48 protein-coding genes and 1 tRNA gene (1 of these 49 running past the window's edge) are annotated in these 57,671 nt (G+C 74.7%); 34 read left to right on the top strand and 15 right to left on the bottom strand.

Going from position 1 to position 57,671, the window contains the following annotated elements:
• The 3 genes from gltB to pyk all read left to right on the top strand — a co-directional run.
• Positions 1–2,388 carry the 3' portion of a glutamate synthase large subunit gene (gltB, locus tag ACYQBY_RS02160; protein WP_459642156.1) on the top strand. The gene continues 2,169 nt to the left of window position 1, outside the view, so only the last 2,388 of its 4,557 coding nucleotides appear in the window; its start codon lies beyond the left edge, outside the window; its stop codon occupies positions 2,386–2,388.
• Entirely contained in the window at positions 2,381–3,838 is a 1,458-nt protein-coding gene (locus ACYQBY_RS02155; RefSeq protein WP_459642155.1) for a glutamate synthase subunit beta, read from the top strand. The genes gltB and ACYQBY_RS02155 overlap by 8 nt, the downstream gene beginning before the upstream one ends.
• Before the next feature lie 147 nt (positions 3,839–3,985).
• Positions 3,986–5,428: a pyruvate kinase gene (gene pyk, locus ACYQBY_RS02150; protein WP_459642154.1), complete on the top strand. Its 1,443-nt coding sequence runs from the start codon at positions 3,986–3,988 to the stop codon at positions 5,426–5,428.
• Positions 5,429–5,511: 83 nt separating this feature from the next.
• On the opposite strand, the gene ACYQBY_RS02145 is transcribed toward pyk, so the two are convergent.
• Positions 5,512–5,585, bottom strand: a tRNA-Leu gene (locus ACYQBY_RS02145).
• 169 nt (positions 5,586–5,754) lie between these two features.
• Here ACYQBY_RS02145 and ACYQBY_RS02140 point away from each other — a divergent pair.
• From ACYQBY_RS02140 to polA, 8 genes are all read left to right on the top strand, one after another.
• A complete protein-coding gene (locus tag ACYQBY_RS02140; RefSeq protein WP_459642153.1) occupies positions 5,755–6,378 on the top strand; it encodes an ANTAR domain-containing response regulator in 624 nt (207 codons plus the stop codon).
• Positions 6,379–6,550: 172 nt separating this feature from the next.
• On the top strand, positions 6,551–7,714 hold the full coding sequence (locus ACYQBY_RS02135) for a branched-chain amino acid ABC transporter substrate-binding protein (RefSeq protein ID WP_459642152.1): 1,164 nt from the start codon (positions 6,551–6,553) through the stop codon (positions 7,712–7,714).
• Positions 7,715–7,797: 83 nt separating this feature from the next.
• A complete protein-coding gene (locus tag ACYQBY_RS02130) occupies positions 7,798–8,781 on the top strand; it encodes a branched-chain amino acid ABC transporter permease (RefSeq protein ID WP_459642151.1) in 984 nt (327 codons plus the stop codon).
• Positions 8,778–9,899: a branched-chain amino acid ABC transporter permease gene (locus ACYQBY_RS02125; protein ID WP_459642150.1), complete on the top strand. Its 1,122-nt coding sequence runs from the start codon at positions 8,778–8,780 to the stop codon at positions 9,897–9,899. Before ACYQBY_RS02130 ends, ACYQBY_RS02125 begins: the two co-directional genes overlap by 4 nt.
• Positions 9,892–10,713 (top strand): ABC transporter ATP-binding protein, encoded by an 822-nt coding sequence (locus ACYQBY_RS02120; protein WP_459642149.1) that lies wholly within the window; start codon positions 9,892–9,894, stop codon positions 10,711–10,713. The genes ACYQBY_RS02125 and ACYQBY_RS02120 overlap by 8 nt, the downstream gene beginning before the upstream one ends.
• Complete coding sequence (locus ACYQBY_RS02115; RefSeq protein ID WP_459642148.1) at positions 10,700–11,458, top strand: ABC transporter ATP-binding protein; 759 nt, start codon at positions 10,700–10,702, stop codon at positions 11,456–11,458. Before ACYQBY_RS02120 ends, ACYQBY_RS02115 begins: the two co-directional genes overlap by 14 nt.
• A 245-nt stretch (positions 11,459–11,703) precedes the next feature.
• Positions 11,704–12,366, top strand: coding sequence for an N-acetyltransferase family protein (locus tag ACYQBY_RS02110; protein ID WP_459642147.1), 663 nt, complete (start codon positions 11,704–11,706; stop codon positions 12,364–12,366).
• Between the two features lie 64 nt (positions 12,367–12,430).
• Positions 12,431–15,199: a DNA polymerase I gene (gene polA, locus ACYQBY_RS02105; RefSeq protein ID WP_459642146.1), complete on the top strand. Its 2,769-nt coding sequence runs from the start codon at positions 12,431–12,433 to the stop codon at positions 15,197–15,199.
• Between the two features lie 24 nt (positions 15,200–15,223).
• Here polA and ACYQBY_RS02100 read toward each other — a convergent pair whose 3' ends face one another.
• Positions 15,224–16,087 (bottom strand): GAF domain-containing protein, encoded by an 864-nt coding sequence (locus ACYQBY_RS02100; RefSeq protein WP_459642145.1) that lies wholly within the window; start codon positions 16,085–16,087, stop codon positions 15,224–15,226.
• 96 nt (positions 16,088–16,183) lie between these two features.
• Positions 16,184–17,044 (bottom strand): class I SAM-dependent methyltransferase, encoded by an 861-nt coding sequence (locus tag ACYQBY_RS02095; RefSeq protein WP_459642445.1) that lies wholly within the window; start codon positions 17,042–17,044, stop codon positions 16,184–16,186.
• 250 nt (positions 17,045–17,294) lie between these two features.
• Here ACYQBY_RS02095 and rpsA point away from each other — a divergent pair, with 250 nt between their 5' ends.
• The 7 genes from rpsA (at position 17,295) to uvrB (ending at position 27,193) form a co-directional block, all read left to right on the top strand.
• Positions 17,295–18,800 carry a 30S ribosomal protein S1 gene (gene rpsA, locus ACYQBY_RS02090; RefSeq protein WP_459642144.1) on the top strand — a complete coding sequence of 502 codons (1,506 nt, stop codon included), beginning with the start codon at positions 17,295–17,297 and terminating at the stop codon, positions 18,798–18,800.
• Between the two features lie 215 nt (positions 18,801–19,015).
• Positions 19,016–20,128, top strand: coding sequence for a sugar ABC transporter substrate-binding protein (locus ACYQBY_RS02085; RefSeq protein ID WP_459642143.1), 1,113 nt, complete (start codon positions 19,016–19,018; stop codon positions 20,126–20,128).
• 146 nt (positions 20,129–20,274) lie between these two features.
• A complete protein-coding gene (locus ACYQBY_RS02080) occupies positions 20,275–21,075 on the top strand; it encodes an ATP-binding cassette domain-containing protein (protein ID WP_459642142.1) in 801 nt (266 codons plus the stop codon).
• 159 nt (positions 21,076–21,234) lie between these two features.
• On the top strand, positions 21,235–22,461 hold the full coding sequence (locus ACYQBY_RS02075) for a sugar ABC transporter permease (RefSeq protein WP_459642444.1): 1,227 nt from the start codon (positions 21,235–21,237) through the stop codon (positions 22,459–22,461).
• A gap of 15 nt (positions 22,462–22,476) precedes the next feature.
• Entirely contained in the window at positions 22,477–23,757 is a 1,281-nt protein-coding gene (locus ACYQBY_RS02070; RefSeq protein WP_459642141.1) for an ROK family transcriptional regulator, read from the top strand.
• 77 nt (positions 23,758–23,834) lie between these two features.
• Positions 23,835–25,031: a dephospho-CoA kinase gene (gene coaE, locus ACYQBY_RS02065; protein WP_459642140.1), complete on the top strand. Its 1,197-nt coding sequence runs from the start codon at positions 23,835–23,837 to the stop codon at positions 25,029–25,031.
• Positions 25,032–25,087: 56 nt separating this feature from the next.
• A complete protein-coding gene (gene uvrB / locus ACYQBY_RS02060) occupies positions 25,088–27,193 on the top strand; it encodes an excinuclease ABC subunit UvrB (RefSeq protein ID WP_459642139.1) in 2,106 nt (701 codons plus the stop codon).
• Positions 27,194–27,209: 16 nt separating this feature from the next.
• Here the strand turns inward: uvrB and ACYQBY_RS02055 are convergent, their stop codons facing one another.
• The gene (locus ACYQBY_RS02055; protein WP_459642138.1) at positions 27,210–27,689 is read right to left on the bottom strand and encodes a MarR family winged helix-turn-helix transcriptional regulator; all 480 of its coding nucleotides are present in this window, start codon (positions 27,687–27,689) and stop codon (positions 27,210–27,212) included.
• A gap of 117 nt (positions 27,690–27,806) precedes the next feature.
• Between ACYQBY_RS02055 and ACYQBY_RS02050 the strand changes: the two genes are divergently transcribed.
• The gene (locus ACYQBY_RS02050; protein ID WP_459642137.1) at positions 27,807–28,454 is read left to right on the top strand and encodes a maleylpyruvate isomerase family mycothiol-dependent enzyme; all 648 of its coding nucleotides are present in this window, start codon (positions 27,807–27,809) and stop codon (positions 28,452–28,454) included.
• A 12-nt stretch (positions 28,455–28,466) separates the two neighbouring features.
• Here the strand turns inward: ACYQBY_RS02050 and ACYQBY_RS02045 are convergent, their stop codons facing one another.
• Together ACYQBY_RS02045 and ACYQBY_RS02040 are read right to left on the bottom strand one after the other, a co-directional pair.
• Positions 28,467–28,997: a MarR family winged helix-turn-helix transcriptional regulator gene (locus ACYQBY_RS02045; RefSeq protein ID WP_459642136.1), complete on the bottom strand. Its 531-nt coding sequence runs from the start codon at positions 28,995–28,997 to the stop codon at positions 28,467–28,469.
• Between the two features lie 61 nt (positions 28,998–29,058).
• Complete coding sequence (locus ACYQBY_RS02040; RefSeq protein ID WP_459642135.1) at positions 29,059–29,721, bottom strand: MBL fold metallo-hydrolase; 663 nt, start codon at positions 29,719–29,721, stop codon at positions 29,059–29,061.
• Between the two features lie 155 nt (positions 29,722–29,876).
• Here ACYQBY_RS02040 and uvrA point away from each other — a divergent pair, with 155 nt between their 5' ends.
• The 4 genes from uvrA to ACYQBY_RS02020 all read left to right on the top strand — a co-directional run bounded on the left by uvrA (position 29,877) and on the right by ACYQBY_RS02020 (position 36,036).
• Positions 29,877–32,801 (top strand): excinuclease ABC subunit UvrA, encoded by a 2,925-nt coding sequence (gene uvrA / locus ACYQBY_RS02035; protein WP_459642134.1) that lies wholly within the window; start codon positions 29,877–29,879, stop codon positions 32,799–32,801.
• A gap of 283 nt (positions 32,802–33,084) precedes the next feature.
• The gene (locus tag ACYQBY_RS02030) at positions 33,085–34,242 is read left to right on the top strand and encodes a S8 family peptidase (protein WP_459642133.1); all 1,158 of its coding nucleotides are present in this window, start codon (positions 33,085–33,087) and stop codon (positions 34,240–34,242) included.
• A gap of 241 nt (positions 34,243–34,483) precedes the next feature.
• Positions 34,484–35,641: a S8 family peptidase gene (locus ACYQBY_RS02025; protein ID WP_459642132.1), complete on the top strand. Its 1,158-nt coding sequence runs from the start codon at positions 34,484–34,486 to the stop codon at positions 35,639–35,641.
• A 149-nt stretch (positions 35,642–35,790) separates the two neighbouring features.
• On the top strand, positions 35,791–36,036 hold the full coding sequence (locus ACYQBY_RS02020; protein WP_459642131.1) for a hypothetical protein: 246 nt from the start codon (positions 35,791–35,793) through the stop codon (positions 36,034–36,036).
• Between the two features lie 76 nt (positions 36,037–36,112).
• On the opposite strand, the gene ACYQBY_RS02015 is transcribed toward ACYQBY_RS02020, so the two are convergent.
• Entirely contained in the window at positions 36,113–37,012 is a 900-nt protein-coding gene (locus ACYQBY_RS02015; RefSeq protein WP_459642130.1) for a hypothetical protein, read from the bottom strand.
• Positions 37,009–38,016, bottom strand: a complete 1,008-nt coding sequence (locus ACYQBY_RS02010; RefSeq protein WP_459642129.1) for an SPFH domain-containing protein — start codon at positions 38,014–38,016, stop codon at positions 37,009–37,011. Before ACYQBY_RS02010 ends, ACYQBY_RS02015 begins: the two co-directional genes overlap by 4 nt.
• Positions 38,017–38,097: 81 nt before the next feature.
• Here ACYQBY_RS02010 and ACYQBY_RS02005 point away from each other — a divergent pair, with 81 nt between their 5' ends.
• The gene (locus ACYQBY_RS02005; protein ID WP_459642128.1) at positions 38,098–38,805 is read left to right on the top strand and encodes an NUDIX hydrolase; all 708 of its coding nucleotides are present in this window, start codon (positions 38,098–38,100) and stop codon (positions 38,803–38,805) included.
• Positions 38,806–38,846: 41 nt separating this feature from the next.
• Here ACYQBY_RS02005 and ACYQBY_RS02000 read toward each other — a convergent pair whose 3' ends face one another.
• Both ACYQBY_RS02000 and ACYQBY_RS01995 read right to left on the bottom strand, forming a co-directional pair.
• Positions 38,847–39,770: an HpcH/HpaI aldolase/citrate lyase family protein gene (locus ACYQBY_RS02000; protein ID WP_459642127.1), complete on the bottom strand. Its 924-nt coding sequence runs from the start codon at positions 39,768–39,770 to the stop codon at positions 38,847–38,849.
• 135 nt (positions 39,771–39,905) lie between these two features.
• A complete protein-coding gene (locus ACYQBY_RS01995) occupies positions 39,906–40,250 on the bottom strand; it encodes a DUF1330 domain-containing protein (protein WP_459642126.1) in 345 nt (114 codons plus the stop codon).
• 386 nt (positions 40,251–40,636) lie between these two features.
• Here ACYQBY_RS01995 and ACYQBY_RS01990 point away from each other — a divergent pair, with 386 nt between their 5' ends.
• The 10 genes from ACYQBY_RS01990 (at position 40,637) to ACYQBY_RS01945 (ending at position 51,024) form a co-directional block, all read left to right on the top strand.
• Complete coding sequence (locus ACYQBY_RS01990; protein WP_459642125.1) at positions 40,637–41,209, top strand: superoxide dismutase; 573 nt, start codon at positions 40,637–40,639, stop codon at positions 41,207–41,209.
• A gap of 131 nt (positions 41,210–41,340) precedes the next feature.
• Positions 41,341–43,410 (top strand): excinuclease ABC subunit UvrC, encoded by a 2,070-nt coding sequence (gene uvrC, locus ACYQBY_RS01985; RefSeq protein WP_459642124.1) that lies wholly within the window; start codon positions 41,341–41,343, stop codon positions 43,408–43,410.
• A gap of 190 nt (positions 43,411–43,600) precedes the next feature.
• Positions 43,601–44,503 (top strand): RNase adapter RapZ, encoded by a 903-nt coding sequence (gene rapZ, locus ACYQBY_RS01980; protein WP_459642123.1) that lies wholly within the window; start codon positions 43,601–43,603, stop codon positions 44,501–44,503.
• Between the two features lie 137 nt (positions 44,504–44,640).
• Entirely contained in the window at positions 44,641–45,591 is a 951-nt protein-coding gene (locus ACYQBY_RS01975) for a gluconeogenesis factor YvcK family protein (protein ID WP_459642443.1), read from the top strand.
• 113 nt (positions 45,592–45,704) lie between these two features.
• Positions 45,705–46,685, top strand: coding sequence for a DNA-binding protein WhiA (gene whiA, locus ACYQBY_RS01970; protein WP_459642122.1), 981 nt, complete (start codon positions 45,705–45,707; stop codon positions 46,683–46,685).
• A gap of 189 nt (positions 46,686–46,874) precedes the next feature.
• The gene (gene gap / locus ACYQBY_RS01965) at positions 46,875–47,879 is read left to right on the top strand and encodes a type I glyceraldehyde-3-phosphate dehydrogenase (protein WP_459642121.1); all 1,005 of its coding nucleotides are present in this window, start codon (positions 46,875–46,877) and stop codon (positions 47,877–47,879) included.
• A gap of 171 nt (positions 47,880–48,050) precedes the next feature.
• Entirely contained in the window at positions 48,051–49,280 is a 1,230-nt protein-coding gene (locus ACYQBY_RS01960) for a phosphoglycerate kinase (RefSeq protein ID WP_459642120.1), read from the top strand.
• 4 nt (positions 49,281–49,284) lie between these two features.
• Positions 49,285–50,082 (top strand): triose-phosphate isomerase, encoded by a 798-nt coding sequence (tpiA, locus tag ACYQBY_RS01955; protein WP_459642119.1) that lies wholly within the window; start codon positions 49,285–49,287, stop codon positions 50,080–50,082.
• A 193-nt stretch (positions 50,083–50,275) separates the two neighbouring features.
• Positions 50,276–50,527 carry a preprotein translocase subunit SecG gene (secG, locus tag ACYQBY_RS01950; protein WP_459642118.1) on the top strand — a complete coding sequence of 84 codons (252 nt, stop codon included), beginning with the start codon at positions 50,276–50,278 and terminating at the stop codon, positions 50,525–50,527.
• Positions 50,528–50,673: 146 nt separating this feature from the next.
• Positions 50,674–51,024 (top strand): RNA polymerase-binding protein RbpA, encoded by a 351-nt coding sequence (locus tag ACYQBY_RS01945; protein ID WP_459642117.1) that lies wholly within the window; start codon positions 50,674–50,676, stop codon positions 51,022–51,024.
• A gap of 131 nt (positions 51,025–51,155) precedes the next feature.
• Here the strand turns inward: ACYQBY_RS01945 and pgl are convergent, their stop codons facing one another.
• The 5 genes from pgl to tal all read right to left on the bottom strand — a co-directional run bounded on the left by pgl (position 51,156) and on the right by tal (position 57,588).
• On the bottom strand, positions 51,156–51,932 hold the full coding sequence (pgl, locus tag ACYQBY_RS01940) for a 6-phosphogluconolactonase (protein ID WP_459642116.1): 777 nt from the start codon (positions 51,930–51,932) through the stop codon (positions 51,156–51,158).
• Positions 51,929–53,197: a glucose-6-phosphate dehydrogenase assembly protein OpcA gene (gene opcA, locus ACYQBY_RS01935; RefSeq protein ID WP_459642115.1), complete on the bottom strand. Its 1,269-nt coding sequence runs from the start codon at positions 53,195–53,197 to the stop codon at positions 51,929–51,931. The genes pgl and opcA overlap by 4 nt, the downstream gene beginning before the upstream one ends.
• A gap of 64 nt (positions 53,198–53,261) precedes the next feature.
• The gene (gene zwf, locus ACYQBY_RS01930; RefSeq protein WP_459642114.1) at positions 53,262–54,803 is read right to left on the bottom strand and encodes a glucose-6-phosphate dehydrogenase; all 1,542 of its coding nucleotides are present in this window, start codon (positions 54,801–54,803) and stop codon (positions 53,262–53,264) included.
• On the bottom strand, positions 54,800–56,467 hold the full coding sequence (locus ACYQBY_RS01925; RefSeq protein ID WP_459642113.1) for a glucose-6-phosphate isomerase: 1,668 nt from the start codon (positions 56,465–56,467) through the stop codon (positions 54,800–54,802). Before ACYQBY_RS01925 ends, zwf begins: the two co-directional genes overlap by 4 nt.
• Entirely contained in the window at positions 56,464–57,588 is a 1,125-nt protein-coding gene (tal, locus tag ACYQBY_RS01920; protein WP_459642112.1) for a transaldolase, read from the bottom strand. The genes ACYQBY_RS01925 and tal overlap by 4 nt, the downstream gene beginning before the upstream one ends.
• Positions 57,589–57,671: the final 83 nt, after the last annotated feature.

The raw sequence follows: 57,671 nt of genomic DNA, 5'->3' as shown, positions 1-57,671 counted from the left end.
GGCAAGGGCGTGCTGAAGGTCATGAGCAAGATGGGCATCTCGACCGTGGCGTCCTACCGCGGCGCGCAGGTGTTCGAGGCGCTCGGCCTCTCGCAGACCCTGGTGGACGAGTACTTCACCGCCACCACCACCCGCCTGGGCGGTGTGGGCCTCGACGTCCTCGCGGAGGAGGTCGCGCGCCGGCACCGGGTGGCGTACCCGGTGGAGGGGCAGCAGCAGGCCCACCGGCGCCTGGAGACGGGCGGGGAGTACCAGTGGCGCCGCGACGGCGAGCCGCACCTGTTCAGCCCGGAGGCCGTCTTCCGCCTGCAGCACTCCACCCGCACCCGCAGCTACGAGGTGTTCAAGCAGTACACCCGGGGCGTGGACGAGCAGTCCGAGCGGACGATGACCCTGCGCGGGCTGCTGCAGCTGCGCAAGGGCGTGCGCGAGCCCCTGCCGCTGGACGAGGTCGAGCCCGTCAGCGAGATCGTCAAGCGGTTCTCCACCGGCGCGATGAGCTACGGCTCCATCAGCGCGGAGTCGCACGAGGTCCTGGCGATCGCGATGAACCGCCTCGGCGGCAAGTCCAACACCGGCGAGGGCGGCGAGGACGTCGAGCGGCTGCTCGACCCGGCGCGCCGCAGCTCGATCAAGCAGATCGCCTCGGGCCGCTTCGGGGTGACGTCGATGTACCTGACGCACGCCACGGACCTGCAGATCAAGATGGCCCAGGGCGCCAAGCCCGGCGAGGGCGGGCAGCTGCCCGGCCACAAGGTCTACCCGAACATCGCCCGGACGCGGCACTCCACGCCCGGGGTGGGCCTGATCTCCCCGCCGCCGCACCACGACATCTACTCCATCGAGGACCTCGCACAGCTCATCCACGACCTCAAGAACGCCAACCGCGAGGCACGGGTGCACGTCAAGCTCGTCTCCGAGGTCGGCGTGGGCACGGTCGCGGCGGGCGTCAGCAAGGCCAAGGCGGACGTGGTCCTCGTCTCCGGCCACGACGGCGGCACCGGTGCGGCGCCGCTGACGAGCCTGAAGCACGCCGGCGGCCCCTGGGAGCTCGGGCTGGCCGAGACCCAGCAGACGCTCGTGCTCAACGGCCTGCGCGACCGGATCAACGTGCAGGTGGACGGCCAGCTCAAGACCGGCCGGGACGTCGTCATCGCGGCGCTCCTCGGTGCGGAGGAGTACGGCTTCGCCACCGCACCGCTGGTCGTCGAGGGCTGCATCATGATGCGCGTGTGCCACCTGGACACCTGTCCGGTGGGCATCGCCACGCAGAACCCCGAGCTGCGGGCCCGCTTCGCCGGCCAGGCCGACCACGTCGTGGCGTTCTTCGAGTTCCTCGCGCAGGAGGTGCGCGAGTACCTCGCGGCGCTGGGCTTCCGGACCCTGGAGGAGGCCATCGGCCGCGTCGAGGTCCTCGACGCCCGCCGCGCCGTGGAGCACTGGAAGGCCTCCGGGCTGGACCTGTCCCCGGTGCTGGCGCGCCCGGACGTGCCGGAGGGCACGCCGCTGCGCTGCACCACGCAGCAGGACCACGGCCTGGAGAAGGCGCTGGACCACGTCCTCATCGAGCGCAGCCACGACGCGCTCGAGCGGGGCGCGCCGGTCAGGATCGAGCTGCCGGTGCGCAACGTCAACCGCACGATCGGCGCGATGCTCGGCAACGAGGTCACCAAGCGGTACGGCGAGCAGGGCCTGCCGGACGGCACGATCGACATCACCCTGACCGGCTCGGGCGGGCAGTCCCTCGGCGCGTTCCTGCCCCCGGGGGTGACGATCCGCCTGTTCGGCGACACCAACGACTACGTCGGCAAGGGCCTGTCGGGCGGGCGCGTCATCGTGCGCCCGGACCGCTCCTCCGGCGCCCGCGAGCGCAACATCATCGCGGGCAACGTGATCGGGTACGGCGCCACGCGCGGGGAGCTGTTCCTGCGCGGGGAGGTGGGGGAGCGGTTCTGCGTCCGCAACTCCGGCGCCACCGCGGTCGTGGAGGGCGTGGGCGACCACGCGCTGGAGTACATGACCGGCGGTGAGGTCGTGATCCTGGGCCGCACCGGCCGGAACCTGGCGGCCGGCATGTCCGGGGGCCTGGCGCACGTGCTGGACCTGAAGGAGCACCGCGTCAACACGCAGATGGTGGAGCTGCAGCCGCTGGACGACGCCGCGGCCGCCCGCGTCCACGACCTGCTCGTCGCGCACCGCGAGCACACCGGCTCCGTCGTCGCGGGCAGGCTGCTCGCCGACTGGGGTGCCTCCCGCCAGCGCTTCACGACGGTGGTCCCGCGTGACTACCGGCGCGTGCTGGAGGTGCGCGCCGCCGCGGCCGCCGAGGGCCTCGCGCCCGACGACGAGGAGGTCCTGACCCGCATCATGGAGGCTTCGCATGGTTGACAACCGCGGATTCCTGAAGGTCCGCGAGCGGGAGACGCCGCCGCGGCGGCCGGTCCCCATCCGGCTGATGGACTGGCGCGAGGTCTACGAGCGGCAGGACTCGGCGACGCTGCGGCGGCAGGCCGGCCGCTGCATGGACTGCGGCATCCCCTTCTGCCACAACGCCTGCCCGCTGGGGAACCTCATCCCCGAGTGGAACGACCTGGTGCTGCGCGGTGACATGCACGAGGCCTCCGAGCGGCTGCACGCCACGAACAACTTCCCGGAGTTCACCGGCAAGCTGTGCCCGGCGCCCTGCGAGTCCGCGTGCGTGCTGGGGATCAACCAGCCCTCGGTGACCATCAAGCAGGTCGAGGAGGCCATCGCCGCCAGCGCCGTCGACCACGGCTGGCTGGAGCCGCGCCCGCCGGAGCGCCTCACCGGCCGCACGGTGGCGGTGGTCGGCTCGGGCCCGGCCGGCCTGGCCGCGGCCCAGCAGCTGACCCGGGCGGGGCACACCGTGGCGGTGTTCGAGCGCGCCGACCGGATCGGGGGGCTGATGCGGTACGGCATCCCCGAGTTCAAGATGGAGCGCTCGGTGCTGGACCGGCGCCTGGCCCAGATGGAGGCGGAGGGCACGCGCTTCCGCCCGGGCGTGGACGTCGGGGTGGACCTCACCGGGGAGGCGCTGCGGGAGCGCTACGACGCGGTCGTCGTCGCCGTCGGGGCGACGCGGGCGCGCGACGTGGACTACCCGGGCCGGGAGCTCGCGGGCATCCACCAGGCGATGGACTACCTGCCGCCCACCAACCGCGTCGCGGTGGGGGAGGTGGACCCGCCGGGGCTGATCGACGCCGCGGGCCTGGACGTCGTCATCATCGGCGGCGGCGACACCGGTTCGGACTGCTACGGCACGGCGCTGCGGCAGGGCGCGCGGTCGGTGACGCAGCTGGACATCTACCCGCGGGCGGCCGAGGAGCGCGCCGGGCACGAGCCGTGGCCGACGATGCCGAAGGTGTTCTCCGTCTCCTCCTCCCACGAGGAGGGCGGGGACCGGGTGTTCTCCGCGAGCACGACGGAGTTCGTCGGCGAGGACGGCCGGCTGAGCGGCGTGAAGATCGTCGAGGCCCGCAAGGTGGACGGGCGCTGGACGCCCTTGGAGGGCACCGAGCAGGTGCTGCCCGCGCAGCTGGTGCTGCTGGCCATCGGTTTCACCGGCCCGGAGCAGAGCCCGCTGCTGGAGCAGCTCGGGCTGGCGACGGACGAGCGCACCAACCTGGTGCGCAGCGGCGACTACGCCACCTCGGTCCCCGGGGTGTTCGTCGCCGGCGACGCCGGCCGCGGGCAGTCGCTGATCGTGTGGGCGATCGCCGAGGGCCGCGCGTGCGCCGCCTCGGTGGACGCGCACCTGATGGGTTCCACGATGCTGCCCTTCCCGGTCGAGGCGCACGCCAGGCCGCTGACCGCCTGAGTTCTCAGGACGCCCCGCCCCGGTGCTGCCGGGGCGGGGTTTCCGCCGTTCATCAGCAAGCGCTTACCCGTGGACGTCGCGTGTCGATGCCACGCCGCGGCATCCCCCCGGGTCTGCGCGGGGTGGCGACGCAATAGGCTCGCGTCCATGCGCAGAGCGAAGATCGTCTGCACGCTCGGGCCGGCGGTCGCCGGCGACGAGCGTCTCCAGGCGCTGGTCACCGCGGGGATGGACGTCGCGCGGATGAACCTCAGTCACGGCTCCCACGACGACCACCGGGCGAACTTCGCCGGGGTCCGCCGGGCGAGCGAGGCCACCGGCCGCAGCGTCGCCGTCCTCGCCGACCTCCAGGGCCCCAAGATCCGGCTCGGGAAGTTCACCGACGGCCCGCACCAGCTGGCGGTGGGCGACCGGATCACCATCACCACCGAGGACGTCCCCGGCACCCGGGAGCTCGTCTCCACCACCTACAAGGGCCTCACGGGCGACGTCTCCGCCGGCGACCGCATCCTCATCGACGACGGCCGCGTCGGCCTGCGGGTGCTCGAGGTGGACGGTCCCCGGGTCGTGTGCGAGTGCGAGGTCCCCGGCCCCGTCTCCAACAACAAGGGCATCAACCTGCCGGGCGTGGCGGTCAGCGTCCCCGCGCTGTCGGAGAAGGACAAGGACGACCTGCGCTTCGCCCTGCGCCTCGGCGTGGACCTCGTGGCGCTGTCCTTCGTGCGCAACGCGGCCGACGCCGAGGACGTCCGGAAGATCATGACGGAGGAGGGCATCACCGTCCCCGTCATCGCGAAGGTGGAGAAGCCGCAGGCGGTGGAGAACCTCCGCGAGGTCGTCGCCGCCTTCGACGGCATCATGGTGGCCCGCGGCGACCTCGGCGTGGAACTGCCGCTGGAGGAGGTCCCCCTCGTCCAGAAGCGCGCCGTCGAGCTGGCCCGCCGCCAGGCCAAGCCCGTCATCGTGGCCACCCAGATGCTCGAGTCGATGATCACCGCACCCCGCCCGACGCGGGCCGAGGCATCCGACTGCGCCAACGCCGTGCTCGACGGCGCGGACGCGCTCATGCTGTCCGGGGAGACGAGCGTCGGCTCCTTCGCCCTGGAGGCGGTGCGCACGATGTCGCGCATCATCGAGAACACCGAGGAGCACGGCGCCGACCGGATCGCGCCCCTGGGCACCACCCCGGCGACGAAGGGCGGCGCGGTCACGGCCGCGGCGCTCGCCATCGGCGACGCCCTGCACGCGAAGTTCCTCGTGACGTTCACGACGACGGGCGACTCGGCGCGCCGGATGTCGCGCCTGCGCCCGCGCGTCCCCCTGCTGGCCTTCACCCCGCACGAGTCGGTCCAGCGCCGCCTCTCCCTCAGCTGGGGCGTGGAGACCTTCCTCGGCCCGATGGTCAAGCACACCGACGACATGGTCCGCCAGGTGGAGACGCTGCTGCTGGAGCACGGCCGCTGCCAGGAGGGTGACCTCGTCGTCATCGTGGCCGGCTCCCCGCCCGGCATCGCCGGCTCGACCAACGCCGTGCGCGTGCACCGCATCGGGGACGCCGTGAACGTCGCGGCTCCCGGCTACGCCGTCTGAGACGCCTGCGCCGGCGGGTGCGCCGGCGCTGCGGGCACGGACGAGGGGGTGCCTCCCGGGAACGGGAGGCACCCCCTCGCGCGTGCCCCGGGTGGGATTCGAACCCACACTGGATCGAGTTTGAGTCGACTGCCTCTGCCGGTTGGGCTACCGGGGCGCGGGGAGCAACCCTAGCGAACGCCCTCCACGGGGCCGTGCCCGCGGCACCCCCGCGGGTCCCCGCGGGCCGCCCGCGAGGCGCGCCGCGGGCCGCCCGCGAGGCGCGCCGCGCCCGGAGGGCGGTGGACGGGCGTGAGAGCCGGGGGCGGCACCTCTAGGATGCCGACGTGACGAACGCACCTGACGGGCCTCCCGCTCCCGCCACCCCCGCCCGCCGCGTGGTCGTGGCCGAGGACGAGGCGATCATCCGTCTCGACGTGGTCGAGATGCTGACCGAGGCCGGCTTCGACGTGGTCGGGCAGGCCGGTGACGGCGAGACCGCCGTGCAGCTCGCCGAGGAGCACAAGCCCGACCTCGTCGTGATGGACATCAAGATGCCCGTCCTGGACGGGATCTCCGCGGCCGAGCGCATCATCAAGGCGCGCATCGCGCCGGTCGTGCTGCTCACCGCCTTCTCCCAGGCCGAGCTGGTCGAGCGCGCCCGGGACGCCGGGGCGATGGCCTACGTGGTCAAGCCCTTCACCGCGGCGGACCTGCTGCCCGCGGTGGAGATCGCGGTCAGCCGGCACCAGCAGATCGTGGCGCTGGAGGAGGAGGTCGCCGACCTCGCCGACCGCTTCGAGACGCGCAAGCTGGTGGACCGCGCCAAGTCCAAGCTGCAGACGCAGTTCGGGATGAGCGAGCCCGAGGCCTTCCGCTGGATCCAGAAGACGTCGATGGACAAGCGGCTGACGATGCGCGAGGTGGCGACCACGGTCATCAACGCCGGGGAGACCCGCGCCAAGCCGTGATCAACCCGGTACGCAGGGTCAATAGCACAACAGGTGTGTAACAGGCATGTCAAGCACGGCCTGTTGGGCCCTGCAAGCCGCGCACATTGACTAGGGTCACCGCGTCCCGGTAATCACCTCCGGGACGCGGGGCCTCCACGTGCCCCGCCCGCACCGCTGGAGGAGGACCCCCGTGCGTTCTAGCGTCAAGTTCGTCACCCCGGTGGCCGCGATCGCGCTGCTGCTCACCGCCTGCGGCGGCACCACCGGCGGCAGCACGGACCCGACCAGCAGCGCCAGCGGCGGCGGCGGGGGTGCGTGCGAGGGCCTCAAGATCGGCTTCTTCGGTGCGCTCACCGGTGACGCCGCCAACCTCGGCATCAACATCCGCAACGGCGTGAAGCTCGCCGTCGACGAGCACAACGCCGAGAACGCCGACTGCAAGGTCGAGCTGCGCGAGTTCGACTCGGCGGGTTCCCCGGACCAGGCGCCGGGCCTGGCGAACGAGGCCATCCAGGACGACAAGGTCCTCGGCATCGTCGGCCCCGCCTTCTCCGGTGAGTCCAAGGTCGCCGACCCGCTGTTCAACGAGGCGGGCCTCGTGCACATCACGCCCTCGGCGACCAACCCGACGCTGTCGGAGCAGAGCTGGAAGACGTTCTTCCGCGTCCTGGGCAACGACAACACCCAGGGCCCGGCGGCGGCCACGTACATCAAGGACGTCCTGAAGGCGCAGAAGCCCTTCGTCGTCGACGACGCCACCGAGTACGGCAAGGGCCTGGCGGACATCGTCCGCGAGGAGCTCGGCGCCTCGGTCGTCGGCAACGACACCATCCAGCAGAAGCAGACCGACTTCGCCGCCACCGTCACCAAGATCCGCGAGTCCGGTGCCGACGCGGTCTTCTTCGGCGGGTACTACGCCGAGGCCGGCCTGCTGGTGAAGCAGATGCGCGACGCCGGCCTGCAGATGACGTTCGTCACGGACGACGGCGCCAAGGACGACGGGCTCATCCAGTCCGCCGGCGCGGCCGCCGAGGGCACCATCATCACCTGCCCCTGCCTGCCGCCCGAGGAGGCCGAGGGCACCTTCGCCGCCGACTACGAGAAGGCCGTCGGCGCCGCGCCCGCGACGTACTCCGCGGAGGGCTACGACGCGGCGAACATCCTGCTCGCCGGGATCGCCGACGGGAAGACCGACCGCGCCGGGCTGCTCGACTTCGTCCGCGGCTACGACGACGCCGGCGTCACCAAGCAGCTGAAGTTCGACGAGAAGGGCGAGCCGAGCGAGATCTCGGTGTGGGCGTACAAGGTGCAGGGCGGCAAGATCGTGACCGACCAGGAGATCGAGGTCGGCTGACCCTCCCGCCACCACCACCCCTCGCGGCGGGGTGCCCGTAAGGTACGGGCACTCCGCCGCCCCCTGACCCCAGAGGACCGCCTGTGAGCCTGTCGACGTTCCTCGACCTGACCTTCACGGGTCTGGTCGTCGGCGCCATCTACGCCCTGTTCGCCCTGGGGTACACCCTCGTCTACGGCGTCCTGCGCCTCATCAACTTCGCGCACTCCGAGGTCTTCATGTGGGGGACCTTCGCCGCCGTGTGGGTCATGACGGCGCTGGGTGCCAGCGGGGGGATGTCCGTGCCGGTGGCGGTCGCCTTCCTGCTGCTCGCGCTGGTGGCCGCCATGGCCGTCAGCGGCGGCGTCGCGCTGCTCGTGGAGAAGGTCGCCTACTCCCGGCTGCGCAGGAAGAACGCGCCGCCCCTGGTCGCGCTCATCTCCGCCATCGGCGCCTCGTTCCTCCTGGCCGAGGCCATGGGCCTGCGCGACCGCATCGCCGGCGCCGTGGGCCTGGGCGACGTGCTGGCCCCCTACGTGACCCGAGCCCGCGACATCACCCCGTTCGTCAACCCGCTGCCCAACGTCGAGCTCGTCCAGGTCGCCGGCTTCGGCATCCGCAGCAACCAGGTCATCGTGCTGGTCGCTGCGGTCCTCATGATGGTCGCCCTCGACCAGTTCGTCCGCCGCTCCCGCCTGGGCCGCGGTGTGCGCGCCGTCTCCCAGGACCCGGAGGCCGCCGCCCTCATGGGCGTCAACCGCGACCGGGTCATCCAGCTGACGTTCCTGCTCGGCGGGCTCATGGCCGGCGCGGCGTCGCTGCTGTACCTGATGCACATCGGCGTCACCCGCTTCAACGTCGGGTTCGTCCTGGGCATCAAGGCGTTCACCGCCGCGGTCCTCGGCGGCATCGGCAACATCCGCGGTGCCCTGCTGGGCGGGCTGGTGCTGGGCCTGGCCGAGAACTACGGCTCCAACATCTTCGGCACCGAGTGGAAGGACGTGGTGGCCTTCGTGCTCCTCGTCGTGGTCCTGCTGTTCCGGCCCACGGGCCTGCTCGGCGAGTCCCTGGGGAAGGCCCGCGCATGAGCACCGCCGCCGCTCCCGCCCGCCCGAGGGCGCGCCTGTCCGCCTCGCGCCCGCTGCGGATCGCCGCGCTCGTGGCGCTGGCGCTGTTCCTCTACGCGCTGCCGCTGCTGAACCTGCCGATCCTCTCCACCCCGGACAGCGACTTCCGCTCCGTGCTGTTCACGGTCGCCTCCTACGCGATCGTCGCGCTCGGGCTGAACATCGTGCTCGGCTACGCCGGCCTGCTGGACCTGGGCTACGTCGGCTTCTACGCCGTGGGTGCCTACACGGTCGCGGTGCTCGGGTCCCTGCACGGCAAGCTGCCGTGGCTGGTCCTCATCGTGCTGGCGGTCACCATCTCCACGGCCTCCGGCCTGCTGCTGGGTGCCCCGACGCTGCGGGTGCGCGGTGACTACCTGGCGATCGTGACCCTCGGGTTCGGGGAGATCATCCGCCTGGTGGCGCTGAACTCCGAGTGGCTCAACGGCGCCCGCGGCATCCAGGGCGTGCCCCGCCCGCCGGACCTGCCGCTGGTGGAGCTGCCCTCCCTGACCTGGCAGGGCGCCACCGCCTTCGTCGACCTGGGCAACACGAGCATCTTCATGAAGTTCGGGCTGCTCGACGCCACGCCCTACTACTGGCTGGCCCTGACGATCGTGCTGCTCATCCTGTTCGGCGACACCCTGCTGCAGAACAGCCGCGTGGGGCGCGCCTGGGAGGCCACCCGCGAGGACGAGGAGGCCGCCGAGCTCAACGGGGTGCCGACGTTCCGCTTCAAGCTGCTGGCGTTCGCGATGGGCGCCTTCATCGGCGGGCTGTCGGGGGCGCTGTTCGCCTCGCGGCAGGGCTCGGTGAACCCCGAGTCGTTCATCATCAACCTGTCGATGCTCTTCCTCGCCGCGGTCGTCATCGGCGGGCAGGGCAACCGCTGGGGCGCCCTGGTGGGCGCCGTGGTCGTCGCCTACCTGCCGGAGCGCTTCCGCGAGGCGGCCGACTTCCGGGTGCTCATCTTCGGCGTCGCGCTGCTGGTGCTGGCGAACTACCGCCCGCAGGGCCTGCTGCCCCCGCGGCGCAGCCGCCGCGCCAAGGCCGCGTCGCAGCAGCTCTCCGCACTCGAGGAAGGAGCGGCCCGTGGCTGAGGCCGCCGTGTCCGCGTCCGCGGCGCCGTCCGGCGCCGGCGGGCCCCTGCTCCGCATGGAGAACGTCACGCTGCGCTTCGGCGGCGTCGTGGCCCTCAACGACGTCAGCTTCGAGATCCACCCGGGGGAGATCCTCGGCCTGATCGGCCCCAACGGCGCCGGCAAGACGACGTGCTTCAACGCCCTGACCGGCGTGTACCAGCCCACCTCCGGTCAGGTCGTCTTCGACGGCAGCCCGCTGGGCCGGCGCAAGCGGTACCAGATCAACCGCCTCGGCATCGCCCGCACGTTCCAGAACATCCGCCTGTTCCAGAACATGACGGCCCGGGAGAACGTCCTGGTGGGGGCCGACGCCCACCACCGCACCGGCGTGCTCTCCGCGCTGTTCCGCCTGCCGCGGCACCGGCGGGAGGAGGCCGAGGGCAACCGCCTGGCCGACGAGCTGCTCGCGCTGATGGACCTGTCGCACCGGGCCGACGACCTGGCGCGCAACCTCTCCTACGGCGAGCAGCGCCGCCTGGAGATCGCCCGGGCGCTGGCCACGAAGCCGAAGCTGCTGTGCCTGGACGAGCCCGCCGCGGGGTTCAACCCGGTGGAGAAGCAGCGGCTCATGGAGCTCATCCGCCGGGTGCGGGACATGGGCAACACCGTCCTGCTCATCGAGCACGACATGCGCCTGGTCATGGGCGTCACCGACCGGATCGTGGTGCTGGAGTTCGGCAAGAAGATCGCCGACGGGCTCCCGGAACAGATCCAGAACGATCCCGCGGTCATCGCGGCCTACCTGGGGGTCGAGGACGATGAGCAGTCCTGACGGCAAGCCCGCGCGCGGCGGGGAGGACCTCCTCGTCGTGGAGGACCTGTCGGTCAACTACGGGCGCATCGAGGCCATCCGGGACATCTCCTTCCGGGTGCCGCTCGGCACGATCGCCACCCTGATCGGGGCCAACGGGGCGGGCAAGACGACCACCCTGAAGACCGTCTCGGGCCTGCGCGCGGTGCGGCGCGGCCGGATCCTCTTCGAGGGCGAGGACATCACCAAGGTCCCCTCCCACAAGCTGGTGCAGCGCGGGATCTGCCAGGCACCGGAGGGGCGCGGCATCTTCCCCGGCATGACCGTCGAGGAGAACCTCGACATGGGCGCCTACACGCGCAGGGACCGCCGCTCGGCGGCGCTGAAGCAGGACCAGGAACGGGTCTTCACGCTGTTCCCGCGCCTGCTGGAGCGCCGTGCGCAGCCGGCGGGCACCATGTCCGGTGGTGAGCAGCAGATGCTCGCCATCGGCCGGGCGCTGATGTCGCGGCCCAAGCTGCTGCTGCTGGACGAGCCGTCGATGGGTCTGGCGCCCAAGCTCATCCAGCAGATCTTCTCGATCGTGCGGGAGATCAACTCCCAGGGCACGACGGTGCTGCTGGTGGAGCAGAACGCCATGCAGGCGCTGCGCACCGCGGACCTGGCCTACGTGCTGGAGACCGGCGAGGTGGTGCGCGAGGGCACCGGCGCGCAGCTCGCGGAGGACGACAGCATCCGCGCGGCCTACCTCGGCGGCGACGTCTGAGCAGCGCCCGCGCCCCGGCCCGCGGCCGGTACCCCGCAGCGGGTGCCAGCCGTCGGCGCGTCTCCGCCGGATCACCCCGCGTCATCTCCGTTCAGCTCTGCGCCACCGTTCCGGGGAGCGCTCTCACGGGACGGGCACCGCGGGTTCACGGCCCATTTACGTCCGGCCCGGCTGGCCCCTAGAGTTCGCCCGGGTCGCGTTCCGCGGCCGCCGGCACGGGGGCCTGGTCGTTCGAGGAGGACGCTGTGGCACGACCTCCAGTGGAGGTACGTCTGGCGACCACCGCCGACGTGGACGCGCTGATGGAGCTCTACGGGCAGGCCCGCTTCGACTCCACGCCGCTGCGCATCACCACCGTGCAGGTCCGCGCCCGGCTCGAGCGGGCCCTCGGCGACGGCTCGGTGCGGGTGCTGCTCGCCACGCTCGGGGCCCGGCCGGCGGGGTACGCGCTGCTCTCGCCGCAGACGCTGCTGCCGCTGACCACGAGCGCCGGCCCGTGCGTGGAGCACCTGCACGTCAGCCCCGACCTGCGCCGCCGCGGCGTGGGCCGCGCCCTGCTGCGGCGCGCTCTGGCGCTGGCCCAGGAGGAGGGCGCCGACGAGCTGACCTGCACCGTCCTGCCGGGCGACCGGGAGTACACCCGCTACATGGCCCGGCTGGGTTTCGCCCCCGTCGTCGTGCGCCGCGCCGTGCCGCTGGCGGTGCTGCGGCGCAGGCTGTGCCCGGACGACGTCTCGGCCAGCACCGAGGACCTCCTCGCCCGGCGCCGCTCCCTGCGCGGGCGCCTGGCGCGGGCGCACGCCGCCGTCTCCCGCGCCGCGGACCCCGACACGCTGCCCGGCCGCCGTGCCGCGCGCCGCGCCGGGCTCGGCGAGGGCGTCGTACCGGGCGCGGCGCCGGCCTCCTGAGCGGGCCGCGCGCCGCGGCGGGCGCCCGGCGCGGACGTCGGTGCCAGCACCTACGCTGAGCGCCGTGACCGCAGAAGCCGCCGCGCCGACGTCCGCGACCACCCCCGCGCGCCGCGCCGCGCCGGGAACCCGGCCGCGGCTGCTGCTCGTCGACGGGCACTCCCTGGCGTACCGGGCGTTCTACGCGCTGCCCGTGGAGAACTTCTCCACCAGCACCGGGCAGCACACCAACGCCGTGTACGGCTTCACCTCGATGCTCATCAACGTCCTGCGCGACGAGGAACCCACCCACCTCGCGGTGGCCTTCGACGTCTCGCGCCAGACGTTCCGCACCGAGGAGTACGCCGAGTACAAGGCCAACCGCGCCAAGAGCCCCTCGGAGTTCGCCGGTCAGGTCGAGCTCGTCAAGGAGGTCCTCGACGCGCTGAACGTGCCCGTGGTGGTGAAGGACGGCTACGAGGCCGACGACGTCCTCGCCACCCTCACCACCCGCGCCGTCGCCGCCGGCTACGACGTCCTCGTCTCCACCGGCGACCGCGACTCCCTGCAGCTCGTCGGCGAGCACGTCACGGTCCTGTACCCCCGCAAGGGCGTCTCGGACCTGGTCCGCATGACGCCGCAGGTGGTGGAGGAGCGGTACGGCGTCCCGCCGGAGCGCTACCCGGACCTCGCCGCGCTCGTCGGCGAGGACAGCGACAACCTGCCCGGCGTGCCCGGCGTGGGCCCCAAGACGGCCGCGAAGTGGATCACCACCTACGGCGGGCTCGACGGGGTGGTCGCCCACGTCGACCAGATCAGGGGCAAGGCGGGGGAGAGCCTGCGGGCCCACCTCGACGGGGTCCTGCGCAACCGCCGCCTCAACGCCCTGGTGCGCGACCTCGACCTACCCGTGGAGGTGGCGGACCTGCACCGGCGGGCGTGGGACCGCGAGCGGGTCCACACCGTCTTCGACGGCCTGGAGTTCCGCGTCCTGCGCGAGCGCCTCTTCGCGACGCTCACGGCCGCCGAGCCCGAGGCCGAGGAGGGTTTCGGCGTCGACGGGCGCGTCCTGGACCCCGCCGAGGTGCCCGGCTGGCTCGCCGAGCACGGCGGCGGCACCCTCGGGCTGCACGTGGCCGGCACCTGGGCGGGTGGGCGCGGCGACGCCGGCGGCCTGGCGCTGGCCACCGACGGCGGCACCGCCGCGTGGCTGGACCCCGCCACCCTCGACGAGGCCGCGGAGCGGGCCCTGGCGCAGTGGCTGGCCGACCCGGCGCGCGGCAAGGTCGCGCACGACGTGAAGGGCCCGGCGCACGCCCTGGCCGCCCGCGGCTGGACCCTGGCCGGGCTGCGGCAGGACACCGCCCTGGCGGCGTACCTGTGCTACCCCGACCAGCGCAGCTACGACCTGTCCGACCTCGCCGTGCGCCACCTCGGCCGCGAGCTGCGCGCCGAGACGAGCGCGGCGCCGGCCGGCGACCAGCTCCTGCTGGACGCGGGGGACGGCCCGCTGGGCGCGGACCGGCACGCCGCCGCCGAGGACGCGATGGTGCGCGCCCTGGCGGTGGCCGAGCTGGCCGGGGTCCTCGGCGCCGAGCTGGAGCGCCGCGGCGGCACCCGGCTGCTGCACGAGGTCGAGCTGCCGCTGGTGGACGTGCTGGGGGGGATGGAGCGCGCGGGCATCGCCGTGGACGCGGACCTCCTCGCCGAGCTGGAGCGGCGCTTCGCGGAGAAGGTGGAGCAGGCCCAGGCGCTGGCGTACGGGGTCATCGGCACCGAGATCAACCTCGGCTCGCCCAAGCAGCTGCAGACGGTGCTGTTCGAGCAGCTCCAGATGCCCAAGACCAAGCGCACCAAGACCGGGTACACCACCGACGCCGACGCCCTGGCGGCGCTCTACGTCAAGACCGAGCACCCCTTCCTGATGCACCTGCTCGCCCACCGCGACGCCAGCCGCCTCCGGCAGACGGTGGAGGGGCTGCGCAAGGCGGTCGCCGACGACGGCCGCATCCACACCACGTTCAACCAGATGATCGCCGCCACGGGCCGGCTCAGCTCCACCGACCCCAACCTGCAGAACATCCCCATCCGCACTGAGGAGGGCCGGCGCATCCGCGAGGCCTTCGTCGTGGGCGCACCGGCCGGCGGCGTGGAGTTCGAGAGCCTCATGACCGCCGACTACTCCCAGATCGAGATGCGGATCATGGCGCACCTGTCGGGTGACGAGGGCCTGATCGAGGCGTTCCGCTCGGGGGAGGACCTGCACCGCTTCGTCGGCTCGCGGGTCTTCGAGGTCGAGCCCGCCGAGGTCACCGGCGAGATGCGCGCCAAGATCAAGGCCATGTCGTACGGCCTGGCGTACGGGCTGTCCCCGTTCGGGCTCTCCAACCAGCTGAAGATCTCCGTGGAGGAGGCCAAGGCCCTCATGGAGGACTACTTCTCCCGCTTCGGCGGGGTGCGCGACTACCTGCACGGCATCGTCGGGCAGGCCCGGCACACCGGGTACACCGAGACGATCCTCGGCCGGCGCCGCTACCTGCCGGACCTGACCAGCGACAACCGCCAGCGCCGGGAGATGGCCGAGCGGATGGCCCTCAACGCTCCCATCCAGGGCTCGGCGGCCGACATCATCAAGGTCGCGATGCTCGGGGTGGACGCGGCGCTGCGCGCCTCCGGCTTGCGCTCGCGGGTGCTGCTGCAGGTCCACGACGAGCTGGTGCTCGAGGTCGCGGCGGGGGAGCGGGAGGCGCTGGAGGAGCTGGTGCGCCGGGAGATGGCCGGCGCGGCGGAGCTGTCGGTGCCGCTGGAGGTCTCGGTGGGCACCGGCCGCTCCTGGCACGAGGCGGCGCACTGACGCACCCCGCGGCAGCGGGTCGCGTCAGCGCAGCAGGCGGAAGTCCTCCAGGATCGCCACGGCCTCGGCGGCGTTGCGGCGCAGCACGCCCAGCTCCCGCTCGTCCAGCTCGTGCGGGCGCAGGTCCAGCACGCAGTGCGCGCCGATGACGTGCCCGTCGGCGGTGGCCAGGGGCGCCCCCGCGTAGCTGGCGAAACCGTCGACCGTGACCAGCGGGTTCTCCCGCTGCACGGGGTCGTGGCGGGCGTCGGGCACCACGTACGGCTCCCCGCTGGAGACCGCGTGGGCGCAGAAGGACCACTCCGCGGGCGTGCCGCCGGCCTCGGCGATCCAGCCGGTCACCCCGCAGCTGCCGGCCACGACCTGCGCACCGTCGAGCACGAGCGTGGTCAGCCCCACGGGCCGCTCCAGCGCCGCGGCGGTGCGCGCGGACAGCTCGTCGAGGCGCTGGCGCAGCACCGGGTTGTCGAGGTCGTACATCGCCTGCGTCGCCAGCCTCGCCGCGTCCGGCAGGGGCAGGCCCGCCACCGCGCGCGGGCCGGGCACCTCGCCGCGCGTCGCGCCGGCGGAGGGCGCGGAGGAGGGGCCCCCGGGGGAGGGCACCTGGCGGGAGAGCTGCTCCCAGGTCGTCAGGCGCACCCGCAGCGTGCGGGCGCACACGGCCACGGCCGGGCAGAGGGAGGCCTCCATCGCCGCGATGAGGACCTCGAGGTCCTCCCGGCCCCGCTCCGCACCGCTCAGCCCGGTCATGGCCAGCAGCAGGTCCCACTCCTCGCGCCACTGCGCACCGACGGCGCGGGCGACGGCGGAGCGGGCGTCGGCGAGGGTGGGCCTGCGCAGGTGGTACGCACCCGTGCCAGAGGACGCCGCCGGCTCGTCGGTGATCACAGGTGCCTTCCGCCTCGAGGTGCGGGCGCCGCAGGGTGCGGGCGGCCCGTGACGGCCGTATCGGCAGGCGCGGACCCGGGCTTGAGCGCGGGTCCCTCAGCGGGCCGAACGCGCCACGAACACCGCGGTGCCGGGCACCAGCTCCCCGCGCAGCCGGCTCCAGCCACCCCAGACGGCCTCGCCCGCCTGCCACTCCGGCTCCACCAGGTCCTCCAGCGAGAACCCCGCGGCCCGCAGCGCCCGCACCCAGTCCGAGAGGGTGCGGTGGTGCTCGACGTAGCGCACGACGCCGTCCTCGTCGGCCTCCACGTACGGGGTGCGGTCGAAGTAGGAGGAGCGCACCACCAGGCCCTCGGGGCCGGGCACGTCGGGCAGCGCCCAGCGCAGCGGGTGGGCCACGCTGAAGGCCAGCAGCCCGCCGGGCACCAGCACCCGCGCGACCTCGGCGAGCACCTCGCCCACGTCCGCCACGAAGGGCAGCGCCCCGTACGCCGAGCACGCCACGTCGACGCTGGCGTCGGCCAGGGGCAGGCGGCGCGCGTCGCACTGCACCAGCGGCGTGCGGACCCCGGCGGCGGCGTCCAGGGCGCGGGCCTCGCGCAGCATCCCGCCGGAGATGTCGGTGCCCACCACGAGCGCGCCCCGCGCGGCCAGCCAGCGGGAGCACTGCCCCCCGCCGCAGCCGATCTCCAACACCCGCAGGCCGCGCACGTCGCCGAGCAGCCGCGCCCCGGCCTCGCGCAGCCCCTCCGGTCCCCAGACGAAGTCGGAGGTGCCGAGGAAGGCGCCGTGCTCGGCGCGGTAGCCGGCCGCGTCGGCGTCCCACCAGCCGCGGTTGGCCCGGGCGGAGGTGTCCGCGTCGACGGCCCAGCGCCCGACGCGGGGCTGCGGCCCCAGCACGGCGTCAGCACCCTCCCAGGTGCCCTCCCCCGTGCCCTCCCCGGAGGAGCCGGGCATCCCGCCGGGCTCCTCGTCGTCGCTGCCGCGGTGCGCGTTCACCGGCCCATCCTGCCCGCCGCCGGGGGGCGGCGGGACCGCGCCCGTCCGTGCGGGGGTGCTTTGCCCCCCGCTGGGGCCGCGGGTAGGGTGAGGGTGCGAGCACCGCGCCCACGTCCTCCCCCGAGGGTTCGGCGGACCGGTCTCGCGGCCGTGCGGAACACCCCGCGCGACCCCCATCGACGACTGTCCACGACGGAGCCCCTCCTTCATGACCACCACCACGACCGCACCGGCGGGTACGACCCCTCAGATCGCGATCAACGACATCGGATCGGCTGAGGACTTCCTCGCCGCGGTCGACGCGACGATCAAGTACTTCAACGACGGCGACATCGTCTCCGGGACGATCGTCAAGGTCGACCGCGACGAGGTGCTGCTCGACATCGGGTACAAGACGGAGGGCGTCATCCCCTCCCGCGAGCTCTCGATCAAGCACGACGTCGACCCCAGCGAGGTCGTCGGCGTCGGTGACGAGGTCGAGGCCCTGGTCCTCCAGAAGGAGGACAAGGAGGGTCGGCTGATCCTGTCCAAGAAGCGCGCGCAGTACGAGCGCGCCTGGGGCACGATCGAGGCCAAGAAGGAGGCCGACGAGGTCGTCGAGGGCGTCGTCATCGAGGTCGTCAAGGGTGGTCTCATCCTGGACATCGGCCTGCGCGGCTTCCTCCCCGCCTCGCTGGTGGAGATGCGCCGCGTGCGCGACCTGCAGCCCTACGTCGGCAAGACGATCGAAGCCAAGATCATCGAGCTGGACAAGAACCGCAACAACGTGGTCCTGTCCCGCCGCGCCTGGCTGGAGCAGACCCAGTCCGAGGTCCGCCAGACCTTCCTGCAGACCCTGCAGAAGGGCCAGGTCCGCTCCGGCGTGGTCTCCTCCATCGTCAACTTCGGTGCGTTCGTGGACCTCGGCGGCGTCGACGGTCTCGTGCACGTCTCCGAGCTGTCCTGGAAGCACATCGACCACCCGAGCGAGGTCGTCGAGGTCGGCCAGGAGGTCACCGTCGAGGTGCTCGACGTCGACATGGACCGCGAGCGGGTCTCCCTGTCGCTGAAGGCGACGCAGGAGGACCCGTGGCAGCACTTCGCCCGGACCCACGCCATCGGTCAGGTCGTGCCCGGCAAGGTCACCAAGCTCGTCCCGTTCGGTGCGTTCGTCCGCGTCGACGACGGCATCGAGGGCCTGGTCCACATCTCCGAGCTGGCCGAGCGCCACGTCGAGGTGCCCGAGCAGGTCGTCCAGGTCAACTCCGACATCTTCGTCAAGGTCATCGACATCGACCTGGAGCGCCGCCGGATCTCGCTCTCGCTCAAGCAGGCGAACGAGTCCGTCGCCGCCGCCGGCGAGGAGTTCGACCCCTCGCTGTACGGCATGGCCGCCGACTACGACGAGCAGGGCAACTACAAGTACCCCGAGGGCTTCGACCCGGAGACCAACGAGTGGCTCGAGGGCTACGAGACCCAGCGCGAGGAGTGGGAGCGGCAGTACGCGCAGGCCCACGAGCGCTGGGAGGCGCACCGCCGCCAGGTCGCCGAGGCCGCCGAGGCCGAGGCCGCCCGCGAGGAGGCCGGCGAGAGCGAGCCCGCCGCGGCGTCGTCCTCGTCCTCCGCTCCCTCGAGCGCGTCGAGCTACACCTCCGAGGCGCCCGAGGCCCAGGGCACCCTGGCCTCCGACGAGGCGCTGGCCGCCCTGCGCGAGAAGCTCACCGGCGGCGCCTGAGCCGTCCGCGGCGGCGTGAGCCGCTGAACCACGAGAGCCCCGACCGGGTCCCGGTCGGGGCTCTCGTGCGTCGCGGACCGCCGCGTCACGGGCCGGGCGGGAAATCGATAACGGAATCGTCACGGCGGAGACTGCAAGCGGTTGCCACCCATATGTTGTCGCGCACAACATAACCTCGTGCGGCTCTCGCCGGGGTTCGATGCGAAGGAGCATCCATGCGCGTGCGCAGCACTGCCCTCCTCGCCGCGGCTGCGGCGGGCGTCCTCCTCACCACCGCCTGCGGCGGCGAGTCCGGGACCGCCGGCAACGCCGAGCCCTCGGCCTCCGGCTCCGCCTCCTCCGGCGCGGCCGGCGACGCCGGCAAGGTCGGCGTGATCCTGCCCGACACCGAGTCCTCCGTCCGCTGGGAGTCCTTCGACCGCCCCGCGCTGGAGAAGGCGTTCGAGGCGGCCGGTGTCGAGGCGGACATCCAGAACGCGCAGGGCGACACCCAGCGCATGCAGACCATCGCCGACCAGATGATCACAGAGGGCGTCACCGTCCTCGCGATCGCGAACCTGGACTCCGACTCCGGCGCGGCCATCCAGGCCAAGGCCAAGCAGAACGGCGTCCAGACGATCGACTACGACCGCCTCACCCTCGGCGGCTCCGCCGACTACTACATCTCCTTCGACAACGTCCGCGTCGGCGAGGAGCAGGGCAAGGGCCTGGCCAAGTGCCTCGGCGAGGGCCAGAAGAAGATCATGTACCTGAACGGCTCGCCCACGGACAACAACGCGACGCTGTTCTCCCAGGGCGCGCACAGCGTCCTGGACAAGATGACGAACTACGCCAAGGTCGCCGAGCAGGCCGTGCCCGAGTGGGACAACCAGCAGGCCGCGACCATCTTCGAGCAGATGCTCACCCAGGCCGGCGGGCAGGTCGACGGCGTCCTCGCCGCCAACGACGGCCTCGGCAACGCCGCCATCTCCATCCTCGCCAAGAACGGCCTGGCCGGGAAGGTGCCGGTCACCGGGCAGGACGCCAGCGAGCAGGGCCTGCAGAACATCCTCGCCGGCACCCAGTGCATGACGGTCTACAAGCCGGTCGGCGAGGAGGCCGACGCCCTCGCGAAGGTCGCCATCGCGCTGGTCAAGGGCGAGAAGCCCGAGACCACCGGCACGGTGGAGGACTCCGAGGGCAAGCGCCAGGTGGCCTCCATCCTCCTGGAGCCGCAGGCCATCTTCCGCGACAACGTCAAGAAGGTCGTCGACGACGGTTTCGTGGAGGCCTCGGCGGTCTGCACCGGCGACTTCGCCAAGCACTGCACCGAGCTCGGCATCTCCTGACGCCCCGCCGCACACGGCCGCGGCCCCTCCGGGTGGCCGCGGCCGTGTCCGGCGCGCCCCGCTCCGCACGACCCGCACCCGGGTCGCGCGACCGCGACCCCACCGCGCCCGCCGCTGACCGGGCACCCCGAGCCAGGAGAAACCCCATGACCCACGAAACCCCCGCCGGGACGGGCACACCGCTGCTGTCCCTGCGCGGGATCGACAAGCGCTTCGGGGCCGTGCAGGTCCTGCACGGCGTGGACCTCGACGTCAACGCCGGGGAGGTCACCGCCCTCGTCGGGGACAACGGCGCCGGCAAGTCCACCCTCGTCAAGTGCATCGCCGGCATCCACCCCATCGACGGCGGGGAGTACTTCTTCGAGGGCCGCCCGGTCTCGGTGCACGGACCCAAGGACGCCTCCACCCTGGGGATCGAGGTCGTCTACCAGGACCTCGCGCTGTGCGACAACCTCGACATCGTCCAGAACATGTTCCTCGGCCGCGAGGAGAAGCGGGCCGGCCTGCTCGACGAGCCGACCATGGAGGAGATGGCGCGCAAGACCCTCGCCAGCCTCTCGGTGCGCACCGTCCGCTCCGTGCGCCAGCTCGTCTCCAGCCTCTCCGGCGGGCAGCGCCAGACCGTGGCGATCGCCAAGGCGGTGCTGTGGAACTCCAAGGTCGTCCTCCTCGACGAGCCCACCGCCGCCCTCGGGGTCGCGCAGACCCGGCAGGTGCTGGACCTGGTGCGGCGCCTGGCGGACAACGGCCTCGGCGTGGTGCTGATCTCCCACAACCTCAACGACGTGTTCGAGGTCGCCGACAGCATCACCGCCCTCTACCTCGGCCGCTCCGCCGCCACGGTGCGGACCAAGGACGTCACCAGCAGCCAGGTGGTCGAGCTCATCACCGCCGGGCGCTCCGGCGACCTCGGCCTCGCCCCCGCCACCGCGTCCGCCCCCGTCTGAGGAGCGGACAGCATGTCCCCGTCTGAGGAGCAGACCATGAGCGCCACACCGGACAGCCCCACCCGCGACGGCGGGACCGGCCGGCCCGGGGCACCCGGCGCCACCGAGGCCCAGCGCATCGCCGAGCTGGCGCGCGCCACCGCCTCCGGCGGCAGCCCCATGGCCGAGCCCGCGCGCGAGCCCACGCTGGGCGAGGGGCTGCGCGCCTACCTGACGCGGCTGCGCGGCGGCGACATCGGCTCCCTGCCCGCGGTGCTGGGCCTGGTCGTGCTGTGCCTCCTGTTCTCCGCGCTGCGGCCGGAGACGTTCCCCACCGCGCTGAACATCGCGAACCTGCTCGTGCAGGCCTCCGCCATCATCGTCCTGGCGATGGGCCTGACGTTCGTGCTGCTGCTGGGTGACATCGACCTGTCCGCCGGGGTCGCCGGCGGCGCCTCGGCCGCCGTGATGGCGCTGGTGCTCAACGACGCCGGCCTGCCCTGGTACCTCGGCATCGCCGCCGCGCTGGTGACGGGTCTGCTCCTCGGTACGGTGATCGGCGTGCTGGTGGCCAGGGTCGGGATCCCGTCGTTCGTCGTGACCCTGGCGTTCTTCCTCGGCATCCAGGGCATCACCCTGCGGCTGATCGGCGAGGGCGGCACCATCGGCGTGCGCGACCCCGTCGTGGTGGCCGTCGCCAACGGCAACGTGCCCGTCGGGCTCGGCTGGGCGCTGGCCGTCGGCGCCTCGGCCGCCTACGCCCTGTTCACGCTGCGCCGCTGGGCGGGGCAGCGCCGGCGCGGGCTGACGCGCGACAACATCGTGCTGGTCGTGGCGCGCGCCGCGGGGGTGGCCGCCGTCCTGCTCGCGGTGACGGCGGTCCTGTCGCAGAACCGCGCGCGGGTGCAGACCATCGTCCTGGCCGGCATCCCGTGGTCGGTGCCGATCATCGCGGTGCTGCTGGTCGTGCTGACGCTGGTGCTGGGCCGCACCGCCTACGGCCGCCACGTCTACGCCGTCGGCGGCAACGCCGAGGCCGCGCGCCGCGCCGGCATCTCGGTGACCCGCATCCGCATCTCCGTCTTCATGATCGGTTCCACGCTCGCGGCGTTCTCCGGGGTCATCGACGCCTCGCGGCTGAACTCGGTGGCGCCCGGCTCCGGGGGCGGCAACACCCTGCTGCTCGGCGTGGGGGCGGCCGTCATCGGCGGCACGAGCCTCTTCGGCGGCAAGGGCAAGGTGAGCAACGCCGTCATCGGCGGCCTCGTCATCGCGGTCATCGCCAACGGCCTGGGTCTGCTGCAGCAGGCCGCGTACGTCAACTTCCTCGTCACCGGCGCGGTGCTGCTGCTGGCCGCCGCGGTCGACGCCGTCTCCCGCCGCCGTCGCGCGGCGGCGGCGGTCTGAGGGCCCGCGGGACCCGTGGCGCCCGCGGGTGTGCCGGCCGGGCGCGGCACGGCACTGGGACGAGGGCAGGAGGACCTGCGGCGGCACAACCTCGCCGCGGTCCTCGGCCTCGTCCACGAGGTGGGTGCCACCACGCGCGCGGAGCTGACCCGTGCCCTGGGCCTGAACCGCTCGACCGTCGGTGACCTGGTGGGCAGCCTCGCCGAGGCGGGGCTGCTCACCGAGGACCGGCCCACCGACACCGCCCCGGGGAAGGTGGGGCGCCCCTCGCTGGTGGTGCGCCCGCGGCCCGGCGGGGTCTGCGTCGTCGCCGCCTACGTGGACGTGCACGGGCTGGAGGTGCTGCGGGTGGGCCTGGGCGGGGAGGTGCTCGGGCGCCGGCGCGAGCCGCTGGCGGAGGACGTGCCCCCGCAGGTCGCCACCCGCAGGCTGACGGAGCTGGCGGCGGAGCTGCTCACCGGCTCCGGTGCCGGACCCGTCGGGGCGGCCGTGGCCGTGCCGGGCACCGTGCACGCGGGCACGGGCCTGGTGGCGGCGGCGCCCAACCTGGGCTGGCACGGGGTGCCGCTGCGGCAGATGGTGGCGGAGTCCCTGGCGGCGGTGTTCGGGCGACCGGTCGCCACCCACGTCGCCAACGACGCCGACCTCGGCCTGCTGGGGGAGCAGCGCCGCGGGGCCGCCGTGGGCTGCGGGGACGTGGTGTACCTCTGCGGCACCTACGGCCTGGGCGGGGGCGTCCTCTCCGGCGGTCACCCGGTGACGGGCAGCCGCGGCTACGCCGGGGAGGTGGGCCACCTCAGCGTGGACCCCGCCGGGCGGGCGTGCCGCTGCGGGAGCCGGGGGTGCTGGGAGAGCGAGGCGCTGGCGGCCGCCTGGGCGGACCCGCTGGAGCTGGACGCGCAGGCCCCCGACATCGCGGCGCAGATCCTGCACCGACTGGAGGTGGGGGGCGTGGCCGCCCGCCGCACCCGGGACAAGCTGTCGCGGGCCTTCGCCCGCGGGCTGGCGAACGTCTTCAACGTCTTCGACCCGCAGCTGATCCTCCTGGGCCGCGGCCTGTGGCGGGACCTGTGGGACGAGGTCGCCGGCGACGTCATGCCGTGGGTGGACCGCCTCGTCATGCCCGCCCTGCGGGAGGGGGTGCAGGTCCGCACCGCCGCCCTGGGAGGGGACTCCACCGTCCGCGGGGCGGCCGAGCTGGCGTTCACGGACCTGCTGGCCGACCCGCTCGGCGGCTCCGTCGGCCACCTGCCCGCCCGCCCCGCCGGCGACGCACCGGCCGCCGCCGGGGCCTGAGCGCGCCCGCGCCGCGGGCCGTGGCGTGCCGCTGCCGTGGCGTGCCGCTGCGGTGGCGTGCCCCTACGGTGGCGGGCGTGCTGCGGGTGGGGCTGACGGGCGGGATCGGCGCGGGCAAGTCGACGGCGTCGCGGCGGCTGCGGGAGCTGGGCGCGGTGCTGGTCGACGCCGACGTGCTGGCGCGCGAGGCCGTCGCGGCGGGCACGGCCGGCCTGGCCGCCGTCGTCGCCGAGTTCGGGGAGGGCGTGCTCACCGCGGCGGGGGAGCTGGACCGGCCCGCCCTGGGGCGGCTCGTCTTCGGCGACGAGGAGCGGCGCCTGCGGCTCAACGCGATCGTGCACCCGCTGGTGGCCGCGCGCCGCGCCGAGCTGGCCGCGGCCGCCGCCCCCGGGGCCGTCGTCGTGGAGGACGTGCCGCTGCTGGTGGAGAACGGGATGGGCGCGGAGTACCACCTCGTCGTCGTGGTCCACGCCGAGCGGGCCGAGCGGCTGCGCCGGCTCGTGGCCGACCGCGGCATGGACCCCGGGCAGGCCACCGCCCGGCTCGCCGCGCAGGCCGACGACGCCGCGCGCCTGGCCGCTGCGGACGCGGTGCTGGACAACACCGGCACCCCCGCGGACCTGCTGGAGCGGGTGGAGGAGCTCTGGCGGCGGCGCCTGCTGCCGTTCGAGGAGAACCTGCGCCTGCGCCGGCGCGTCCACGGCCCGCCCCTGGCGCTGGTGCCCTCCACGCCGCGCTGGGCCGCCGAGGCCGCCCGCGCGGGTGCGCGCGTGGCCCGGGCCGCGGGCGGTGCCTGCCGGGGCGTGGAGCACGTCGGCTCCACCGCCGTCGCCGGGCTGCCCGCCAAGGACGTCCTCGACCTGCAGCTGGCCGTGCCGTCCCTGGAGGCGGCGGACGCGGTGGCCGACGCCCTCGCCGCGGCCGGCTTCCCCCGCGCGCCGGGGGAGTGGTGGGACACCCCGAAGCCGCCGGAGACCGACCCGGCGCGGTGGCGCAAGCGCTACCACGGCGGCGCCGACCCGGCGCGACCCGTGCACCTGCACGTGCGGGTGCACGGCTCGCCCGGCTGGCGCTGGGCGCTGCTGTTCCGCGACTGGCTGCGCGCCGACGCCGCCGCCCGCGCCGGCTACGCCGCGCTGAAGGTGGAGCTGGCCGCGCGCAGCACGGACACCGGGGAGTACGCCGATGCGAAGGAGCCGTGGTTCACCGAGGTCGCACACCCGCTCGCGGAGGAGTGGGCGCGCCGGGAGGGCTGGCAGCCGCCGGGCGGCTGAGCCCGCGCTCCGGTCGTCGCGGGTGGGTGTCGCAGGCGGCGCCTACTGTGGTGCCCATGCGGCCCACGACCGACATCAAGCGCTCCCTCGCCCCGTTCCAGGTCGTCTCCGACTTCTCCCCCTCCGGGGACCAGCCCGCCGCGATCGCCGAGCTGGCCCGGCGGATCAACGCGGGGGAGCAGGACGTGGTGCTGCTCGGGGCGACGGGCACGGGCAAGTCGGCGACGACGGCGTGGCTCATCGAGCAGGTGCAGCGCCCCACCCTGGTCATGGCGCCGAACAAGACCCTCGCCGCCCAGCTGGCCAACGAGTTCCGCGAGCTGCTGCCGCACAACGCGGTGGAGTACTTCGTCTCCTACTACGACTACTACCAGCCCGAGGCGTACATCGCCCAGACGGACACGTACATCGAGAAGGACTCGGCGATCAACGAAGAGGTCGAGCGGCTGCGGCACTCGGCGACGAACTCCCTCCTCACCCGCCGCGACGTCGTCGTGGTCGCGTCGGTGTCCTGCATTTACGGCCTCGGCACCCCGCAGGAGTACGTGGACCGCATGGTGGCCCTGGAGGTGGGGCAGAGCATGGACCGCGACGAGCTGCTGCGCCGCTTCGTGGAGATGCAGTACACCCGCAACGACATCTCCTTCACCCGCGGCACGTTCCGGGTGCGGGGCGACACCGTCGAGATCATCCCGATGTACGAGGAGCACGCGATCCGCATCGAGTTCTTCGGTGACGAGATCGACCGCCTCTACACGCTGCAGCCCCTGACGGGGGAGATCCTGCGCGACGAGCAGCACGTCTACGTCTTCCCCGCCTCCCACTACGTCGCCGGCCCCGAGCGGCTGGAGCGCGCCATCGGCCTGATCGAGGAGGAGCTGGGGCAGCGGCTGCCCGAGCTGGAGCGGCAGGGCAAGCTGCTGGAGGCCCAGCGCCTGCGCATGCGCACCACCTACGACATCGAGATGCTCCGCCAGGTCGGGAGCTGCTCGGGCGTGGAGAACTACTCCCGCCACTTCGACGGGCGCGGGCCCGGCACCGCCGCCAACACCCTGCTGGACTACTTCCCCGAGGACTTCCTCCTCGTGATCGACGAGTCGCACGTCACCGTGCCGCAGATCGGCGCCATGTACGAGGGCGACATGTCCCGCAAGCGAACCCTGGTGGACCACGGCTTCCGGCTGCCCTCGGCGATGGACAACCGCCCGCTGCGCTGGGAGGAGTTCCTCGAGCGCGTCGGTCAGACCGTCTACCTCTCCGCCACCCCCGGCCCGTACGAGCTGTCCAAGGGCGACGGCGTGGTGGAGCAGATCATCCGGCCCACCGGCCTGATCGACCCCGAGGTCGTGGTCAAGCCCACCAAGGGGCAGATCGACGACCTGCTCCACGAGGTCCGCGAGCGCGCCGAGCGCGACGAGCGGGTCCTGGTGACGACGCTGACGAAGAAGATGGCCGAGGACCTCACCGACTACCTGCTGGAGCAGGGCGTGCGGGTGCGCTACCTGCACTCCGACATCGACACCCTGCGCCGGGTGGAGCTGCTGCGGGAGCTGCGCCAGGGGGAGTACGACGTCCTCGTGGGCATCAACCTGCTGCGCGAGGGCCTGGACCTGCCCGAGGTGTCGCTGGTGGCGATCCTCGACGCCGACAAGGAGGGTTTCCTGCGCTCGGGCACCTCCCTGATCCAGACGATCGGCCGCGCGGCGCGCAACGTGTCGGGCCAGGTGCACATGTACGCCGACCGCATCACCGCCTCGATGGCGCACGCCATCGAGGAGACGAACCGGCGGCGGGAGAAGCAGGTCGCCTACAACCGCGAGCGCGGGGTGGACCCGATGCCGCTGCGCAAGAAGATCGCCGACATCACCGACCTCATCGCGCGGGAGGACGCCGACACCGCGACCCTGCTCGGCGGCGCGGGGCGGCAGCAGTCGCGCGGCAAGGCCCCGGTGCCGGGCAAGGGCCGGGGCGGCGGGGACGACGGCCGCCGCGCGGCGCTGTCCCTGCCGCAGACGGAGCTGGCCGACCTGATCCAGCAGCTCAGCGAGCAGATGCACGCCGCGGCCGCGGAGCTGCAGTTCGAGCTGGCGGCGCGGCTGCGCGACGAGATCGGGGACCTGAAGAAGGAGCTGCGCGGGATGCAGGCGGCGCAGAAGGTCTGAGCGGCGCGCGCCGGCGTCAGGTCCCGGGGGCGCGCCCGGGCGCGGCGGGGTGCAGGTAGGGGTCGGTGATCTCTCGCAGGCGCGTGAGCCCACGGCGGAGCGCGGCGACGTCCTCCGCACCCAAGAACCGGGACCACTCCGCCTCCACCTGCGCCTCGGTGGCGCGCGCCACGTCCACCGCGGCCCGGCCCCGCTCGGCGATCCGCACCAGCCGTGCCCTGCGGTCGGCGGGGTCGGGCACGCGCTCGACGTAGCCGGCCCGCTCGAGCTGGTCCACGAGGAACCCCGCCGTCTGCTTCGTCACGAGGGCACGTTCGGCGAGGCCGGTCAGCCGGGTGCCCTCCGGGTCGATGCGCGCGAACACGCGGCCCTGCGCGGCGGTCAGGTCGTCGAACCCGGCGGCCGCGAGCGCGGCGAGGACCCTGGCCTCCATGGCGCGGGCAGGGAGGTGGCACAGCAGCCCCAGCGGAGCCTCGCGGCTCGGTCCTGTCGGCATGCGGCTCCTCGGTGGGGACGGGCCCGGTGGGGACGGACGGGCCCGGTGGGGGATGGGGAGCCGGCGCTCTTGACGGCGCGCGGTGCCCGGACGACGATAGTCAGAGAATCTTACGACATGCGAGCCGGGAGGTCCGCGATGGAGCGGGACGAGGTGTGGCGCCGGATCGACGCCGAGCGGGCGGCCCTGGCGGACCTGCTCGACGACCTGTCGGTGCGCGAGTGGCAGGCGCCCTCGCTCTGTGCGGACTGGACCGTGCGCGACGTCGCCGCGCACCTGACGCTCGCGCAGATGGGCCCGCTGCGGGCGGTCGGCGAGCTCGCGCGGGCGGGCGGGCGCATGAACCGGATGATCCGGGACACGGCGCGCCGGCAGGCCGCGCTCCCCGTGGACGAGTTCCCCCGACGGCTGCGGGCCATGGCCGGCTCGCGGCGCAGGGCCCCCGGCGTCGGTGACCTCGAGCCGCTCGTCGACGTGCTCGTCCACGGGCAGGACATCGCCGTCCCGCTGGGCCGGGCACACCCCGTCCCCACGCCCACCGCGCTCGCGGCGGCGGACAGGGTGTGGGCGATGGACTGGCCGTTCCGCGCGCGCCGCCGGCTGCGCGGCCTGCGCCTCGTGGCCACGGACGCCGACTGGGCGGCCGGGGAGGGCGCGGAGGTGCGCGGGCCGCTCCCGGCGCTGCTCCTGCTGCTCACCGGGCGGCCGGTGGCCTCCGGCGCCCTGAGCGGTGCCGGCGCCGGGCGGGTCGCCGCGGGCACCTGATCAGGCGCTGCCTCAGACCTCCTGCGGCGCGTCCACCATCGGCACGGGGGAGACCGCGCCGGTGGCGGTCAGGTGCTCCAGGAGCGACTCGCTGATCTCGCGCAGGTGCTTGACCTGCTCGGCGTCGAGCCGGTCGAAGAGGTTCTCGCGCACGCACTCCACGTGCCCGGGCGCGGCGGCGGCCAGGGCCGCGAAACCGGTGTCGGTGAGGACCGCCACGAGGCCCCGCCCGTCGGTGGGGCAGCTCTCGCGCCGCACCCAGCCACGTTCCTCCATGCGGGCCACGGCGTGGGAGACGCGGCTGCGGGAGGACAGCGAGTTCGCCGCCAGCTCGCTCATCCGCAGCGAGCGCTCCGGCGCCTCGGAGAGCCGCACCAGCATCTCGTAGTACGTGTGCACGATGCCCGCCTCGTGCTGGAGCTGGCGGTCGAGGCGGTCCATGAGCAGCTGCGTGGCGGACAGGAAGGCGCGCCAGGTGTGCTGCTCGTCCAGGTCGAGCCAGCGGGTGCTGCCTGCTGACGCGGTGCCCGTCTCATCGCTCATGGTGACCATGATACGACTCCCGTTCAACTACCCGGGCCGTTCCGCGGAAGCCGGGCGCGTCTCACCAGCCGCGGGCCCGCCACCGCGCCAGGTGGGGTCGCTCCGCGCCCAGGGTGGTGGGCAGGCCGTGGCCGGGGAGCACGACGGTGTCGTCGGGCAGCCGCGCGAAGACGCGCTCCTCCAGGTCGCCCACCAGGGAGGCGAAGGCCTCCGGCGAGCGGGTCCTGCCCGGCCCGCCGGGGAAGAGGCTGTCGCCGGTGAACAGCTGCGGCGCGTGCCCGGGCGGGGCCAGCAGCAGCGCCACCGATCCGGGGGTGTGCCCGCGCAGGGCGAGCACCTCCAGGCGCAGCTCGCCCACGGTGAGCTCCTCGCCGTGGGCGAGCAGCCGGCTGGGCGGGACGGGCAGGTCGCCGGCGTCGGCGGCGCCCGCGGCGCTGTCCGCACCCGTCGCGGCCAGCACCTGGGGCAGCGCCCGGTGGTGGTCCCAGTGCGCGTGCGTGGTGACCACCTGGGTCAGGCGCGTGCCGGGGGCCTGCGCGAGGGCGGCGAGCAGGGTGGGCGCCTCGTCCGCGGCGTCGACGAGCAGGGTCTCGCCGGTGCGGGTGCAGGTGAGCAGGTAGCAGACGTTGTCCATCGCCGAGACGTGCAGCGCGCGCAGCCGCGCGCCGGGCAGGTCGGGCGTCCCGCCGGGCGCGGGGCCGGGGGCGGGGGTGAGCGGGTCCACGCCCGCACGCTAGCCGCCGCCCCGTGCGGCCCCCGTCCCGGTGCGGCCCCCGTCCCGGTGCGGCCCCCGTCCCGGTGCGGCCCCCGTCCCCGTGCGGCCCCGTCCCCGTGCGGGCGTGGCACGGTGGTGTCGGAGGCGGCACCTAGCATGACGATGTGGCCCCTCGCAGCTCTGCGCCCAGTCCTGCCCGGATCCCCGCGGCGCACCCCGACGCCGACCGCCTCGTCGTGCGCGGCGCCCGGGAGCACAACCTCAAGGACGTCTCCGTCGAGCTGCCGCGCAACAGCCTCGTCGTCTTCACGGGCCTGTCCGGCTCCGGCAAGTCCTCCCTGGCCTTCGACACGATCTTCGCCGAGGGCCAGCGCCGGTACGTGGAGTCGCTCTCCGCCTACGCGCGGCAGTTCCTCGGGCAGATGGACAAGCCCGACGTGGACTTCATCGAGGGCCTGTCCCCGGCGGTGTCCATCGACCAGAAGTCCACCTCGCGCAACCCGCGCTCCACGGTCGGCACGATCACCGAGGTCTACGACTACCTGCGGCTGCTGTACGCGCGGGCGGGCAAGCCGCACTGCCCCACCTGCGGGGAGCCCGTGGGCCGCCAGACGCCCCAGCAGATCGTCGACCAGCTCCTCGAGCTGCCCGCGGGCACCCGCTACCAGGTCCTGGCGCCCGTGGTGCGCGCCCGCAAGGGCGAGTACGCCGAGCTCTTCCGCGAGCTGCAGTCCAAGGGCTTCGCGCGCGCCCGCGTCGACGGGCAGGTCGTCAGCCTCGACGAGCCGCCGGTGCTGGAGAAGAAGCTCAAGCACACCATCGAGGTCGTCGTGGACCGCCTCGTCGCCAAGGAGGGCGTCAAGCGGCGCCTGACCGACTCGGTGGAGACGGCCCTGGTGCTCGCGAACGGCGTGGTCGTCGCCGACCTCGTGGGCGACGACTCCCCCGAGGGGGAGCGGCGCTTCTCCGAGCGGATGGCCTGCCCCAACGAGCACCCCCTCGACGTCGACGAGATCGAGCCGCGCACCTTCTCCTTCAACTCCCCCTTCGGGGCCTGCCCGGAGTGCACCGGCATCGGCACCCGCCTGGAGGTGGACCCCGAGCTCGTCGTGCCCGACGAGGACCTCTCCCTCGCCGAGGGCGCGATCGCGCCGTGGGCCACCACCTCCACGGACTACTTCCAGCGGATCATGGGGGCGCTCGCCGAGCAGCTCGCCTTCTCCCTGGACACCCCGTGGCGGGCGCTGCCCAAGCGCGCCCGCGACGCCCTGATGTTCGGCAAGGACCACGAGGTGCAGGTCCGCTACAAGAACCGCTGGGGCCGCGAGCGGCAGTACTCCACCGGCTTCGAGGGCGTCATCCCCTTCGTGCAGCGCCGCCACGCGGAGACCGAGTCCGACCTCAGCCGCGAGCGGTACGAGGGGTACATGCGCGAGGTGCCGTGCCCGGCGTGCCAGGGCGCGCGGCTCAAGCCCGCCTCCCTCGCCGTGCGCGTCGGCGGCCTGTCGATCTCCGAGCTGTGCCGCCTGCCCATCGCGGACTGCGCCAAGTTCCTCGGCGAGGTGGAGCTCTCCCGCCGCGAGCGGCAGATCGCCGCGCAGGTCCTCAAGGAGGTCCAGGCCCGGCTCGGGTTCCTCCTCGACGTCGGCCTGGACTACCTCTCCCTGGACCGCCCCGCCGGGACCCTCTCCGGCGGGGAGGCCCAGCGCATCCGCCTGGCCACCCAGATCGGCTCGGGCCTGGTGGGGGTGCTGTACGTGCTGGACGAGCCGTCCATCGGCCTGCACCAGCGGGACAACCGCCGCCTGATCGACACCCTCACGCGGCTGCGGGACCTGGGCAACACCCTCATCGTCGTCGAGCACGACGAGGACACCGTGCGCGTGGCGGACTGGGTCGTGGACTTCGGGCCGGGCGCGGGGGAGCGGGGTGGTCAGGTCGTCTACGCCGGTCCGGTCGAGGGGCTGCTGGCGAGCGAGGAGTCCCTCACGGGCCAGTACCTCTCGGGGGCGCGCAGCATCCCCGTGCCCGCCGAGCGCCGCCCGGTGGACCCGGCGCGGGAACTGGTGGTCACGGGCGCGCGGGAGAACAACCTGCGCGGCATCGACGTGTCGTTCCCGCTGGGCTGCCTCGTGGCGGTGACGGGGGTGTCGGGCTCGGGCAAGTCGACCCTGGTGAACGACATCCTGTTCACGGTCCTGGCGAACAAGCTGAACGGGGCGCGCCGCGTGCCCGGCCGGCACAAGTCCGTCAAGGGGCTGGAGCACCTCGACAAGGTCGTGCACGTCGACCAGAGCCCCATCGGCCGCACCCCCCGCAGCAACCCCGCGACGTACACGGGGGTGTTCGACCACATCCGCAAGCTGTTCGCCTCCGCGCCGGAGTCCAAGCTGCGCGGTTACCAGCCGGGCCGGTTCTCCTTCAACGTCAAGGGCGGGCGCTGCGAGGCGTGCGCGGGCGACGGCACCCTGAAGATCGAGATGAACTTCCTGCCGGACGTGTACGTGCCGTGCGAGGTGTGCCACGGGGCGCGGTACAACCGCGAGACCCTCGAGGTGCACTTCAAGGGCAGGACGATCGCCGAGGTCCTCGACATGCCGATCGAGGAGGCCAAGGAGTTCTTCGCCGCCGTCCCGGCGATCTCGCGGTACATGGCGACGCTGACGGAGGTCGGGCTGGGGTACGTGCGCCTCGGCCAGCCGGCCACGACGCTCTCCGGGGGCGAGGCGCAGCGGGTGAAACTGGCCAGCGAGCTGCAGAAGCGCTCCAACGGCCGCACGGTCTACGTGCTCGACGAGCCGACCACCGGCCTGCACTTCGAGGACATCCGCAAGCTCCTCGGCGTCGTGCAGGGCCTGGTGGACAAGGGGAACAGCGTCCTGGTGATCGAGCACAACCTCGACGTCATCAAGAGCTCGGACTGGATCGTGGACATGGGCCCCGAGGGCGGCTCGGGCGGCGGGACGGTCGTGGCGGAGGGCACCCCGGAGGACGTCGCGGCGAACCCGGACAGCCACACCGGCCGGTTCCTCGCGGAACTGCTCGGCACGGCGACCACGCCCCCGCGCCGCCGCCGCCGGGCGGGCTGACGGCGGCCCGCACCCGGCACCGGGTTCCGGTCTGCGCGGAAACCGGTGCCGCGGTGCCGGGCTCCGCGGGAAACCGGTGTCGTGGCTCGCGGGGTTCCGGGGAACCGTCGGGGCAGCGCTGCTCCGGTTGACCCGGGCCGCGAACCCTCCCTACGGTGAGTGGTGCCGCCTCACGAAGCGCGGCGATCCCCGTGCCGTCCCGTCCGCGTACTGCCGCGCGCCCGGTTCCGGCGCGGGTGCACCCTCCCCAGGCGCTCAACCCTCCCGCCGGAAAGAGGCATCCGTGATCCGCACCGCCACCGCCGTCCCCGTCGCCGCCGTCGTGCTCGCGCTCGCCGCGACCGCCGCGCCCGCCTCCGCCGCCGAGCCCGGGGTGCGGGTCACCGCGGCCGGCGCCCGCGCAATCGAGGGGCAGTACATCGTCACGTTGAAGGACGGGACGGACGCCCGTGGCCTCGCCCGCGCGATGCAGGTCTCCCCGCGCTTCGTCTACTCCGAGGTGCTGGACGGTTTCGCCGCCGGGCTGAACGCCGGGCAGCTGCGCGCGCTGCAGCGCAACCCCTCCGTCGCCGCGATCGAGGAGGACCAGCAGGTCCGGGCCGACGACACCCAGCCCATCACCACCACCGGTCTGTACGGTCTGGACCGCATCGACCAGCGCACCCTCCCGCTCTCGCGGACCTACACCTACGGCACCACGGCCTCCGGCGTCACCGCGTACGTGATCGACACCGGGATCGCCACCGGCCACCCCGACTTCGGCGGCCGCGCCACCAACGTCTACGACTCCCTCGGCGGCAACGGAACGGACTGCAACGGTCACGGCACGCACGTCGCCGGGACCATCGGCGGCACCACCCACGGCGTCGCCAAGGGCGTGCAGCTGCGCGGCCTGCGGGTCCTCGGCTGCGACGGGACCGGCCCCGGCAGCGGCATCGTCGCCGCGATGGACTGGCTGCGGGCCAACCACGTCAAGCCCGCCGTGGCGAACATGTCCCTCGGCGCCGGCCGCTCCAGCGCCATCAACACCGCCGCGTCGAACCTCGCCGGCGCCGGCGTGGCGCTGGCCGTCGCCGCGGGCAACGAGAACCGGGACGCCTGCAACGTCTCCCCGGCCTCGGCCACCGGCGTCGTCACCGTCGCCGCGTCGGACCGCTACGACACCCGTGCCTCCTTCTCGAACTACGGCGGCTGCGTGGAGACCTACGCCCCCGGCGTCGCCATCACCTCCGCGTGGCTGAACGGCGGCACGCGCTCGGCCAGCGGCACCTCGATGGCGAGCCCGCACGTCGCGGGTGTGATGGCCCTGTACAAGGCGGGCAGGGGCGATGCGCCGTCCTCCGCGGTGAACGAGTGGGTCGTGGCGAACGCGACGCCGAACGTGATCGGCAGCAACCGCACGGGAACCCCGAACCGGTTGCTGTTCAGCAACGGGCTCTGACCCGGCGCCCGACGACGGCGGCGCTCCCCGCGTGGGAGCGCCGCCGTCGTGCGTGGGGAGAGGTGGATCCGCGGGTGGCGTGGTTGACGCCCGCGGGGGGCGTGGCTACCGTTCGCGCGGCAATCGCTTGCCGGGAGCAACCGTGCCGCACCCCACCCCGTCGCGCCGCCCACCGCCGCGCGAGGCCGCGGCGGGGCACCGGCCGGGCCGCGCGCCCGGCCACGAGGAGATGAGGGAACACGTGATCCGGACCGCACTGGCCGTCCCCTTCGCGGCCGCCGCGACCGTGCTCGCGGGCACCGCCGTCCCCGCCGCCGCCGCGCCGGCGGAGGTGCGGGTGGCCGCCGCCGGCGAGCGGGCCCTGCCGGGGCGCTACATCGTCACCCTGCACGAGGGCGCAGAGCCCAGGGGCCTGGCCCGCGCGCTGCAGGTCTCCCCGCGGTTCGTCTACGACGCGGCGCTCAACGGTTTCGCCGCGGACCTCAACGCCGGGCAGCTGCGCGCGCTGCAGCGCAACGCCTCCGTCGCCGCGATCGAGCAGGACGCCACCGTGCAGGCGCAGGCCACCCAGAACGTCAACCCCTCGGGCGGGCTGTACGGCCTGGACCGCATCGACCAGCGCGCCCTGCCGCTCTCGGGCGGCTACACGTACGGCACCACCGCCTCCGGCGTCACCGCCTACGTCGTCGACACCGGCATCGCGGCCGGGCACGCGGACTTCGGCGGCCGGGCGCGCAACGTGTTCGACGCGTTCGGCGGCAACGGCGCGGACTGCAACGGTCACGGCACCCACGTCGCCGGGACCATCGGCGGCAGCACGTACGGCGTGGCCAAGGGCGTGCAGCTGCGCGGGGTCAGGGTGCTGGACTGCAAGGGCTCGGGCAGCTACTCCGGGATCATCGCCGGCATCGACTGGGTCGCCCGCTACCACGCCAAGCCGGCCGTGGCGAACCTCTCCCTCGGCGGCGGCTACTCCAGCGCCGTCAACAGCGCGGTGACGCGGCTGGTGAACGCGGGCGTGGCCACGGCCGTCGCGGCGGGCAACGAGAACCAGGACGCCTGCCGGGTCTCGCCGGCCTCGGCGAGCGGGGTGGTGACGGTGGCGGCCTCCGACCGGAGCGACACCCGCGCCTCGTTCTCCAACTACGGCAGCTGCGTGGAGACCTTCGCCCCCGGTGTGGGCATCACCTCCGCCTGGTCCAACGGCGGCACGAGCACGATCAGCGGCACCTCGATGGCCAGCCCGCACGTGGCCGGCGTGATGGCCCTGTACAAGGGCGCCAACGGGGACGCCGCCTCCTCCACGGTGAACCAGTGGATCGTGGCCGGCGCCACGCCGAACGTGGTGCGCAACGTCTCCGCGAGCCCGAACCGCCTGCTCTTCAAGGCCGGCCTCTGACCCGCAGCGGCGTGCCGCACCGCCCCCCGTGCCCGCCGGCACGGGGGGCGTCGTGCGCCCGCGGTGAAAGTTCACCTGTTCGTCGCCCACGACGGGCGGGCGGTGCGGCACAGTGCAGGTTCAGCGCCACCGGCCCCGGGGAGGGTGTCATGCAGTCCGGAATCGTCCAGCGGTTGCGCGACGCCGCCGAGGACCACCGCGTCGACCCCGCCGGCTCCCCCGAGCTGACGGTGCACCTGGCGGGCGGGGAGTCCTACACGGGCCGGGTCCTGGCGGTGGAGGACGGCGCGGCCTACCTCGACGTCACCGCCCGGGGCGCGGGCGCCACCCGCGGCGACACCGCCGTCCTGGACGCCACCGTCATCGACCTCACGAGCATCGTCTCCACCACCTGAGCCCCCGAGCCCCCTGAGCCCTCGGGCCCCCTGCGCGTGCCGCGGTCGCTCCGGGCCGCGGCCCCGCGGGGGTTCCTCAGGTCAGCAGGTCCAGCGTGCGCGGGCCCGCCGTCAGCGTCAGGCGCTGCCCCCACGCCAGGGCGAGGTGGTCGGCCTCCATCCCGTCGCCGAAGACGACGAGGTCCTCCCCGCGCACGTCGAGGACGAGCTCCTCACCCTCCGCGAGGACGCCGGCGGTCAGGGACGTGCCCGATCCGGGGGAGGGCCACGCCTCCCGCACGAACCACGCCAGGCGCCGCTCGGACGGGCCGGGCAGCCCACCGAGGCGCCGCTCGCCGGCCACCGAGGCGCACCAGCCGCTGGCCCCCGTGCCCGTGCCGACGAGCACCCCGCTGGAGGCCTGCCGCTCCGTGCGCCCTCCGGGCAGGGTGAGGGTGTAGCGGCTCGTCTGGTGGCCGCGGTGCCCGGCGTACAGCTCGTTGAGGGCGTGCAGCTCCTGCCCGTCGTCGGTGCGCGCCACGACCATCGTGCGCCGCTGCAGCCCCTCCGGTGCCGAGCGCGCCGCCACCGCCCGCCGCAGCAGCGCGGCGGCGTCCTGCGGCCGGTGGCGCACCAGGACCCCGGCGTTGTGCCCGGGGGCGGGGTCGATGCCCACCACCACCTGCCCGTGGAGGTACTTGGCGGCGTTGGCCACCAGCCCGTCCTGCCCGACCACCACGACGACGTCCTCGGGGCCGAAGAGGAAGGAGGGCAGGTCCGCGCGCTCCACGGTGGCCCGGTGCCAGTCCAGCGGGACCGCGGCGCCCACCGCCGCCATCGCCGCGCGCTGCCGCTCGGCGCCGGCGTCCGGGTCGGCGAGGTCGCGGCCGCGGGAGGCGAGGAAGAAGCCGGCCTGCCCGCGGCTGCCGTGCCGGGCGAGCAGCTCCTCCAGCTCGGTGCGCCGGTGCACCAGGACCACCCGCGGGGCCAGGCTCACGGCTGCCGCCCACCGGTGGCCAGGCGCGCCAGGACGGGGGAGAGCAGGTCCGGCGAGAGCGTGAGGCTGCCGATGCTCGGCAGGTTCTGCGCCAGCTCCCGCGCGGCCAGGGCCAGCAGCAGCTCGGGGGAGGCGCCGGAGTACGCGGCGGTGCGGGCGGCCTCCGCGGCGGCCTCGGCCTCCCCGGTCACCCGGCGCGCCGCGGCCTGCGCGCGGGCCAGCACCTCGGTGCGCCCGGCCTCCGCGGCGGTCTGCACCGCGCCGGCGGCCGCGGCCTCCTCCGCGGTGCGGCGGTTGTTGGCGCCGCGCTGGACGACGAGCTGCTCCTCGCGGCGGGCCAGCTCGATGCGGCTCTGCAGCTCGTTCTCGCTGATGGCGCGTTCGCGCTCGACGGCCGTGGCGCGCCGCTCGTACGTCGCGCGGTCGGCCTCCTGCTGGAGCTGCTCGCGCGCCGGGGTCTGCAGGGCCTTCTCCACCTCCGGGGTGGGGCGCACGGCCACCACGCGGGCGTCGACGACCTCGATGCCGGTCTGCGCCAGGCGCGCGTCCCCGGTGAGCCCGGCCGCGATGCGCTCCCGCGCAGCGCTGAGCCCGGTCAGGAGCACCTCCCGCAGCGGCATCCGGGCCAGGAGGTCCAGGGCGTGCTGCTGGGCGGCCTCGGTGAGCAGGCCCGCGAGCTGCTGCAGCGGCTCCCCGCGCCAGCGGCCGGTGGCGGGGTCCACGGAGAAGTCCACGCGGGCGGCGGCCAGCGCCGGGTCGGCGACGCGGAAGGTGACGGTGGTTTGCACGGTGACGTCCTGGAAGTCGGCGGTGCGGGCGTGGAAGAGCAGCGGCAGCTCCCGGTCGTCGACGGGCACCTCCGAGAGGACCGCGCTCAGCGGGCGGAACCAGAACGACTGCCCGGTGCCGGAGTGGGCCAGGCGCCCGCGGCGCAGGTGCCGCACGTGGGTGGTGGGGGTGCCGCGCAGGTGCCGCAGGAACGGGTAGCGGGTGATGTCGGCCATGACGGCCTCCTTTCGTCACCATGACGATAAATGGGAGCCGCACTTGTCGTCAACTTGACGCGATCCGGGTAGGGTGCCGGTGTGCACAGCCCCGGTTACGACCCCTCCCGCTTCCCGCCCGTCGCGGTCACCGTCGACCTCGTCGTGCTCTCCCTGCGCGGGGCCGTCCTGAGCGCGCTGCTCGTGGAGCGCGGCGAGGAACCCCACGCCGGCGCCGCCGCCCTGCCCGGCGGTTTCCTGCGCCCCGACGAGGACCTGCCCGGCGCCGCCGCCCGCGAGCTCGCCGAGGAGACCGGCCTGCCCGCCGGCACCGTCCACCTGGAGCAGCTCGCCAGCTACGGCGACCCCGGGCGCGATCCGCGCATGCGCGTCGTGACCGTCTGCTACCTCGCGCTGGCCCCCGACCTGCCCGCCCCCACCGCCGGCAGCGACGCCGCCGCCGCCCGCTGGGTGCCCGTCGCCGACGCCCTGGCCGCACCGCTCGCCTTCGACCACGCCCGGCTGCTGCGCGACGGCCTGGAGCGCGCCCGCGCCAAGCTGGAGTACACCCCGCTCGCCGCCGCGTTCTGCCCGCCGGAGTTCACCGTCGCCGAGCTGCGCCGCGTCTACGAGGCCGTCTGGGGCGCCGCGCCCGACGCCCGCAACTTCCACCGCAAGGTCACCGGCGCGGCCGGGTTCCTCGAGCCCACCGGCCGCACCACCACCCGTGACGGCGGGCGCCCCGCGCAGCTGTACCGGCGCGGCCCCGCGGCCCTGCTGCACCCCCCGCTCCTGCGCGGGGAGCGCTGAGAGCGGCCGCGGCGCGACCGCTCCGCCGGCCGCCGCCCCGCTCAGGCCGGGACGACCCCGAAGGCCTCCGCCAGCACCAGGATCCGCCGGGCCCGCCCGATGCGCGGCAGGTCGCTGCCGTCGCGCACCACCCCGCCGCGCTCCTCGAAGTCCCGCAGCACCTCCGTCGCCCACAGCGCGTCCGTGCCCGTCGGGCTCATCACCTCGTTGATCACCGGGGCCTGCGCCGGGTCCAGGCACAGCTTGCCCGTCATCCCCAGCGACACCCCCACCGCCGACTGCTCCCGCAGCTCCGGCAGGCCGCCGCCCACCGTCGGGCCGTCCACCGGGCCGGTGAGGTCCCCGATCCGGCTCGCCGTCACCAGCCGGCTGCGCGGGTACGCCATCGCCAGGTCGTCCGCGCTGGCCCCCGTGTCCCGGCGGTAGTCCCCGCTGCCGAACGCCAGGCGGAACACCCCCCGCGCGCACGCGATCGAGCGGGCCTCCTCGATGCCGAGGGCCGACTCCACCAGGGCCACCACGGGCGTGGACTCCCCGAGCGCCGCCCACGTGTCGCCCACGTGCTCGGCGGACTCCGTCTTGGCCAGCACCACCCCCAGCAGCCCCGGCGCGCCGCGCAGCTCCTCCACGTCCCCCGCCCAGTACGGCGTGGAGCGGTCGTTGATGCGCACCCACGCCTGCCCGCCGCCCTCCAGCCAGCGCCGCACGTCCCCGCGCGCCGACGCCTTGCGCGTCGGGTCCACCGCGTCCTCCACGTCGAGCACCACCTGGTCCGCGCGCGAGCGCACCGCGGCGTCGAAGCGCTCCGGGGCGGTGGCCGGCACCAGCAGCCACGTCCGCGCGTAGCGCGGCTCCACCCGGCGCCGTCCCACGGGGGCGGCCGCGTGCCTCCCCGGCTCGGGGGCCACGTCGCCCCCGCCCTCGCTCGCCGCGTCGGTCCTGGCGTCGGTCCTGGCGTCGGTCATCGCGTCGTCTCCTCCTGCGGGGGCACCCGGCACCCTCCCGATCATTCCCGCGCCGCCGCGCACGGTCCACCCGCGCCGCGCCGGGCCGCGGACCCGCGCGCCCCCGGCTCCCCGGGGCGGGCGGGGCGGGGCCCGTCAGGCGGGAAGGGCGGCGCGCATCGCCGCGCCCACCGCCGCGGGGTCGTGCCCGGGGGCGACGCCCTCCACGACGAGGGCGTCACAGCGGATGTGCCGCGTGCGCAGCGGCAGGATCGCCCGGTAGGCGGGCGAGTCGTACCAGCCCCGGGCCGCCGCGACGTCCGGGAACTCCAGCAGCACCGCGACCCCCGGCCACGACCCCTCCAGGACGTGCGGGACGGCGCCGTGGACGAGGAAGCGGCCGCCGAAGGGCGCCAGCGTCGCGCCGACGCGCTCGAGGTAGGTGGCCACGTCGGGGTGCGGGGCGGGGTCGTGCAGGTGGGCCAGGGCGTAGGCGGGCACGGTCGGCTCCTCGGGGTGGTGGGGTTCCGGGTGGTGGGGTTGCGGGCGGTGTGCCCGTCCGGCAACCGTCGCAGCCGCCCGCGCGCGGCGTCGATGACCTCGCAGGTCATGGCGGCCGCTCCCCGGCCGCTGCGCCGTGCCGGTCCGCTGCGCCGTGCCGGTCCGCTGCGCCGTGCCGGTCCGCTGCGCCCGCCCTGCTGCGTCCCGGCGGGATCCGCGGGAGGGTCGAGCGCGGCCGGTGCTGGACCGGGCGCCCCGACGGGGGCAGGCTGGGGTCCGCACCGGCCGGGCGGGCACCGCCCGGGCCCGCGACCGCACCGGCGGCGCGCCCGGTGGCCCGGGACACCCGGGGGAACAGTGAGCCCCGCTCAGAGGAGGACCCGCCCGTGCCCACCCCGCTCAGGACCGCAGCCGTCGCCGGCGCCGTCGCGCTCGCCCTGCCCGCCGCGGCCGCCCCTGCCGCCGCGGCACCGGCCGGCGAGCGCGGCACCCTCGTCCTGCACGCCGTCGCCGCCTTCGACCCCGCCGGCACCGCCGGGGCGTACACCTACGACCCCGCGCTCGTACCCGCCGGCGCCCGCGCGGCGGTGGTCTCCGTCTCCGGCCGCGAGCGCACCCGCACCCTGCTCGCCGTGCACGGCCTCGTGCCGGACCGGGCCTACGGGGTGCACCTGCACGTCAACCCCTGCGGGGCCGCTCCCGCCGACGCCGGGCCCCACTACCAGCAGGTCCCCGACCCCGTGAAGCCGTCGGTGGACCCCGCCTACGCCAACCCGGAGAACGAGGTGTGGCTCGACGTGCACACCGACGCCGCCGGCAACGCCGTGGTCCGCTCCCTCAACCCGTGGCGGTACCGCGCGGCCCCGGCCTCCCTGGTCATCCACACCGAGCACACCCACACCGAGCCCGGCAAGGCCGGGACCGCCGGGGCGCGCCTGGCCTGCCTCACCCTGACCTGACCTGACCTGACCTGAGCCGGCCCGTCCCGAGCCGGCCCGTCCCGGGCGGGTGGCGCAGCGCGGCGCGGCGGTGCCGGGGGCACCCGCCTCCCGGGACCGCCGCCGTCCGAGGCCCGACCTAGCCTGGGACCGTGCCGGACCCCGCCACCTACCGCCCGAAGCCGGGGGAGATCCCCGACTCCCCGGGCGTCTACCGCTTCCGCGACCCCGGCGGCCGCGTCGTCTACGTCGGCAAGGCGAAGAATCTGCGCGCCCGCCTGGCGAACTACTTCCAGGACCTCTCCGCGCTGCACCCGCGCACCCGCACGATGGTGACGACCGCGGCCGGGGTGGAGTGGACCGTGGTGTCCACCGAGGTCGAGGCGCTGCAGCTGGAGTACTCCTGGATCAAGGAGTTCGACCCGCGCTTCAACGTCAAGTACCGCGACGACAAGTCCTACCCCTACCTCGCCGTCACGATGGGCGAGGACTTCCCCCGCGTGCAGGTCCTGCGCGGCGCCAAGCGCAAGGGCACCCGCTACTTCGGGCCCTACACCCACGCCTGGGCCATCCGCGAGACCGTGGACCTGCTGCTGCGCGTCTTCCCCGTGCGCACCTGCAGCACCGGGGTGTTCAAGCGCTCCGCCGCCTCCGGGCGCCCCTGCCTGCTGGGCTACATCGACAAGTGCTCCGCCCCGTGCGTCGGGCGCGTCAGCGCCGAGGAGCACAAGGCCCTGGCGCAGGACTTCTGCGACTTCATGGCCGGGCAGACCTCCCGCTTCGTCAAGCGCCTGGAGGCGCAGATGCGCGCCGCGGCCGCCGAGCTCGACTTCGAGCGCGCCGCCCGCCTGCGCGACGACGTCGGCGCCCTGCAGCGCGCCCTGGAGAAGAGCGCCGTCGTCCTGCCCGACGCCACCGACGCCGACGTGTTCGGCATCGCCGGTGACGAGCTCGAGGCCGCCGTGCAGGTCTTCCACGTCCGCGGGGGCCGGGTGCGCGGCCAGCGCGGCTGGGTCGTGGAGAAGGTCGACGACGTCGGCCCCGCCGAGCTCGTGGAGCACCTGCTGCTGCAGGTGTACGGCGGGGAGGGCGGGGAGGCCGTCCCGCGGGAGGTCCTCGTCCCGCACCTGCCCGCCACGGTCTCCGGTGACGTGGAGGACTGGCTCTCCGAGCTGCGCGGATCCCGGGTGGAGCTGCGCGTGCCGCAGCGCGGGGACAAGAAGTCCCTGCAGGAGACGGTGCAGCGCAACGCCGTCCAGGCCCTCGGCCTGCACAAGACCCGCCGCGCTGGGGACCTCACCACCCGCAGCCAGGCCCTGGCCGAGATCCAGGAGGCCCTCGGCCTGGAGGAGGCGCCGCTGCGCATCGAGTGCTTCGATGTCTCCCACACCCAGGAGACCAACGTCGTGGCGTCCATGGTGGTGTTCGAGGACGGCCTGCCGAAGAAGGCGGACTACCGCAGGTTCGCGGTGCGCGGCGACGGCGGCCTCGACGACACCGCCGCGATGCGCGAGGTCCTCACCCGGCGCTTCCGCCGGATGCGCAGCGAGCAGGACGGCGGGCAGGACGGGCCGGGTCCCGACACCGATCCCGATCCCGACACCGAGACGGCCGTCGCCGAGGTCCTCGGGGGCGAGCCCGCCGGGGACGTGCCCGGTGTCCCGGGTGGGCTCGACCCCGCCACCGGCCGCCCCCGCCGCTTCGCCTACACGCCCAACCTCGTCGTCGTGGACGGCGGGCGCCCCCAGGTGGAGGCCGCCGCGCGCGCCCTGGCCGACCTCGGTGTCGTCGACGTCGCCCTGTGCGGCCTGGCCAAGCGGCTGGAGGAGGTGTGGCTGCCGGGGGAGGAGCACCCCGTCGTGCTGCCCCGCACCAGCCAGGGGCTGTTCCTGCTGCAGCGGGTGCGCGACGAGGCCCACCGCTTCGCCATCACCTACCACCGCGCCAAGCGCAGCAAGGGGATGACCGCCAGCGCCCTCGACGAGGTGCCCGGCCTCGGCGCGAGCCGGCGCACCGCGCTGCTGAAGCACTTCGGCTCCCTCAAGCGGCTGAAGGCGGCCGCGGTGGAGGAGGTGCAGGCGGTTCCCGGCATCGGCCCGCGCACCGCCGCGGCGATCGTGGAGGCCCTGCACGGCGCGGCCCCCGCCGGGCAGGGCGCCGCGCAGGAGGAGCAGGAGGCGCCGCTGCGGGTGAACACCGCCACCGGGGAGCTGCTCGACTGAGGCCGGCCCGCCGTACGCCCACGGTCCACCGCCGTGCGCCCACGGTCCACCGCCGTGCGCCCACGGTCCACCGCCGTACGCCCACGGTCCACCGCCGCGCGCGCCCGGCCCATCGCTGTGCGCACACGCGCCGGTGCGCTCCGTGCGGGGGGTGGGTGGCGCCGCGGCGGCCGGCTGGCAGGATGGGCCCGTGCAGGAGCCGACCCAGCAGCCCCAGCCCCAGGGCGCGCAGGCCCGCCCCGAGCTCGTCATCATCACCGGCATGTCCGGCGCCGGGCGCTCCACCGCCGGCAAGGCGCTGGAGGACCTCGGCTGGTACGTGGTCGACAACCTCCCCCCGCAGATGCTGGAGCCGCTCGCCGAGCTCGCGGGCCGCGCCGCCCGCTCCGTCCCCCGCATCGCCGTCGTCGTCGACGTCCGCGGCCGCTCCTTCTTCGCCGAGCTCCAGGGCGCCCTGGGCACCCTGGACGCCCGCAACGTCTCCCCGCGCATCCTCTTCCTCGACGCCTCCGACGAGGCCCTGGTGCGCCGCTTCGAGGGGGTGCGCCGCCCCCACCCCCTGCAGGGCGAGGGGCGCATCGTCGACGGCATCGCCGCCGAGCGGGAGCTGACCAGCGACCTGCGCGCCCGCGCCGACATCGTCCTGGACTCCTCCGCCCTCAACGTGCACCAGCTCGGCGCCAAGGTCGCCGCGCTGTTCGAGGGGGAGCGCTCCCAGGACCTGCGCGTGACCGTCATGTCGTTCGGTTTCAAGTACGGCACCCCCGCCGACGCCGAGCACGTCGCCGACGTGCGGTTCCTGCCCAACCCCCACTGGGAGCCGGAGCTGCGGCCCCTCACCGGCCGCGACGCCCCCGTCTCCCGCTACGTCCTCGACGCCGAGGGCGCCCTGCCGTTCCTGGAGCGCTACGGCTCCGCGCTGGAGCCGGTCCTGGCCGGGTACCGCCGGGAGAACAAGCGCTTCGCGACGGTCGCGCTGGGCTGCACCGGCGGCAAGCACCGCTCCGTGGCCCTGGCCGAGGAGCTCGGCGCCCGGCTGGCCACCACCGGGGTGCCCGTGCGCGTGCTGCACCGCGACCTGGGGCGGGAGTGAGCGAGGCGCCGCCGGGCTGCCCACCGGCACCACCCCCCGGCGGCCTGCCCGGGAGCCGGCCGGGCACCACCACCGGCACCTCCACTGCCGGGACCGCTGCCGGCACCGCGCGCCCGGGCAGCGCCGGCCCCGCCGTCGTGGCCCTCGGGGGCGGGCACGGCCTGGCGGCGTCCCTGTCCGCCCTGCGGCACGTCACCGACCGCCTCACCGCCGTCGTCACCGTCGCCGACGACGGCGGCTCCTCCGGGCGGCTGCGCCGCGAGCTCGGGGTGCTGCCCCCCGGGGACCTGCGGATGGCCCTGTCCGCGCTGTGCGACGACGGGGAGTGGGGCCGCACCTGGCGCGACGTGCTGCAGCACCGCTTCGTCTCCGAGGGCAGCCTGCACGAGCACGCCACCGGCAACCTGCTCATCACGACGCTGTGGCAGCTCCTCGGCGACCCCGTCGCCGGCCTGGACTGGGTCGCGCGCCTGCTGGGCGCCCGGGGCCGGGTGCTCCCCATGGCGGCCGTGCCCCTGGACATCGAGGCGGACGTGCTGGGCCTGGACGACTCCGACCCCGACCGGGCGCTGCCGGTGCGCGGGCAGGTCGCGGTGGCCAGCACGCGCGGGCGGGTGGCGGGGGTGCGGCTGGTGCCGGAGGACCCGCCGGTCCACGAGGACGTCCTGCGGGCCATCGCCGAGGCCGACTGGGTCGTGCTGGGGCCGGGGTCGTGGTTCACCAGCGTCCTGCCGCACCTGCTGGTGCCGGCGCTGTCGGAGGCCCTGCACACCACGCGGGCCCGGCGCTGCGTCACCCTGAACCTGGCCGCCCAGCCGGGGGAGACCGACGGCTTCTCCGCCGAGGCGCACCTGGAGGTGCTCGCGGCGCACGCCCCGCAGCTGCACCTCGACGCCGTGCTGGCCGACCCGGTGGCGGTGGAGGACCCCCTGGCCCTGGCGCAGGTGGCGGCGTCGCTGGACGCGCAGCTGCTGCTGCGGCAGGTGTGCCTCGGCGACGGCACGCCGCGCCACGACGCCCTGCGGCTGGCGGCGGCCTACCGTGACGTGTTCAGCGCGACCTTCTCAGACGTCCGGGAGGACCGGTGAGGAACGGTGGTCAGGACGGGACGGACACCGCCGCGGGTGCGGGTGCCGCGAGGCCCGGCGCGGCGGCCGGAGGCGGGGCGGGACGTCCCGCCCGCGGTGCGAGGATGGGGCCCATGGCACTGACGGCGGCGGTCAAGGACGAGCTGAGCCGGCTGCCGGTGACGCGCTCGTGCTGCCGCAAGGCGGAGGTCTCGGCGATGCTGCGCTTCGCCGGCGGCCTGCACATCGTCTCCGGGCGCATCGTCGTGGAGGCCGAGCTGGACTCCGCCTCCACGGCGCGCAGGCTCCGCCGGGACGTCGCGGAGGTCTTCGGGCACCTCAGCGACGTGGTGGTGCTGCAGCCCGGCGGCCTGCGCCGCGGCACGCGCTACGTGGTGCGCGTGGTGCGCGACGGGGAGTCCCTGGCGCGGCAGACCGGCCTGCTGGACGTGCGGGGCCGGCCGGTGCGGGGGCTGCCCTCGCAGATCGTCTCCGCCTCGGCGTGCGACGCCGAGGCCGCCTGGCGCGGGGCGTTCCTGGCGCACGGCTCCCTCACCGAGCCGGGCCGCTCGGCGGCGCTGGAGGTGACCTGCCCCGGGCCCGAGGCCGCCCTGGCCCTGGTGGGGGCGGCGCGGCGCCTGCAGCTGCAGGCCAAGGCGCGCGAGGTGCGGGGCGTGGACCGGGTCGTGCTGCGCGACGGGGACGCCATCGCCGCGCTGCTGACCCGCCTGGGCGCCCACGACGCGGTCATGACGTGGGAGGAGCGCCGGATGCGGCGGGAGGTCCGCGCCACCGCCAACCGCCTGGCCAACTTCGACGACGCCAACCTGCGCCGCTCGGCGCGCGCCGCGGTGGCCGCCGGGGCGCGCGTGGAGCGGGCGATGGAACTGCTGGGCGACGACATCCCCGACCACCTGCTGCAGGCGGGCCGGCTGCGCCTGGCGCACAAGCAGGCGAGCCTGGAGGAGCTGGGCCAGCTGGCCGAGCCGCCCATGACCAAGGACGCCATCGCCGGGCGCATCCGCCGCCTGCTGGGGATGGCGGACAAGCGCGCGGCGGAGCTGGGCCTGCCCAACACCGAGGCCGGGCTGACCCCCGACATGCTCGACGCCTGACCCCGCACGGGACTGGGCGGCAAGCGGTTTCCGCAGGTCAGCGGCCACCCCGGGGCGGAACGGCCACCGGGAGGCCCTAGGGTCGTGCCCGGCGGCGCGTCTGTTGCGCCGGTCACACCGCCCAGTGAACGACCGCAACCACCGGAGCACCTGGCGACGAACGGGCCGGTGCCCTCGAGGAGGAGAAGAATGACGACACGCGTCGGCATCAACGGCTTCGGACGCATCGGCCGGAACTTCTTCCGCGCCGTGCAGGCGTCGGGGGCCGACATCGAGATCGTCGCCGTCAACGACCTGACCAACGCCAAGACCCTCGCGCACCTGCTCAAGCACGACTCGATCCTGGGCCGCTTCCCGCAGGACGTGCGGGCCGGCGAGGGCGAGATCGTCGTGGGTGAGCGCAGCATCAAGGTGCTGGCCGACCGCGACCCGGCCAACCTCGGCTGGGGTGACCTCGGCGTGGACGTCGTCGTGGAGTCCACCGGCTTCTTCACCGACGCCACCAAGGCCAGGGCGCACGTCGACGCGGGCGCCAAGAAGGTCATCATCTCCGCCCCGGCGACCAACGACGACGTCACCCTCGTCATGGGCGTCAACGACGGCGACTACGACCCGGCCCAGCACACGGTGATCTCCAACGCCTCGTGCACCACGAACTGCCTGGCGCCCCTGGCGAAGGTCCTCGACGACGCGTTCGGCATCCAGCGCGGCCTGATGACCACCATCCACGCGTACACCGCGGACCAGAACCTGCAGGACGGCCCGCACAAGGACCTGCGCCGCGCCCGCGCCGCCGCGCTGAACATCGTCCCCACCAGCACCGGTGCGGCCAAGGCCATCGGCCTGGTCCTGCCGCAGCTGAAGGGCAAGCTGGACGGCTACGCGCTGCGCGTGCCCGTGCCCACGGGCTCGGCCACCGACCTGACCGTCACCCTGGGCCGCGAGGTCAGCGTGGAGGAGGTCAACGCGGCCTACCGCGAGGCCGCCGACGGCGCCCTGAAGGGGTACCTGACGTACTCCGACGAGCCGCTCGTCTCCAGCGACATCGTCACCGACCCCGCGTCGTGCATCTACGACTCGGGCCTCACCAAGGCGATCGGCGACCAGGTCAAGGTCGTCGGCTGGTACGACAACGAGTGGGGCTACTCCAACCGCCTCGTGGACCTCGCGAAGCTGGTCGGCAGCTCCCTCTGAGCACACCGCCCCGGCCCGGGACCCTCGCGGGGGTTCCGGGCCGGGGCGCGNCCCGGGGGGGGGGGGCGGGGCGGGGCCGCGCCCGGGTGTGCGCACCCGGGCGCCCCGACCGCCCCGACCGCCCCGACCGCCCCGACCGCACGGCCAGACGGCACGGAGGAGAGGACACCCGTGAAGACGATCGACGACCTCGAGGCGCAGCTGTCCGGGCTCTCCGGCCGCACCGTGCTGGTGCGCAGCGACCTCAACGTCCCCCTGGACCACTCCGCGGGCGCCCCGCGCATCACCGACGACGGGCGCATCCGCGCCTCGCTGCCCACGCTGCGGCGCCTGGCCGGCGCCGGTGCCCGCGTCGTCGTCGTCTCCCACCTCGGCCGCCCCAAGGGCGCGCCGGAGGCGAGGTACTCCCTGGCCCCCGTCCACGCCCGCCTCGCCGAGCTGCTGGAGGGCACCGAGGTGCGCTTCAGCCCCGAGACCGTCGGGGACGCCGCCCGCGCCGCCGTGGCGGATCTGCCCGCCGGCGGGGTGCTGCTGCTGGAGAACGTCCGCTTCAACGCGGGGGAGACCAGCAAGGACGACGCCGAGCGCGGCGCCTTCGCCGACGCCCTGGCCGCCCTCGCCGACGCCTACGTCTCCGACGGCTTCGGTGCCGTGCACCGCAGGCACGCCAGCGTCTACGACGTCGCCCTGCGCCTGCCGCACGCCGCCGGCGGCCTCGTGCTCGCCGAGGTCGAGGTCCTGCGCCGGCTGACCTCCTCCCCGGAGCGCCCCTACGCCGTCGTCCTCGGCGGCTCGAAGGTCTCCGACAAGCTCGGCGTCATCGACAACCTGCTCGGCAACCTCCTCACCTCCGGCGACCGGCTCCTCGTCGGGGGCGGCATGGTGTTCACCTTCCTCGCCGCGCAGGGCCACGGCGTGGGGAAGAGCCTGCTGGAGGCCGACCAGGTCGGGCGCGTGCAGGGCTACCTGGCCACCGCCGCCGACAAGGGCGTGCAGGTCGTGCTGCCCACCGACGTCGTCGCCGCCGACGCCTTCGCCGCCGACGCCGCGCACGACGTGGTGCCCGCCGACGCCATCCCCGCCGACCGCCTCGGCCTGGACATCGGCCCGGACTCCGCCGCCGCCTTCGCCGCCGCACTGGCCGGCGCGCGCACCGTGTTCTGGAACGGGCCGATGGGCGTCTTCGAGTTCGAGGCCTTCGCCGGCGGCACCCGCGCCGTCGCCGAGGCCATCACGAAGGCACCCGGCCTCACCGTCGTCGGCGGCGGCGACTCCGCCGCGGCCGTGCGCACCCTCGGCTTCGCCGACGACGCCTTCGGGCACATCTCCACCGGCGGCGGCGCCAGCCTGGAGTACCTGGAGGGCAAGTCCCTCCCCGGCCTCGACGTCCTGGAGGACTGACCCCATGCCGAACACCACGGCCCGCACGCCGCTCATCGCCGGCAACTGGAAGATGGTCCTGGACCACACCTCCGGCACCCACCTGGTGCAGAAGCTGGACTGGACGCTCAAGGACGCCAAGCACGACTTCTCCGCCGTGGAGGTCGCCGTCCTGCCCTCCCACACCAGCCTGCGCTCGGTGCAGACCCTCGTCGAGGGCGACAGGCTCCAGATCGCCCTCGGTGCGCAGGACCTCTCCCAGCACGACTCCGGGGCCTACACCGGTGAGGTCTCCGGTGCGCAGCTGGCGAAGCTGGGCGTGCGCTACGTCGCCGTCGGCCACAGCGAGCGGCGCCAGTACCACGCCGAGGACGACACCGTGGTGGCCGCCAAGGTCCAGGCGGCGCTGCGGCACGGCCTGGTGCCGATCCTCTGCGTCGGGGAGGCCCTCGACGTGCGCCGCGAGGGCCGGCACGTGGAGCACACCACCGCGCAGGTCCTGGCCGCGCTCGCCGGCCTCGACGGCGCGCAGGTCGCCGCGCTCGTCATCGCCTACGAGCCGGTGTGGGCCATCGGCACCGGCGAGGTCGCCACGCCCGAGGACGCCCAGGAGGTCTGCGCCGCGATCCGCGCCGCGGTCGCCGGGCAGTGGGACGAGGCCACCGCCGCGGCGGTGCGCATCCTGTACGGCGGCTCCGTCAAGCCCGCCAGCATCGCCGGCATCATGCGCCAGGCGGACGTCGACGGCGCCCTCGTCGGCGGCGCCAGCACCGACGCCGGTGACTTCGCCAGCATCGTGCGCTTCCGGGAGCACCCCGCCTGAGACGCACCCCGCGCGCGGTGGGCCCCGTCGGGTCGCNGGGGGGGGGCCCCGGGGGGGGCGGGGGGGGGGGGGGGCCCCCCCCCCCCCCCGCGGGGCCCCGGCCGCATCCCGCGCCCACCGGCCGATGCCCTAGGCTCGGCCGTGACCATGCCCGCGCACCGGCGCGCGGCTCCCGGCGAGACGAAGGACCCGCGTGGACGTACTGCGGATCGTGCTGCAGGTGCTGCTGGCCCTGACGAGCCTGTTCCTGACCATGCTCATCCTCATGCACAAGGGCAAGGGCGGCGGTCTGTCCGACATGTTCGGCGGCGGCATGTCCTCCACCCTCAGCGGGTCGAGCATGGCCGAGCGCAACCTCAACCGCATCACGATCATCATGGGCTGCACCTGGGCGGTCTGCGTGGTCGTCCTCGGCCTCGTGCAGCGCTTCGCGGAGCCCGTCTGAGCGCCTGCGGCGGCCCGCACCCGTCCCGGCGGTGCTGGCCACGACGCCGTGGCGGAGCGCTTACCCTGTTCCCACCGCGGCGACGGCCACCGGAGCCCCGCACGCACCCAGACGCCCCACCCCGCACGACCGACGAGGAGTTACCCGTGGCCAGTGGCAACGCGATCCGTGGCAGCAGGGTCGGCGCAGGGCCCATGGGCGAGGCGGAGCGCGGCGACACCGCCCCCCGCGTCCGGATCTCCTACTGGTGCGCGAACGGGCACGAGACCCGTCCCAGCTTCGCGCAGGAGTCCGGGGTGGAGCCGCCGGAGATGTGGGACTGCCCGCGCTGCGGCTTCCCCGCCGGCACGGACCAGGAGAACCCGCCCGCGCCGCCGCGCAACGAGCCCTACAAGACGCACCTGGCGTACGTGAAGGAGCGGCGCAGCGACGCCGACGGTGAGGCCATCCTCAACGAGGCCCTGGAGGGCCTGCGCGCCCGCGGCCTGATCCGCTGACGCTCCCCACGGGCGGCCGTGCCGCGCGGGGGTAGCGCTCGGCACCGCGCCGCCGGCACGGGCACGCACGCGACCGGGCCCCGGCCGCTCTCCGGAGAGCGGTCGGGGCCCAGTCGCGTGCGGGGGGCGGCTCAGCGCCCGGGCAGCTCCTGCGCGGCGGCCGCGTCGAGCAGCCACAGCGTGCCGCCGGTGCCACCGGCCCCGGCCGCGGGCGTGGCGGAGACGTCCGCGCCGCCGATCCCGGCGGCCACCGCGGCGGCCTTCTCGGCCCCCGCCGCCACCAGCCACACCTGACGGGCCCGGCCGATCGCCGGCAGCGTCAGGGAGATGCGCGCGGGCGGCGGCTTGGGGGAGTCCGGCACCCCCACGACGGTGCGCCCGCTCTCGTGGACGAACTCCTGCCCGGGGAAGAGGGAGGCCACGTGCCCGTCCGGGCCCACCCCTAGCAGCAGCACGTCGAAGGCCGGCACGCCCTCCCCGCCCGCCGCGGCCGCCAGCTCCGCGGCGTACGCGGCCGCGGCCGCGTCGACGTCCCCGCCCGCGGGGCCGTCGGAGGCCGGCGGCGTGTGCACGTTCTCCTCCCGCAGCGGCACGTGCCGCAGCAGCGCCTCGGCGGCCTGGGTGCTGTTGCGCTCGGCGTCCCCGGCGGGCAGGTGCCGCTCGTCGCCCCACCACACGTGCACCCGCGACCAGTCGACCGCGTCCCGGGCGGCGGAGGCGGCCACGGCCGCGAGGGAGCGCACCCCGATCGTGCCGCCGGTGAGGACGACGTGGGCCTCGCCGTGGTCGGCCTGCGCGTCGGCCAGGGCCGTCAGCAGACGCGCCGCCACGGCGTGCGCGAGGACGTCCGCGTCCGGGTGCACGAGCACCCGGGCCGCGGCCGGACCCGCGGAGTGCCGTCCGCTCACGCGGAGGCCGCCCTGCGCCGCGAGCGGGCCGGCTTGGCAGCCTCGGCGGCGGTGCCCGTCGCCGCCTCCTCCGCGGGCGCACCGGTCACGGGCCCCTTGGTGGCGCCCCGCTTGGGCCGCTCGGCGGTGCGGGTGGTGCCCGAGGAGGGGGCGGCCGCGGCGCCCGCGCCCTCCTCCCCGCCCGCGTCACCGGCGCCGGAGGGGTCCGTGGCGCGCTGCGTGGGCTCGGCGGGGCTGGCCGACTTCATCGCCCGCGACACCCGCGCCGCGGCCTTCTCCGCCACCGCCTGCTTGCGGGCGACCTCGGCGACCTGACCGTCGGCGGTGCTGGCCTTGGTGGGCGCCTTGCCGGCCTGCACCTTCGGCAGGCCCTGCACCAGCACCTCGCCGTACACCTCGTCGGGGTCCAGGCGGCGCAACTCCTCCGTCAGGCAGTCCTTGACGGGGCGGCGGGCCAGCGCGATGCGCCGGTCCGGCTGCCCGGGCTGGGTCAGGGTCGCGACGCTGGCGTCGGGCCGCACCAGCAGCACGGGGCCGGACTTGCGCTCCAGCCGCACGCTCTGCACACCGCCGCCGCGCTTGGTCCGCACCCGCGCCACCGGCACCTTCAGCCGGTACGCCAGCCACGCGGCGAGCAGCTCGGTGCTGGGGGAGTCCGGTGCGCCGGCGACGGTGGCGCCGGTGACCGCCTCGTACGGCGGCTGGTCCAGCGCCGCGGCCAGCAGGGCCCGCCAGTTCGTCAGGCGGGTCCAGGCGAAGTCCGTGTCCCCGGCCGCGTACGTCGCGCGGCGCTGCTCCAGGGCCTTGGCCGGGTTGGAGGCGTCCGCGGAGTCCGTGATGCGGCGCTGCGCGATGCGCCCGATGGGGTCGCCCGCCAGGTCCGCGGGGGCCGAGCCCACCCACCACGCCACGATCGGCGCGTCGGGCAGCAGCAGCGACATGACGGTCGTCTCGCCGTGCTCCACCAGCGGCCCGTACAGGCGCAGCACCACGACCTCGCTGGCTCCGGCGTCACCGCCCACGCGGATCTGCGCGTCCAGGCGCGCGATGCCGCGCTTGTTGCCGCGGGCCAGGACCAGCACGCGGCACGGGTGCTCGCGGCTGGCCTCGTTCGCGGCGCTGATGGCCTCCTCCGCGTGCGCGTCGTCGGTGACGACGACGAGCGTGAGGACGCGCCCGAGGGCCACGGCCCCGCCGGAGTCGCGGATGTCCACCAGCGCCTTGTTGATCGCGCTGGTCGACGTGCTGGGCAGGTCGATGATCATCGGGTTCGCTCCAGGCTCGACGAGGTGCTGGCTGCGGGTGCGCCGGCGCGGCGCGGCCCCGGCCTCACGGCCGCCGCCAGGCGCGGCCCGTGCGCCCGAGCATCGCGTCGGCCGACCTGGGCCCCCACGACCCCGACGCGTACGTGTCGGGCTTGCCGTTCTTCGCCCAGAACGCGGTGATGGGGTCCAGGATCTTCCAGGACAGCTCCACCTCCTCGTGGCGGGGGAACAGCGGCGGGTCGCCCAGCAGCACGTCGAGGATGAGCCGCTCGTACGCCTCGGGGCTGGACTCGGTGAAGGCGTGGCCGTACCCGAAGTCCATCGTGACGTCGCGCACCTCCATCGCCGTGCCCGGCACCTTGGAGCCGAAGCGCAGGGTGACGCCCTCGTCGGGCTGCACGCGGATGACCAGGGCGTTCTGCCCCAGCTCCTCCGTGGCGGTCCGCTCGAACGGCAGGTGCGGGGCCTTGCGGAACACCACGGCGATCTCGGTGACGCGCCGGCCCAGGCGCTTGCCGGCGCGCAGGTAGAACGGCACCCCGGCCCAGCGGCGGGTGTCGACCTCCAGCTCGATCGCGGCGTACGTCTCCGTGGTGGAGCTGGCGGGGATGCCGTCCTCGTCGAGGTAGCCCTTGACGAGCTCGGAGCCCTGCCAGCCGGCGGCGTACTGCCCGCGGGCGGTGGACTTCGACAGGTCCGCGGGCAGGCGCACCGCGGAGAGGACCTTGGCCTTCTCCGCCCGCAGGTCGGCCGCGTCGAAGGAGACGGGCTCCTCCATCGCGGTCAGCGCCAGCAGCTGCAGCAGGTGGTTCTGGATGACGTCGCGGGCCGCGCCGATGCCGTCGTAGTACCCGGCGCGCCCCCCGATGCCGATGTCCTCGGCCATCGTGATCTGCACGTGGTCCACGTGCTTGGAGTTCCACAGCGGCTCGAACATCTCGTTGGCGAACCGCAGCGCCAGGAGGTTCTGGACGGTCTCCTTGCCGAGGTAGTGGTCGATGCGGAACACCGAGTCGGCGGGGAAGACCTGCTCCACGACCTCGTTGAGCTCGCGGGCGGAGGTCAGGTCGTGACCGAACGGCTTCTCGATGACCACGCGCCGCCAGGAGTCCCCGTCCTGCGCGGACAGGCCCGAGCGGGCCAGCTGCTTGGCCACGACGGGGAAGAACTTCGGCGGGATCGAGAGGTAGAACGCGTGGTTGCCGCCGGTGCCGCGCACCCGGTCCAGGTCCGCGACGGTCTGGGCGAGCTTGTCGAACGCGGCGTCGTCGTCGAAGTCGCCCGGCACGAACCGGAAGCCCTCGGCGAGCTGGGCCCAGACCGACTCCCGGAACGGGGTGCGGGCGTGGGCGCGGACCGCGTCGTAGACGACCTTGCCGAAGTCCTGGTCCGCCCAGTCGCGCCGGGCGAAGCCGGTCAGCGCGAAACCGGGCGGCAGCAGGCCGCGGTTGGCCAGGTCGTAGATGGCCGGCATGAGCTTCTTGCGGGCCAGGTCGCCCGTCACGCCGAACAGCACCAGCCCGCAGGGGCCGGCGATGCGCGGCAGGCGCTTGTCGCGGGGGTCGCGCAGCGGGTTCTCCGCGCTGCGCACCCGCACCGGGCTCACGCCTGCCCGCCCGAGACGGCCGCCAGCAGCTGCGCGGTGCCCGCCCCGCGGTCGCCCAGGTGCAGGCGCAGCACCGGGCGGCCGTGCTCGGCGAGCACGGAGGCGTCCCCGGCGGCCTGGGCGGCGATGAGCTCGCCGAAGCTGAACGGGATGCCGGGGATGGGCACCTCCTCCACGGGGGAGGCGGTGACCTGCAGGTACACCCCGGTGGCCGGGCCGCCCTTGTGGTACTGCCCGGTGGAGTGCAGGAACCGCGGGCCCCAGCCGAAGGTCACGGGACGGCCGGTGCGCCGCGCGAGGGCCTCGCGCAGCTCCGCCAGGGCGGTGTCGGCCTCGCGGTCCAGGTACGCCATGACGGCGACGTACCCGCGCTCGGGGTCCAGCTCGTCCAGCAGGGCCTCGAGGGCGGCGCCGAGGGTGGCGGTGCCCTCCGGGAGCAGGCCCGCGGAGGCGCGCACCTCCACGGAGCCGTCGGTGAAGTCCGCCGCGGTGCTCTCCCCGCGCTCGTCCAGCAGGGCGCGGGTGGCGGTCTTGGCGCTCTCCACGTCGGGCTGGTCGAAGGGGTTGATGCCCAGCAGGCGCCCGGCCACGGCCGTGGCGTACTCCCACAGCAGCAGCTGCGCGCCCAGCGGCCCGGCGACGCGGACCTCCGCGGGGCCGGACCCGGCGGGGGCGTCGGTGCCGAGGGCGTCGTCGGCCACGAGCCGCACGAGGGTGGCGTCGGCGGGAGGGGAGGAGGCCTCCGGCGCGGCGGGGGAGCCCACCACGACGGGCAGCAGGCCGGTGCCCTCCTTGCCGGTGGACTCGGCGACGAGCTGCTCGGCCCAGTCGCCGAAACCGACCAGCGGGGTGCCGTCCTCGACGATGACGACCTTGTCGCGCGCCGGGGGGTCCTGCCGGCCGTCGCCGCGGCCGGTGGCGCCGCCCGCGATCGCCGCGCCGAGCACGAGGGCGGGGTTGCCCTCGTCGTCGGCGGCGAGCATCTCCGCGGCCTCCTCGGCCTCGTCGAGCAGCGCGGCGACGTCGACGCCCGCCAGCCCGCAGGGGACCAGCCCGAACGCCGTCAGGGCCGAGTAGCGGCCCCCGACGTGCGGGTCGGCGGAGAACACGGCGCGGTAGCCGGCCTCCTTCGAGGCCTTCTCCAGCGGGGAGCCGGGGTCGGTGACGACGACGATGCGGCGGGCCGCGTCGATGCCGGCCCGGGTGAAGGCCTCGGCGAAGGCGCGGCGCTGGCTGTCGGTCTCCACGGTGGAGCCCGACTTGGAGGAGACCACGACGACCGTGCGGTCGAGGCGGTCCGTCAGCGCCCGGCGCACCTGGCCGGGGTCGGTGCCGTCCAGGACGGTCAGCTCCACCCCGGCGGTGCGGGTGATGACCTCCGGCGCCAGGGAGGAGCCGCCCATGCCGCACAGCACGACGCGGTCCACGCCCTCGGCGCGCAGGTCCTCGCGCAGCTCCGCGATCTGCTCCACCAGGGGCCGGGAGGTGGTGGGCAGCGACACCCACGCCAGGCGCACCGCGGACTCCTCGCGGGCCGCCTCCCCCCACAGCCCCGCGTCCTGCCCGGCGATGCGGGAGGCGACGGAGTCGGCCACGAGGGCGGGCACGGCGGCGGCGACGGCGTCGGCCGCCGCCCCGCTCGCGCGGACCTCGACCGCGGTCACTTCTCGGTGCCCTGGACGGCGCGGGCGTTGTCCAGCTCGTTCGTGACGGTCTGGAGCAGCTCGCCCCAGCTGGCCTCGAACTTGCTCAGGCCCTCGGTCTCCAGCAGCTCCACGACCTCCTCGTAGGAGACGCCGAGGCGCTCGAGGTCGTCGAGGACGCCGCGGGCCTCGTCGTAGCGGCCGCGCACGGTGTCACCGCTGACCTCGCCGTGGTCGGCGGTGGCCTCCAGCGTCTTGCCGGGCATGGTGTTCACGGTGCCGGGGGCGACGAGCTCGGTGACGTAGAGGGTGTCGGGGAGCTTGGGGTCCTTCACACCGGTGGAGGCCCACAGCGGCCGCTGCGGCTTGGCGCCGGCCTCGGCGAGCACCTCCCAGCGCGGGGTGGAGAAGACCTCCTCGTACGCCTGGTAGGCGAGGCGGGCGTTGGCGATGCCGGCCTTGCTGCGCAGCGCGGTGGCCTCCTCGGTGCCGACCGCGTCCAGGCGCTTGTCGATCTCGCTGTCCACGCGGGAGACGAAGAACGAGGCGACCGAGGCGATGTCGGAGATGTCCAGGCCCTTCTCGCGGGCCTGCTCCAGACCGGTGAGGAAGGCGTTCATGACGGCGCGGTAGCGGTCCAGGCTGAAGATCAGCGTGACGTTGACGCTGATGCCCTCGGAGAGGACCTGGGAGATGGCGGGCAGGCCCTCCACCGTCGCGGGAATCTTGATGTAGAGGTTGGGGCGGTCCACCGCGGCCCACAGGGCGCGGGCGGAGGCGATGGTGCCCTCGGTGTCGCGGGCCAGGCGCGGGTCGACCTCCAGGGAGACCCGGCCGTCGAGGCGCTGGCTGGACTCGTAGACCGGCGTCAGCAGGTCGCAGGCGCGGCGGACGTCCTCGGTGGTGATCTCGAAGACGGCGTCGTCGAGCTCGGCACCGGCCGCGGCGAGCTCGCGGACCTGCTCGGCGTAGGCGTCGCCCTTGGACAGGGCCGAGGCGAAGATCGTGGGGTTGGTGGTGATGCCGACGACACCGCGGTCCACGAGCCGGGTGAGCTCGCCGGAGCCGATCAGCTCGCGGGAGAGGTCGTCGAGCCACACGGACACCCCGTGCTGCGCCAGCTGGGCAAGTGCGTTGCTCATGGTGTTCCTTCCAGTGCTTCGGCGCTCGCAGTCACAGGCGCCGCGTCGGTGCGCCCGCTCGGGCGCCGGTGGGACTGGCGGTG

This window comes from Kineococcus anabasis (genome assembly GCF_054590795.1).
This window is presented reverse-complemented; position numbering and strand designations above follow the sequence as displayed.

Excerpts from the sequence above, each read along its gene's own strand:
- ACYQBY_RS02155 (WP_459642155.1), top strand. The coding sequence starts at position 2,381 with ATGGTTGACAACCGCGGATTCCTGAAGGTCCGCGAGCGGGAGACGCCG.
- pyk (WP_459642154.1), top strand. The coding sequence starts at position 3,986 with ATGCGCAGAGCGAAGATCGTCTGCACGCTCGGGCCGGCGGTCGCCGGC.
- ACYQBY_RS02125 (WP_459642150.1), top strand. The coding sequence starts at position 8,778 with ATGAGCACCGCCGCCGCTCCCGCCCGCCCGAGGGCGCGCCTGTCCGCC.
- ACYQBY_RS02115 (WP_459642148.1), top strand. The coding sequence starts at position 10,700 with ATGAGCAGTCCTGACGGCAAGCCCGCGCGCGGCGGGGAGGACCTCCTC.
- ACYQBY_RS02095 (WP_459642445.1), bottom strand. The coding sequence starts at position 17,044 with ATGCCCGGCTCCTCCGGGGAGGGCACGGGGGAGGGCACCTGGGAGGGT.
- rpsA (WP_459642144.1), top strand. The coding sequence starts at position 17,295 with ATGACCACCACCACGACCGCACCGGCGGGTACGACCCCTCAGATCGCG.
- ACYQBY_RS02085 (WP_459642143.1), top strand. The coding sequence starts at position 19,016 with ATGCGCGTGCGCAGCACTGCCCTCCTCGCCGCGGCTGCGGCGGGCGTC.
- ACYQBY_RS02080 (WP_459642142.1), top strand. The coding sequence starts at position 20,275 with ATGACCCACGAAACCCCCGCCGGGACGGGCACACCGCTGCTGTCCCTG.
- ACYQBY_RS02075 (WP_459642444.1), top strand. The coding sequence starts at position 21,235 with ATGGCCGAGCCCGCGCGCGAGCCCACGCTGGGCGAGGGGCTGCGCGCC.
- uvrB (WP_459642139.1), top strand. The coding sequence starts at position 25,088 with ATGCGGCCCACGACCGACATCAAGCGCTCCCTCGCCCCGTTCCAGGTC.
- ACYQBY_RS02055 (WP_459642138.1), bottom strand. The coding sequence starts at position 27,689 with ATGCCGACAGGACCGAGCCGCGAGGCTCCGCTGGGGCTGCTGTGCCAC.
- ACYQBY_RS02050 (WP_459642137.1), top strand. The coding sequence starts at position 27,807 with ATGCGAGCCGGGAGGTCCGCGATGGAGCGGGACGAGGTGTGGCGCCGG.
- ACYQBY_RS02045 (WP_459642136.1), bottom strand. The coding sequence starts at position 28,997 with ATGAGCGATGAGACGGGCACCGCGTCAGCAGGCAGCACCCGCTGGCTC.
- ACYQBY_RS02020 (WP_459642131.1), top strand. The coding sequence starts at position 35,791 with ATGCAGTCCGGAATCGTCCAGCGGTTGCGCGACGCCGCCGAGGACCAC.
- ACYQBY_RS02010 (WP_459642129.1), bottom strand. The coding sequence starts at position 38,016 with ATGGCCGACATCACCCGCTACCCGTTCCTGCGGCACCTGCGCGGCACC.
- ACYQBY_RS02000 (WP_459642127.1), bottom strand. The coding sequence starts at position 39,770 with ATGACCGACGCCAGGACCGACGCCAGGACCGACGCGGCGAGCGAGGGC.
- whiA (WP_459642122.1), top strand. The coding sequence starts at position 45,705 with ATGGCACTGACGGCGGCGGTCAAGGACGAGCTGAGCCGGCTGCCGGTG.
- gap (WP_459642121.1), top strand. The coding sequence starts at position 46,875 with ATGACGACACGCGTCGGCATCAACGGCTTCGGACGCATCGGCCGGAAC.
- tpiA (WP_459642119.1), top strand. The coding sequence starts at position 49,285 with ATGCCGAACACCACGGCCCGCACGCCGCTCATCGCCGGCAACTGGAAG.
- opcA (WP_459642115.1), bottom strand. The coding sequence starts at position 53,197 with ATGATCATCGACCTGCCCAGCACGTCGACCAGCGCGATCAACAAGGCG.
- tal (WP_459642112.1), bottom strand. The coding sequence starts at position 57,588 with ATGAGCAACGCACTTGCCCAGCTGGCGCAGCACGGGGTGTCCGTGTGG.